The sequence below is a fragment of the Amycolatopsis sp. NPDC059657 genome (assembly GCF_042734395.1).
Classification (GTDB): Bacteria; Actinomycetota; Actinomycetes; order Mycobacteriales; family Pseudonocardiaceae; genus Amycolatopsis.
The window spans coordinates 1-57,671 of record NZ_JBHWEB010000043.1; the positions used below are offsets into that span (position 1 = coordinate 1).

Annotated in this window: 49 protein-coding genes (1 of these 49 running past the window's edge); 42 read left to right on the forward strand and 7 right to left on the reverse strand. The window is 66.3% G+C overall.

The window, feature by feature from the left end; translation table 11 throughout:
* Positions 1-231 precede the first annotated feature (231 nt).
* Positions 232-1,443, reverse strand: coding sequence for a tyrosine-type recombinase/integrase (locus tag ACFV15_RS23205; RefSeq protein ID WP_378352659.1), 1,212 nt, complete (start codon positions 1,441-1,443; stop codon positions 232-234).
* Positions 1,444-1,534: 91 nt separating this feature from the next.
* Here ACFV15_RS23205 and ACFV15_RS23210 point away from each other — a divergent pair, with 91 nt between their 5' ends.
* Positions 1,535-1,780: a helix-turn-helix domain-containing protein gene (locus ACFV15_RS23210; RefSeq protein WP_378352660.1), complete on the forward strand. Its 246-nt coding sequence runs from the start codon at positions 1,535-1,537 to the stop codon at positions 1,778-1,780.
* On the opposite strand, the gene ACFV15_RS23215 is transcribed toward ACFV15_RS23210, so the two are convergent.
* Positions 1,777-2,010, reverse strand: coding sequence for a helix-turn-helix transcriptional regulator (locus tag ACFV15_RS23215; RefSeq protein WP_378352661.1), 234 nt, complete (start codon positions 2,008-2,010; stop codon positions 1,777-1,779). The genes ACFV15_RS23210 and ACFV15_RS23215 overlap by 4 nt on opposite strands.
* Positions 2,011-2,348: 338 nt before the next feature.
* On the opposite strand from ACFV15_RS23215, the gene ACFV15_RS23220 reads away from it, so the two are divergent.
* The 21 genes from ACFV15_RS23220 to ACFV15_RS23320 all read left to right on the forward strand — a co-directional run bounded on the left by ACFV15_RS23220 (position 2,349) and on the right by ACFV15_RS23320 (position 21,712).
* Positions 2,349-2,654 carry an HNH endonuclease gene (locus ACFV15_RS23220; protein ID WP_378352715.1) on the forward strand — a complete coding sequence of 102 codons (306 nt, stop codon included), beginning with the start codon at positions 2,349-2,351 and terminating at the stop codon, positions 2,652-2,654.
* 621 nt (positions 2,655-3,275) lie between these two features.
* Positions 3,276-4,196, forward strand: coding sequence for a DNA-methyltransferase (locus tag ACFV15_RS23225; protein WP_378352662.1), 921 nt, complete (start codon positions 3,276-3,278; stop codon positions 4,194-4,196).
* A 193-nt stretch (positions 4,197-4,389) separates the two neighbouring features.
* A complete protein-coding gene (locus ACFV15_RS23230) occupies positions 4,390-4,995 on the forward strand; it encodes a transglycosylase SLT domain-containing protein (RefSeq protein ID WP_378352663.1) in 606 nt (201 codons plus the stop codon).
* A gap of 710 nt (positions 4,996-5,705) precedes the next feature.
* Complete coding sequence (locus ACFV15_RS23235; protein WP_378352664.1) at positions 5,706-6,164, forward strand: phage terminase small subunit P27 family; 459 nt, start codon at positions 5,706-5,708, stop codon at positions 6,162-6,164.
* A gap of 99 nt (positions 6,165-6,263) precedes the next feature.
* On the forward strand, positions 6,264-7,649 hold the full coding sequence (locus tag ACFV15_RS23240) for a terminase large subunit domain-containing protein (RefSeq protein WP_378352665.1): 1,386 nt from the start codon (positions 6,264-6,266) through the stop codon (positions 7,647-7,649).
* 12 nt (positions 7,650-7,661) lie between these two features.
* Positions 7,662-7,901: a hypothetical protein gene (locus ACFV15_RS23245; protein ID WP_378352666.1), complete on the forward strand. Its 240-nt coding sequence runs from the start codon at positions 7,662-7,664 to the stop codon at positions 7,899-7,901.
* A gap of 3 nt (positions 7,902-7,904) precedes the next feature.
* Positions 7,905-9,260 carry a phage portal protein gene (locus ACFV15_RS23250; protein ID WP_378352667.1) on the forward strand — a complete coding sequence of 452 codons (1,356 nt, stop codon included), beginning with the start codon at positions 7,905-7,907 and terminating at the stop codon, positions 9,258-9,260.
* A gap of 5 nt (positions 9,261-9,265) precedes the next feature.
* Entirely contained in the window at positions 9,266-10,993 is a 1,728-nt protein-coding gene (locus ACFV15_RS23255) for a phage major capsid protein (protein ID WP_378352668.1), read from the forward strand.
* A 106-nt stretch (positions 10,994-11,099) separates the two neighbouring features.
* Entirely contained in the window at positions 11,100-11,474 is a 375-nt protein-coding gene (locus tag ACFV15_RS23260; RefSeq protein WP_378352669.1) for a hypothetical protein, read from the forward strand.
* Between the two features lie 5 nt (positions 11,475-11,479).
* Positions 11,480-11,917, forward strand: a complete 438-nt coding sequence (locus tag ACFV15_RS23265) for a hypothetical protein (protein ID WP_378352670.1) — start codon at positions 11,480-11,482, stop codon at positions 11,915-11,917.
* 12 nt (positions 11,918-11,929) lie between these two features.
* Positions 11,930-12,925, forward strand: a complete 996-nt coding sequence (locus ACFV15_RS23270; protein ID WP_378352671.1) for a phage tail tube protein — start codon at positions 11,930-11,932, stop codon at positions 12,923-12,925.
* A 71-nt stretch (positions 12,926-12,996) separates the two neighbouring features.
* Positions 12,997-13,389, forward strand: coding sequence for a hypothetical protein (locus tag ACFV15_RS23275; protein ID WP_378352672.1), 393 nt, complete (start codon positions 12,997-12,999; stop codon positions 13,387-13,389).
* A gap of 12 nt (positions 13,390-13,401) precedes the next feature.
* Positions 13,402-13,653: a hypothetical protein gene (locus ACFV15_RS23280; protein WP_378352673.1), complete on the forward strand. Its 252-nt coding sequence runs from the start codon at positions 13,402-13,404 to the stop codon at positions 13,651-13,653.
* A gap of 14 nt (positions 13,654-13,667) precedes the next feature.
* Positions 13,668-13,823 (forward strand): hypothetical protein, encoded by a 156-nt coding sequence (locus ACFV15_RS23285; RefSeq protein WP_378352674.1) that lies wholly within the window; start codon positions 13,668-13,670, stop codon positions 13,821-13,823.
* A 9-nt stretch (positions 13,824-13,832) separates the two neighbouring features.
* A complete protein-coding gene (locus ACFV15_RS23290) occupies positions 13,833-16,154 on the forward strand; it encodes a phage tail tape measure protein (RefSeq protein WP_378352675.1) in 2,322 nt (773 codons plus the stop codon).
* A 6-nt stretch (positions 16,155-16,160) separates the two neighbouring features.
* On the forward strand, positions 16,161-17,096 hold the full coding sequence (locus ACFV15_RS23295; RefSeq protein ID WP_378352676.1) for a hypothetical protein: 936 nt from the start codon (positions 16,161-16,163) through the stop codon (positions 17,094-17,096).
* A 114-nt stretch (positions 17,097-17,210) separates the two neighbouring features.
* A complete protein-coding gene (locus tag ACFV15_RS23300) occupies positions 17,211-18,149 on the forward strand; it encodes a hypothetical protein (RefSeq protein ID WP_378352677.1) in 939 nt (312 codons plus the stop codon).
* Between the two features lie 146 nt (positions 18,150-18,295).
* The gene (locus ACFV15_RS23305) at positions 18,296-19,228 is read left to right on the forward strand and encodes a hypothetical protein (RefSeq protein ID WP_378352678.1); all 933 of its coding nucleotides are present in this window, start codon (positions 18,296-18,298) and stop codon (positions 19,226-19,228) included.
* A 52-nt stretch (positions 19,229-19,280) separates the two neighbouring features.
* Positions 19,281-20,015 (forward strand): hypothetical protein, encoded by a 735-nt coding sequence (locus tag ACFV15_RS23310; protein WP_378352679.1) that lies wholly within the window; start codon positions 19,281-19,283, stop codon positions 20,013-20,015.
* Positions 20,016-20,205: 190 nt separating this feature from the next.
* Positions 20,206-21,057 carry a peptidoglycan-binding protein gene (locus tag ACFV15_RS23315; RefSeq protein ID WP_378352680.1) on the forward strand — a complete coding sequence of 284 codons (852 nt, stop codon included), beginning with the start codon at positions 20,206-20,208 and terminating at the stop codon, positions 21,055-21,057.
* Positions 21,058-21,166: 109 nt separating this feature from the next.
* Positions 21,167-21,712, forward strand: a complete 546-nt coding sequence (locus ACFV15_RS23320) for a hypothetical protein (protein ID WP_378352681.1) — start codon at positions 21,167-21,169, stop codon at positions 21,710-21,712.
* A 13-nt stretch (positions 21,713-21,725) separates the two neighbouring features.
* Here the strand turns inward: ACFV15_RS23320 and ACFV15_RS23325 are convergent, their stop codons facing one another.
* Entirely contained in the window at positions 21,726-22,736 is a 1,011-nt protein-coding gene (locus ACFV15_RS23325; protein WP_378352682.1) for a PIN domain-containing protein, read from the reverse strand.
* Positions 22,737-22,835: 99 nt separating this feature from the next.
* Here ACFV15_RS23325 and ACFV15_RS23330 point away from each other — a divergent pair, with 99 nt between their 5' ends.
* From ACFV15_RS23330 to ACFV15_RS23400, 15 genes are all read left to right on the forward strand, one after another.
* Entirely contained in the window at positions 22,836-23,102 is a 267-nt protein-coding gene (locus ACFV15_RS23330; RefSeq protein WP_378352683.1) for a hypothetical protein, read from the forward strand.
* Between the two features lie 201 nt (positions 23,103-23,303).
* Positions 23,304-24,041, forward strand: a complete 738-nt coding sequence (locus ACFV15_RS23335; RefSeq protein ID WP_378352684.1) for a hypothetical protein — start codon at positions 23,304-23,306, stop codon at positions 24,039-24,041.
* 76 nt (positions 24,042-24,117) lie between these two features.
* Entirely contained in the window at positions 24,118-24,669 is a 552-nt protein-coding gene (locus tag ACFV15_RS23340) for a hypothetical protein (RefSeq protein WP_378352685.1), read from the forward strand.
* 226 nt (positions 24,670-24,895) lie between these two features.
* Complete coding sequence (locus tag ACFV15_RS23345; protein WP_378352686.1) at positions 24,896-25,615, forward strand: hypothetical protein; 720 nt, start codon at positions 24,896-24,898, stop codon at positions 25,613-25,615.
* A gap of 15 nt (positions 25,616-25,630) precedes the next feature.
* On the forward strand, positions 25,631-26,050 hold the full coding sequence (locus ACFV15_RS23350) for a hypothetical protein (protein ID WP_378352687.1): 420 nt from the start codon (positions 25,631-25,633) through the stop codon (positions 26,048-26,050).
* 65 nt (positions 26,051-26,115) lie between these two features.
* On the forward strand, positions 26,116-26,799 hold the full coding sequence (locus ACFV15_RS23355) for a hypothetical protein (protein WP_378352688.1): 684 nt from the start codon (positions 26,116-26,118) through the stop codon (positions 26,797-26,799).
* Between the two features lie 161 nt (positions 26,800-26,960).
* On the forward strand, positions 26,961-29,351 hold the full coding sequence (locus ACFV15_RS23360) for a phage/plasmid primase, P4 family (protein ID WP_378352689.1): 2,391 nt from the start codon (positions 26,961-26,963) through the stop codon (positions 29,349-29,351).
* An 80-nt stretch (positions 29,352-29,431) separates the two neighbouring features.
* Positions 29,432-31,291: a DNA polymerase gene (locus ACFV15_RS23365; RefSeq protein WP_378352690.1), complete on the forward strand. Its 1,860-nt coding sequence runs from the start codon at positions 29,432-29,434 to the stop codon at positions 31,289-31,291.
* Positions 31,292-31,353: 62 nt separating this feature from the next.
* Positions 31,354-32,016 (forward strand): HNH endonuclease, encoded by a 663-nt coding sequence (locus tag ACFV15_RS23370; RefSeq protein ID WP_378352716.1) that lies wholly within the window; start codon positions 31,354-31,356, stop codon positions 32,014-32,016.
* Positions 32,013-32,465, forward strand: coding sequence for an endonuclease VII domain-containing protein (locus ACFV15_RS23375; protein WP_378352691.1), 453 nt, complete (start codon positions 32,013-32,015; stop codon positions 32,463-32,465). Before ACFV15_RS23370 ends, ACFV15_RS23375 begins: the two co-directional genes overlap by 4 nt.
* Position 32,466: 1 nt before the next feature.
* On the forward strand, positions 32,467-32,766 hold the full coding sequence (locus tag ACFV15_RS23380) for a hypothetical protein (RefSeq protein WP_378352692.1): 300 nt from the start codon (positions 32,467-32,469) through the stop codon (positions 32,764-32,766).
* Between the two features lie 366 nt (positions 32,767-33,132).
* Complete coding sequence (locus ACFV15_RS23385) at positions 33,133-34,125, forward strand: RNA polymerase sigma factor (protein ID WP_378352693.1); 993 nt, start codon at positions 33,133-33,135, stop codon at positions 34,123-34,125.
* Positions 34,126-34,157: 32 nt separating this feature from the next.
* Positions 34,158-34,685 (forward strand): hypothetical protein, encoded by a 528-nt coding sequence (locus ACFV15_RS23390; RefSeq protein ID WP_378352694.1) that lies wholly within the window; start codon positions 34,158-34,160, stop codon positions 34,683-34,685.
* Between the two features lie 398 nt (positions 34,686-35,083).
* Positions 35,084-35,485, forward strand: coding sequence for an Lsr2 family protein (locus ACFV15_RS23395; RefSeq protein WP_378352695.1), 402 nt, complete (start codon positions 35,084-35,086; stop codon positions 35,483-35,485).
* A 192-nt stretch (positions 35,486-35,677) separates the two neighbouring features.
* A complete protein-coding gene (locus ACFV15_RS23400) occupies positions 35,678-36,127 on the forward strand; it encodes a hypothetical protein (protein WP_378352696.1) in 450 nt (149 codons plus the stop codon).
* A 64-nt stretch (positions 36,128-36,191) separates the two neighbouring features.
* On the opposite strand, the gene ACFV15_RS23405 is transcribed toward ACFV15_RS23400, so the two are convergent.
* The 4 genes from ACFV15_RS23405 to ACFV15_RS23420 all read right to left on the reverse strand — a co-directional run bounded on the left by ACFV15_RS23405 (position 36,192) and on the right by ACFV15_RS23420 (position 38,121).
* Positions 36,192-36,455, reverse strand: a complete 264-nt coding sequence (locus ACFV15_RS23405) for a hypothetical protein (protein WP_378352697.1) — start codon at positions 36,453-36,455, stop codon at positions 36,192-36,194.
* 288 nt (positions 36,456-36,743) lie between these two features.
* Positions 36,744-37,112 carry a hypothetical protein gene (locus tag ACFV15_RS23410; RefSeq protein ID WP_378352698.1) on the reverse strand — a complete coding sequence of 123 codons (369 nt, stop codon included), beginning with the start codon at positions 37,110-37,112 and terminating at the stop codon, positions 36,744-36,746.
* Between the two features lie 3 nt (positions 37,113-37,115).
* Complete coding sequence (locus tag ACFV15_RS23415) at positions 37,116-37,499, reverse strand: hypothetical protein (RefSeq protein ID WP_378352699.1); 384 nt, start codon at positions 37,497-37,499, stop codon at positions 37,116-37,118.
* A 373-nt stretch (positions 37,500-37,872) separates the two neighbouring features.
* Positions 37,873-38,121: a hypothetical protein gene (locus ACFV15_RS23420; RefSeq protein ID WP_378352700.1), complete on the reverse strand. Its 249-nt coding sequence runs from the start codon at positions 38,119-38,121 to the stop codon at positions 37,873-37,875.
* 387 nt (positions 38,122-38,508) lie between these two features.
* Here ACFV15_RS23420 and ACFV15_RS23425 point away from each other — a divergent pair, with 387 nt between their 5' ends.
* The 5 genes from ACFV15_RS23425 to ACFV15_RS23445 all read left to right on the forward strand — a co-directional run.
* The gene (locus tag ACFV15_RS23425; protein WP_378352717.1) at positions 38,509-39,681 is read left to right on the forward strand and encodes a helix-turn-helix domain-containing protein; all 1,173 of its coding nucleotides are present in this window, start codon (positions 38,509-38,511) and stop codon (positions 39,679-39,681) included.
* Positions 39,682-39,743: 62 nt separating this feature from the next.
* Positions 39,744-40,523: a DddA-like double-stranded DNA deaminase toxin gene (locus ACFV15_RS23430; protein ID WP_378352701.1), complete on the forward strand. Its 780-nt coding sequence runs from the start codon at positions 39,744-39,746 to the stop codon at positions 40,521-40,523.
* Positions 40,520-40,936: an Imm1 family immunity protein gene (locus ACFV15_RS23435; protein ID WP_378352702.1), complete on the forward strand. Its 417-nt coding sequence runs from the start codon at positions 40,520-40,522 to the stop codon at positions 40,934-40,936. The genes ACFV15_RS23430 and ACFV15_RS23435 overlap by 4 nt, the downstream gene beginning before the upstream one ends.
* Positions 40,933-41,364: a hypothetical protein gene (locus ACFV15_RS23440; RefSeq protein WP_378352703.1), complete on the forward strand. Its 432-nt coding sequence runs from the start codon at positions 40,933-40,935 to the stop codon at positions 41,362-41,364. The genes ACFV15_RS23435 and ACFV15_RS23440 overlap by 4 nt, the downstream gene beginning before the upstream one ends.
* A 625-nt stretch (positions 41,365-41,989) precedes the next feature.
* On the forward strand, positions 41,990-57,671 hold the 5' portion of the coding sequence (locus tag ACFV15_RS23445; protein WP_378352704.1) for an SDR family NAD(P)-dependent oxidoreductase. The gene runs 1,100 nt beyond the window's last position; only the first 15,682 of its 16,782 coding nucleotides appear in the window; it begins with the start codon at positions 41,990-41,992; the stop codon falls past the right edge of the window.

Consider the following 57,671-nt stretch of genomic DNA (forward strand, 5'->3'; position numbering starts at 1 on the left):
CGCAAAAACGGCATCAACACACTCACCGCACTCCGCGACGCCCTCACCGGAAACCCCTGGCTACCAACACACCCAGCAACCACCTGACTAGTTACGCGGGCGGTTCTAACCGCCCGCAACGCTCACGACCCCGGCTTTGGCTTTGGGGGGAGCCTTCATCCACGCGAACCGTGTGAAGGCTCCCTTCACTACCTCCGAGGCCTGGTAGTCGTCTGACCTGCGCATTCACGGCTACTGGGCTTCTGCGGTACGCAGGGGGTACACAACAGCGGAGAACACGTCATCCATGACTGCGCGGGCGCGTTCGCGGGCTTGCTCGAACAGGTGGCCGTAGGTGTCGGACGTGGTCTTGATCGAGGCGTGCCCCATGTGGTCGCGGACCTGTTCCATGGATGCTCCCCGGTGGTTCGGGCTTCCTTCGATCAGCCGGGACGCGAAGTAGTGGCGGAAGTTGTGCATCCCGTTCGCGGCCCCCTTGGTCACTCCGACGGACTCAATCGCGGGGTGCCAGACGTCTTCGTTCCAGGCGCCACGTTCGATCAGGTCGCCCTTGGCGTTGGTGAACACGATGCGCCACGTCTTGCCCGGACAGCATGTACAAGTCACGGCCAAGGTCCCGTAGGTGTCGACGTGTTCGGTGATGGCTCGCGCCGTGACGTCGGGGAACGGAACAGTGCGGGTCTTGCCACCCTTAGGCGGGGTCAGGGTGAGCTTGCCGTTGATGCGCTTGACCTGGTGTCGAATGGTGATCTCTTTCCGGAATCGGTTCACGTCTTCGAGCGCGACGGCGAAGGCTTCACCCTGCCGATGCCCGCAGGTCGCCGAGACGAGCCCGATGGGCCGATCCCGCTCAGGCATCGCGGGAATCACGGTGTTGACCTGGTCGTGCTCCCAGATGTCCCGCACGCGCTTGTCCCGCCGGGGCACGTCGACTTCCCACCCGTCAAAGGGGTGGACGGCGATCAGCTTGGACGTGCCGGTGACGGCCGCGCGCAGGAACGACCCAAAGTGGACGTAGACAAGCTCAAGAGTGCTCGTCGAGTACGTCTCGCCGTTGGGCTTGGTCTTTTCGCACATGTCGGCCCACCACTCGGCAACCTTGGCCGTGGTGATGTCGCACATCCGCAGGTGGCCGAAGGTCGGCAGGATGTGGTGCTTGAAGCGGGACGCGACGGCCCGGCGCGAGGCAGGGTCGGGATAGCGCTCTTTCAGCCACTTGGGGAACACCGCCGAGACCAGGACGTACCCGGCCTTGTGGTCGAACGGCTTCAAGCCCTTGAGTAACTCGGCGTTGACCTTGATGTCATGAGCCTGCGCATCGGTCTTTTTGTAGAACGACAGAGTGCGCGCCCCCTTGTTGCGCACCCGCCACCGCTTGCCCCGCCCGTAGTCCTTGGTCCGCTTGCGGGTCCCCTTGTGATGCCATCTGTCTTCAACGCTCACGCCTGCCTCTTTCTTGATCGTTAGTGCGGCATATTTGCCGCATGAACTGTAGCGCACTTGCCCGCTCGCCTGGGTGGGCTAAGTTGTCGCCGTGCCGTCTGAGACCAGCGCGTCCGTTCAGGCCCGACGCCTGGCGTTCGGGCAACGGCTTCGTGAGGTGCGTGAAGAGCTGGGGATGAAGCAAAGTGACGTCGCCGCAGCAGCGGGGATAGACCGCACCACCTACGGTCGCATTGAAGCCGGAAAACACGCCGTGTCGATTGACAACGTCTTCAAGGTCGCGGACGCGCTCCGCGTGGACGTCGCGTACCTCTTCACCGGCTTGCGGGACCACTAACCGTTCGGCTGGACGGCGCGCTTCTCAAGCCATTTGTCTACATCGGACCGTCGGTAGCGAACGTACTTGCCGACGCGGTGGTACTTCGGTCCTTCGCCTGTGGTGTTCCAGGCGTACACGGTTTTCGTGGATACGCGGCAGAAGTCGGCGAGATCCTCCGCAGTGAGAAGAGCGTCCATGCGCCTCCCCCTCTTCGGGAAGGTCATCCGCCGGACTTCGGCGGTGCTCACTTCCCGTCCTTACCTGTTCAGTGGCCGCAGGAGGACATGACGCGAAGGTATGCACGTCTAGAGGCTCTTCAGACCACGCGGACAGGTAGCCGTCTTCGGCGCGGTCCAGATGACGAAGCTGACGGAATGACGCTTGTTCTGCCTTCTCTATAAGCTTCTTTCTTCTAAGGGGTTTACAGAAAGCGCGTTGTTTCGTCATCTCCGTCAGGCCGCCAAGGTTTCTTGTGTGACGTGAGCCACTCGAAGACGTTTTCCCTGGTCGGCATGTCCTCCTACAGCCACTGAACTATGTAGAGACCAAAAAGGCCCCGGAGGTGTTCATGCTGCGACGTGCGTGCATGACATGCCCCGGGGTAGCTGTCCCGGGTGGTGCCCACTGCGAACGCTGCGGGGGTGGCCATCGCAAGGCCGCTGGTGACCGCGTCCGGCAGGCAGTACGACGAGCGATCAACCGCACAGGCGGGGCAAGGTGCCAAGCCTGCGGCCATACGTTCCCCTCTCGGGCCGTGCAGGTTGATCACATCCGACCACTGCGTGACGGCGGGCGCGACGAGCCCGGCAACGTGCAGGTGCTGTGCACCGCGTGCCACCAGGCGAAGACCGAGGACGAAAACGTACGGCGAATATTTCGTAGAGGGGCCTAGCCCGGTCGCCGTCTGAACAGACTGGTCCATTTCAACGTACGAATTAGCGACAGGGCGTGCTTGCGACCTCGGTCGTCTTGCTTCAGGGACCAGAGCGTGACCCCCGCAATCACGATGGTGCGTATGAGAGCGACGGCGGCACCGACCACAGCACCGCCAACGCCTAGGTGCTCCAGGGCGACCACAGGACCTCCAATAGACCGCGTCAAAGTGGTCGCCTGACAATGGAAGACACCGAGCGCTGCCTAGCGGGGACGTGCAGAAGCTTCACACGATCGGGTTACAGAACCTGTGCTGTTAGCGCGGGGAGGGCTCGAAGTTCGGCGCGCTGCGGCGGCCAGAACACCCCGGCCCCTTTCTGGACACACCCTGAGTGCGAGTCCGATTTTTTGACCAGCGCCAACCGCCCATGAGCCCGCGTTTTACCTGCTCACGGGCCGGTTCAGCGCGCCCGAAAACGGGGTGAAAGCCCCTCCCAAACGCGCCTTAATCCCGCTGGAACAGGGGAAAAGGCGGCCATTTCTGGCCCGTCACGGGTCGAGCGCTTCTCGGGCTGTCCCTTGTCGCGTCGCTCCCCGTGGCGGGCCTTCCCCATGCCATGACGAACGGAGGTGACCACGGATGACGCTGTACCACCAGGACGAGACGCTCACGCTTCACCAGGGCGACGCGGCGGACGTGCTCGCCACGCTCGACGAAGGCACGGTGAACGCGGTCGTGACCAGCCCGCCGTACTTCGGCCTGCGCGACTACGGCACCGCCGGGCAGCTCGGCCACGAGCCGACCGTGACGGAGTACGTCGAGCGGCTCGTCTCCGTGTTCGCAGAAGTCCGGCGGGTGCTCGCCGATGACGGGCTTGTGTGGCTGAACCTGGGCGACGCGTACACCGCGAAGTCCGGTCCGCTGCGGGCCGGAGCGACCGGGACGCGGCCCAAGAACCTGATCGGCCTTCCGTGGAAGGTGGCGTTCGCGCTCCAGGCGGACGGCTGGTTTCTGCGGAACGCGCTCGTGTGGTCCAAGCCCAACGCCATGCCGGAGAGCGTGCAAGACCGGTTCTCGAACCGGTACGAGTCGGTGTTCATGCTTGCGAAGTCGAGCCGTTACGGGTTCAACCTGGACGCGGTCCGCGAGCCGTACACGGGCGACCGGTCGCCGTCTCGACGAGCCCGCAAGGCCGGGCCGAAGAAGGCGAACAGCGTCACGTCTGTGTGGCCGCCGCCGGGCCATGAAGACCGGGGTCACAACCCCGGCGACGTCTGGTCCTTGCCGACACAGCCGTACAAGGGCGCCCACCTCGCGCCGATGCCGCTCCGACTAGCTGAACGGTGCGTGGCCGCGAGCGTCCCGCCGTGCGCTTGTGGTGCACACCCCACGCCGGCCGCGGTCGCCCGTTGTGGTGCGCACCCCACGATCCTTGACCCTTTCTGCGGGTCAGGGACTTCGCTGGTCGCCGCGCGCAACGCGGGACACCGCGCCATCGGGGTCGACCTGAACCCCGAGTACCTCGCCCTTGCGCTCGAACGGTGCCGCAACGGCAAGTAAGGCCACCGCCCCGAGGCGGGTTGAGCCCGGCCGCGTCCCTCTCTCCGTGGCCTTGGTGCTCCCCGCTTCGGGGCGGCTTCCCACCCTCGCGCCCGCCGGGCGCTTGCCCCCTTCAGCCGGAATGACCCCGGGACGGACTTACACGCCGGTCCGCGCAGCGGTCACCGGCCGCCCCCGAAACGGAGGATGACCTTTGCGACCCGGCCCCGCGTCGGCAACCGACCGCGCGCTTGCCGGGGCGCTCGTCATCGTCGTGACGCTCTCGAACGTCCACCCGATCCACACCCGGCGCCCGGCCGTCCCGGCGGTCCAGCTCGCGCCCGGCGAACCGGTGCGCCCGCTCCCGTCGACACCGGCCCCGCCGATCCCGGAGACCACCGGGGCAGGCCCCGCGCCCAAACCGCCGCCGAAAGACGACGTGATCGCCTGCGGCCCCGCCCCGGGTGACGCGCTCGACCGATGGATCGGTCAAGCATCCGACGCGCTCGTGTACGTCGGCGAAGCGCCGATCACCGACCGGGCCGCGCTGCGGCTGATCATCACGGCCGAGTCGTCCGGAGACCCCTGTGTGGTGAACACCTGGGACGCCAACGCCCGGCGCGGCACACCGTCCATCGGGCTCGTGCAAACCATCCGGCCGACCTTCGACCGGTGGGCACTGCCCGGGTACGAAGACATCCGGCACCCGGTCGACAACATCATCGCGGGAGTCCGCTACGCCCGTGGCCGCTACGGCTCCGAAAGCAGCGTGCCCGGAGTACTCGGCAGACGCACGGGCAACGGGTATCGCGGGTACTAACCCGACGCGCCGGAGGCTTTAGGATTTCTACATTCGGTTCAGGAATCCGGGCGTCTTAAGCTTCCTTTTTGAAATGCGCTTTGGGGGCTTCCCGCTTCCCGGCTTAACACTCCATGCGCGTCCCGAATTATCGACCAAAATCATCGTGTCAACCTGCAAGACCTTCACGTCCGCAAGCGCGCTACCGGGCTCCGGCTCTGGGGTCCTCATAGGGCCACTCAAGTCGAGAGTAACGGTGCTCCCTGGCGGTATGGTCTCAGGCGTGGGCATCCGGTGAACTGATCGACTCTTGTCGGGAACAGAGCGAAACTGTCCGCTCTCTCCACTGTTCGGCAGGTCCCATGTCCATTTCATCGAATAATGGAGCGCATGCAATGTTACAGGGAGATCACTCGAATTCCTGAAGTCTATGTTTGAGCGAAACTCATAGATCAAATTCTCGCTTGAGCCTTCTCGTATCGTGGTCGGACTGGTAGTAAATTTACCCCATGCGCCAACCTGATTGATCTGTTGGCGGGCTCTTATTGTTCGGTCGCGCAAGATTACGAATCCGGCTGCGGAGAACGAAGCCGCAGAGAACCACGAGGGGACGTTTCCCCAATCCCAACCGAACAACGCCATGGGCCACCCCTTCGCATCTCTGGGGCTGAAGGTTACCCCGCGGCCGGCATGGGGTGCACACCACAACCTGTCGACCGGAGGTGACCGGCATGTCTCACGCGAAGCGGCCGGAAGACCGCTCCGGAAACCCCCGTACCGCAGCAACTTCCGGCCCCGCGCCTACAGTTCATGTGGGGCGTGCTCCGCGTGTCCCGGCGAAGTTGGACGACGTCGGCCGTGAGGTCTGGCGCGCGGTGTGGGCCGCTGGGGATGGCGCGTACCACCCGGCGACCGATCGGTTTGTGATCGAGCGGTATTGCGAGCTTCACGACCGGCGGGCTGCGCTACTGCGCGAAGTGGAAATAGATGGGCTCACAACGGTGGGCAGTACCGGGCAGACCGTGATTCATCCGGCTCTGCGGTACGTCGAGTCCACAGAGAAGGAAATGCGCGCCATAGAAACAACTCTCGGGCTCAACCTGGAAGCCCGCCTACGTCTGGGCATCGCGGCGAACGCTGCGCGCCGGACGACTTTGGAAGACATCTTGGGTAGCCCTGACGACGACTAGGAGGCGAAACCGTTGTCCCCCAAAACAGAGGGACGACGCGTACGCCGATTCGTCCAACACCTGACCCTTGGCGGCTCGTATCTCGGGCAGCCTTTCCGTTTGCTGCAATGGCAGCGCGACGACATTGACGAGATCTACGCGCTCAACCCGGATGGCCGCCGCAAGCACCGCACCGCCGTTCTCGGTATCGCGCGCAAGAACGGCAAGACGCAACTTGCCGCAGCGCTTGCGCTATACCACCTGTGCGCGGACACCCGCGACGCAGCGCCGGAAGTGATATGTGCGGCCAACACTCGCGACCAGGCCCGGCTTTTGTTCGCCGAAGCGTCGCGCATGGTGCGGATGTCTCCGCTTCTGTCGGAGATCTGCACCGTGCAACGTGATCAGATCATCTGTCACGCGACCGGCGGGCGCTTCAAGGCTGTGTCGGCGGACGCGGGCCTGCAACAGGGGCTCAACCCTTCGTTCATCGTGATGGACGAGTACGCGCAGGCGAAGAACTCCGACCTGTTCGACGCGCTCACTCTTGGCTCTGCACAACGAAACGAACCGCTTTTCCTGGTGATCTCGACGGCGGGCCCGTTGCCTGATGGGCCGTTCGCGGACATGGTCGAGCACGGCCGCCGCGTGATCTCCGGCGAAGAGGACGACCCGTCGTTCTGGTCCCGCTGGTACGGAGTCCAGCCCGGCGAGACCGTGGATCACCGCGACCCGGCCGTGTGGCTCCGCTGTAACCCGTCGTGGGAAATCATGAACCACGAGGACTTTGACGCGAGCTGTAAGCGGACGCCGGAAGCCAACTTCCGCATGTACAGGCTCAATCAGTTCGTGCGCGGCGGCTCGACGTGGCTTCCTCACGGCGCGTGGGAAGCACTCGCCCGGCCGGACAAACGGCTTGAGCCCCGAGACGAAATCGTGGCTTTCGTTGACGCAGCGTGGAAAGGCGACAGTACCGGCATTGTCGGTGTGCGCCTGCACGACCTTCACGCGGAAGTCCTTGGGCACTGGGAAGCTCCGCCGGATGACCCGCACTGGCGTACCCCGCTCGCGGAGGTCAAGCAACGCATCCGCGATATCTGCTCGACGTACCGCGTGGCCGAAGTCCCGGGCGACCCGTACCGGTGGGAGGTCGCCATGCAAGAGCTAGCCGAAGAGGGCTTGCCCGTGGTCGAGTTCCCTACGAACAGCCTTGCGCGCATGGTGCCCGCGACCCAGGGCGCTTACGAAGTGATCGTAGAGGGCCGGATGACGCACTCCGGCGACCCGGCGCTAGCCCGCCACTTGTCGAACGCGGTGGTCCGGGAAGACACCCGGGGCCCGCGCCTGAACAAGGAATCTGCGGGCAGCAAAAGAAAAATCGACTTGGCCGTGTGCCTGATCGGCGCGCTTCACCGCGCGCAGCTTTTCCGTGAGGAACGGCGCACGCATGACGGGTTCCTGGTGGACGCCAAGCCGTGGGACGACTTCGACGACGACGTGTGGTGAAAGGGGGCCGCTGTGCTCATAGCTGTCAAGACCCGCAAGCGCGCGGTCTCCAAGACCAAGGCCCGCGCGCAGAAAACCGGCGCGTGGCTGAAGAAAGCGTGGCAGACGAGCCCGGCGGAGATCCTCGCGACCGGCGGCGCTTCGGCTGTCACGACCGGGGTGGCGCAGATCTACGGCCCGGCCGGGTGGATCACGGGCGGGCTGTTCGGGATTGCGGGCGCGGTGTGTGTGGCGAAGTCGAAGGGGGTGTAGCACTTGGGTTTCCTTGGCTTCATTGAGAAACGCTCCGCTCCGGTCGCGGTTGACAAGGCCACGACAACGGGCGAGCTGTTCGGCACTGACACACCGGCCGACCAGCCGTTGACGCGAGAGACCGCGCTCAAGGTGTCGGCCGTGTTCGCCTGCGTGCGGCTGCTCACCGACGCGATAGCCACGCTGCCCGTGGACGCGTACCGCCGTATCGGTGGCCGTCGCCGGACCATGCCCGCGCCGGACTGGCTGATCAAACCGAACCCGGACATGGGCCGGATTGCGTTCTTCGGGCAGATCATGACGTCGCTTCTCTTGGAGGGCAACGCCTACATTCTTGTGTCCCGCGTCGGCGGCCGAGTGGTCGCGCTCGACGTGATCCCGGCAAGCATGGTCGAGCCGCGCTATGTCGCGACCCGATCCGGCCGGAAGCGGCTGGTGTATCAACTTTCCGTCGCAGGCGAAGACGAACCGGCCGATGTGGTCGGCGCTCTTGACCCCAAGGACGTCATTCACCTGCAAGGGCTCCCGCTCGCCGGAGAGCTGCGCGGGGTCTCCCCGCTCACGGCCGCGTCCCTCACGATCGGCTCGGCGTTGTCCGCGCTGGAGTATGGCGCTGATTTCTTCTCGGACGGCGCGCTTCCCGGCGCGGTCGTTAACGTGCCCGGCCCGATGACCCCGGACGGTCTCAAGGCTGCCCGGCAGACGTGGCGGAACATCCACCGTGGACGGGGAAACCGTCACGGCTTGGCGATCCTCACCGAGGGTGCGACGTTCCAGAAGGTCACGATCTCCCCGGACGAAGCACAGTTCTTGGAGACGAGACAGTTCCAGGTTCCGGACGTGGCAAGGCTTTTCGGTGTTCCTCCGCACCTGATCGCGGACGCGACCAACTCCACGAGTTGGGGTAGCGGTCTGTCCGAACAGAACACGAGCTTCGCGCAGTACTCCACGCGGCCATGGGTCGAGCGGATCGAAGAGGCCCTCACCGCGTTGCTCGTCGCCGACACGGGCGACAAGCGCGCGTTCGTGCGGCTGAACATCGATGCGATTCAGCGCGGTTCGCTGCGGGACCGCATGGACACCTACCGCGTGGGGCTCGCGTCCGGGATCTACACCCGCAACGAAGTTCGGGCGCTCGAAGACCTTCCGCCGGACACCGAGTACGGCGATTTCTTCCAACTCCCGCTGAACCTCGCGTTGCTCACCCCGGACGGGCCTTTGTCGCTCTCCGGCGGGAAGACCGCGAGCGAACCGGCCGACGAGCCGGAGCAGCCTGCCCCCGACGAGACCGGGGACGGCCCCGCCGACCAGGCGGACGACAACGGCGACGACACCGCCGAGAACACCAAGGAGCCCTAGACCCGTTGAGTACCGAGCGGCGCGACTACGCGCGCCCGGTCGAGCTGCGGTCTGAAGGCGAGAACATCACCATTCGCGGCTACGCCTATGTGTTCGGCGCGCTGTCCCACGACCTAGGCGGGTTCCGGGAACGCATCGAACGCGGAGCGGGCCGGGAATCGTTGGCGCGTAACGAGTTGCTCGCGACGTTCAACCACAACGCGAACGCTCCCCTTGCGCGAACCGGCGCAGGGCTGCGCACGGGTGAAGACGACACAGGCGGCTGGTACGAGATCGACCTACCCGACACCAGCACCGCGCGTGACGTCGCCGAACTGATCCGGCGCGGAGTCGTCGCCGGTAGCTCGTTCACGTTCTCCCTTCAAGACCCCGGTTCTGACCAGGAATGGACAGACACCCCCGACGGCGAAGTCATCCGCACGCTTCGCCGTATCGACGTCGTCGAGCTGGGGCCGGTGACGAACCCGGCCTACCCCGACACCACCGCAGCGCTGCGCGCGCTCGACGAAGCCCGCAGCGCACAGCAAGCCCACACGCGGCCCGCGACGGCCGCACCCACCGCATCGAAGGGGAACACCACCACCTTGCCGACCACCGAACTTGCCGAGACCGCCGAAGAGCGCGCCCGCGCCGAGCACGCCCTGAGCCACGCTGCGGCCGACCGCGCGGCCGACACCGAAGCCCGCATCCTCGCCGCGCTGGACAAGCTCGACGAGCGTTTCGCCGCGCTGGTCGAAGCGCAGCGCACCGAAGAGGCGCGCAGCCTGGCCCTGGAGCTGATCAGCCACGGCGCACCGCAGGCCGAGAACGCCTCGACGCAGCGCGTCAGCGATAACGCCACCCTGCGCAGCCTCGCGCCGGGTGAGGCCGCCGAGTTCCGCGCGGTCATGGGTGTGACCGTGGATGCTGCGAACAAGCAGACCGGCAAGGCCGTGCCGACCGAGACGCTCTACACGCAGCTGATCGAGATCATCGCCGAACGGTCCAACGTGGTCCGGGGAGGCGCGCGCTCGATCACCACCACGTCGGGCGAGAAGCTGACCTTCCCGCGCGTGAGCCCGGTGCGGCCGACCACGAAGACCGCCGAAGGCGCGGCCCTGCCGGAGAACTACCCGCAGACCGACACCGTGAGCAACACCCCGGAGAAGTACGGCTACCTCAGCCACCTGAGCTATGAGCTCGTCCAGGACGACGCCGTGGACCTGGTGGGCTTCCTGGCGGCCGACGCCGGGCCGAACTTGGCCGACCAGATGGGCAGGGACTTCCTCGCGGCGCTGCTCGCCGGGATCGTCATCAAGGAAACCCCGACGAAGCTGACCAAGGAAGCCGATGCGGCGGACTGGGTCATTGACCTGTTCTTCGACCTGCCGACCGCGTCCGCCGAGCGGGCCTCGTGGATCATGGGCCGCAAGGCCATTTCCCGGCTTCGCAAGCTCAAGGACAACAACGGCCAGTACCTCATGCGCTCGATCTCGGAAGGCTCGTCGCTGACCCTGATGGGCCGCCCGGTCCTGCGTGACGCGGGCTTCGACAACGACAACACCAAGGTTGTCCTGAGCGACTTGAGCGGCTTCGTGACGCGCTTCGCCGGGCCGCTGCGCGTCGCCCGCTCGACGGAAGCGCGTTTCGCGGAAGACCTGGTCAGCTTCAAGTTCGTTCAGCGGGCCGCCGGGACGCTCACCGACGCGTCCGGTACCGCGCTGTTGACCCTGCCCGCTCCGGCTGCTGCCTGATCCGTCCCACACCTTCGCCATGCCCCGGCCGCTTGGGGTGCACACCCCACGGCAGTACTCGAGCCGGCCGCGGGCATGGCTTGGGGTGCACACCACAAGAAAGGGGGTGCCTGTTCTGGCTGCACTTGACCAGTACGCGACCCTGCCGGAGCTGCGGCGCCTGGACGGGCTCGCCGACGCCGACGTGTTCACCGACGCGGACCTGGCGGAGGCACTCGCCTACGCCGTGGAGACCGTCGAGGCGTACACGGGCCAGTCATGGCCGCAGCGCCCGCCTACGGCCATCAGGTGGGCAGTACGGACCATCGCGCGACAGTGGGCCGTGGATCTGCACTCGCGGATGCCGGACCGGGCGCTCTCGATCAACTCGGAGTTCGGACAGGTGTCCCTTGCCCAAGCCGGGGGCGACTGGCGGCCCACGAGCCTGCCGGAAGTGAACGCCGTGTTGAACCGGCACCGCACCCGGCCGCCGTGGGGCTGAGCGCCGTGTACGTAATCCTGGCAGCCAAGCTCGCCATCTTCGAGGCGCTCAAGACCCGGTTCACCGGCACCGGGGTTCAGGTCGCCTACGCCGAACCAGGCGACGCGCGTAGCCGGGCCGTGTGGTTCACCGACACGGTAGAACCCGAGATCGCACCCGTGGCCCTCGCGATGGGTCGCCGCAAGCCATCGAACATCTCGGCCGAGTTGACCGTGAGGGCCTGGGCCACGGTGCCCGGCGACCCCGCCAAGGCCGAGACCGCCGTCTATGAGCTGCGCGCCGAGATCGAACGCGCCGTGCTCGACGACTTCGACCCGCTCCGCGTCTCGGGGCTCATGGACGTCCGCCCGACCCGAGTTGCCGTGACCAACGGCGAGAACGGCAACGGCGCAACCGCCGTCGCGGACGTAACCCTGTCCCTGCGGGCGCGCATGTACACATAGGAGGGTGCCCGAGTGGCGCTAGACGCATCAATCGCCCTGGGGCCGGAAACGGCCTACGGCACCACCGCAACCGCGCTGGACGGTTACGAAGGCAAGGGCGACTCGTGGAAGACCACCCGCGAGTTCATGGAATCCGTCGGCTTCCGCAGCGGACTTCAAACCGCACGCGCCGACCGTCGCCGGATCGTCGACATGGGCGGCGAAGGTGAGATCGAGTGCGACGTACTCGACGCCGGGGCCACAACCCTGCTCACGTCCGCGTTCGACCGACGCGACACCAAGACGGTCGGCAAGACCAGCGTTCACACCTTCACGTCGGCACCGACCGGCAACGGCAAGAGCTTCACCGCTGAAATGGTGCGGCCCAAGGCATCCGGCGGCGTTGTCGCTTTCCGGCACGTCGGGTGCACGGCCACCACGGTCGAGTTTTCCCAAGAGGTCGGCAACCCGCTTTCGGTGAAGGTCGGCTTCGATTTCCAGACCGTCACACACGGCGCGGCCCCGCTCGCCCCGACCTATCCGGCCGCAGCGTTCCCGTACGACTGGACGGCCGGGCTCGTCGAGTTGAAGCGCCCCGGCGCGTCCGCCTACACCGCGCTCGACGTGACCAAGTGGAGCATTTCGTCTGAGCTTGGCCTGAAGACCGATCGCCGTTTCGTGCGACAGAACCCGCTCAAGAAGATTCCCGCCCGTGCGGCCGTGCCGACCTACGAAGGCTCGATCGAAGCGGAATTCGACGATGCAACCCTTGCCCTGTACGAAGACTTCATCGCGGGCGCGGTCCTGTCGGCCCGGATCACCTACACGGGTGCGACGAAGGCCAGCGACGGAAAGCCCTCCGCGTTCTCGATCGAGGCACCGGCAATCCAGTTCACCGGAGACTCGCCCGAAGCATCCATCGATGAACTGACCACGATGGAACTTCCGTTCCGGATTCTCGACCCGGGCACCATGGACGCGCTGAAAGTCATCTACACCGAACCCACTCCCGCCGCGCCCACCGGGTAGCCGACTTGGGGTGCACACCACAGCTGGTCACCGCGGCCGGCGTGGGGTGCACACCACAAGGAGAGTCCACCGTGGCCCGAGACTTCGAGGTCAAAGTAGAGGGCCTCAAAGAGCTACGCACGGCCATCCGCCGCGCCAAGGATGACGACCTACGCAAGGAGCTTGCGCAGGCACACAAGGACACCGCCGACGTTGTGGCCCGCCCGGCGAGCGCTGCGGCCCCGCACCGTTCCGGCCGACTGGCCCGCACGGTGAAGCCGTCCGCGAGCGTCAAGGGGGCCATCGTCCGCGCGGGCCGGGGCGCGAGCGTTCCCTACGCCGGACCCATTCACTTCGGGTGGCGCAAGCGGCACATCCGCGCGAACCCGTTCCTCTTCCGCACCGCCGGGAAGAAACGCGACGAGTACACCGAGGTCTTCCGGGACCGGATCACCCGGCTTGTCCGTCGCGCACTCGGTTCCTAGACAGGAGAATCCTTGTCCGACTACATCTCGATTGATATCGACGAGCTGACCATTTCCGAGATTGAGACCGTCGAAGACATCATCGATGCGTCCATCGAGTCCGTGGCCAAGCCCGGTTCCCGCAAGGGGAAATTCCTTCGCGCCTTGGCGTTCGTCGTCAAGCGTCGCGAAGACCCGGCCTTCACGATCGAACAGGCCGGTGACCTGAAGATCCGCATCGAGAGCCCGGCGAAGCCGGACCCTACCGAACCCGCCGCGCAGTAACCAAGGCGCGGCTTGTGTCCCACTTCGGGGTCACGTGGGCGGACCTGCAAGCGCTACGGCTCGACGAGTTCAACGCGCTGGTGTCCGCCATGGACAAAGACCTCAAAGACCGCAACCGCCGGGGAGGCGGAGACGCACCGGGAACCCGCCGAACCCCGGTCATGACGTAAGGGGGCCGAGTGGCAAAACCCATCAAGGTCACCATCCTGGGAGACGTCTCCGACCTCACCAAGAAACTCGGCGACGGCGACAAAGCCGTCTCCGGGTTCGGCGTCTCACTCGGAAACGTCGCGTCCAGTGTCGGCGGGATGGCCGCAAAGTTCGCGGTCGTCTCCGGTGCGGTCGCCGGTATCGGCGATGCCATCTCAGACGCGCTCTCGCAAGAGTCGTTGTCCGACAAGCTCAACGCCCAACTCGGCGCGACGGCAGCGCAAGCCAAGACATACGGGGCCGCAGCAGGATCGCTCTACGCCAAGGGCTACGGCGAGTCCATGGCCGAAATCAACGAGGCCATTCGCGGGGTAGTCCTCAACATCGACGGGCTACGCGACGCATCGCAATCCGACCTTGAGCGCATCGCGGCCAAGGCGAGCAACACGGCGGCCATCTTCGACCAGGAGCTAGGCGGAGTCACCCGCGCCGTCGGACAGCTCCTGCGGACCGGGCTCGTGTCCAGCGCAGACGAAGCCTTCGACGTCATCACCGCCGGTTTTCAAAAGGGTGTCGACAAGTCCGGCGACTTTCTCGACACGATCAACGAGTACTCGACGTTCTTCCGGGAACTTGGTATCGATGCCACGACCGCTACAGGTCTTATCTCCCAAGGGCTTCGCGGCGGAGCACGCGACGCGGACAAGGTCGCCGACGCCATGAAAGAGCTTGTGCTCCGCACCAAGGACGGCACAAAGGGAACAGCCGAAGGCTTCAAGGCCCTGGGTCTGAACGCTACCGATATGGCTCAACGCTTCACCGCCGGAGGAGCCGAGTCCGCCGCAGCCTTCGACCTCACCCTAGAACGGCTGCGAGCAATGCCGGACCCGGTCGCCAAGGCCACCGCAGCAACGAGCCTTCTTGGTACGCAGTCGGAAGATCTTCAGAAGGCGCTCTTCGCACTCGACCCGAAGACAGCCGCCGCAGAGCTAGGTGTCATCGCAGGAGCGGCCGACAAGGCCGGTACAGCGTTTCACGACAACGCCCAATCGAAGATAGAAGCTTTTGGCCGGACGCTGACCACGGGCTTGGTGTCGGTGATCTCGACGTACGTCCTGCCGATCGTCGAGACGCTCGCCGGTTTCCTCACCACCGTGTTCGGCCCGGCGGTCTCGCTCGTCGCCGGGATCGTGCAGGACACGATCATTCCGGCGCTGCGGTCACTGGTCGACTGGGTGACACAGAACCAAGATTGGCTTTCCATCGTGGCCGCCGTGATCGGGGCCGTGTTCCTTCCCGCGCTCGTCGCCATGGGTGTGCAAGCCACGGTCACCGCCGCGCAGGCAACCGCCGCATGGATCACGTCCAAAGTGGAGGCTCTCGCGTCTCTGGCCGTCCAATCAGTCACGCTCGTGCAGTTGGCCGCCCTGTGGGTAGGGCTTGGCCTGCAAAGCCTCCTCCAGTCGGCAAAGGTGGCCGCCGCGTGGGTGCTCTCGAAGGTCGAGGCGCTCGCGTCGCTTGCTGTTCAGGCGGGCGCGTTCATCACACTCGGGGCCGCCTGGGTTGCTCTCGGCGTTCAAGCGGCAATACAGGGCGCGCGGGTAGCTGGCGCGTGGGTGCTGTCCAAAGTGGAGGCGCTCGCCTCGCTCGCCGCACAGGTACCCGCGTTCGCGGTCCTGGTCGCCGGGTGGATCGCCCTTGGTGTTGAGAGCCTCATCCGGGGCGCACAGATGGCCGCAGCCTGGCTCATGGCCATGGGGCCGATCGGCTGGATCATCGCGGCCGTCGTCGCCTTGGTCGCCCTGATCATCGCGAATTGGGACACCGTCAAGCAATGGACCATTGACGCGTGGAACGCGGTGGTCGGCGCTGTCACGTCCGCCGGTCGTGCGGTGGTCGACGCGGTTGTGTCCGCGTTTGACTGGGTCGTCGACAAGGTGCGTGGCGCGAAAGATGCCGTCGTGGGTGCGTGGAACGGTGTGGTCGAGTGGTTTTCCGGAATCGGCCGGGGAATCTCCGATGCCATCGGCGGGGCCATGGATTGGCTCATCGCGAAGATCCGGGGGGCGATCGACTGGGTTCGCGATCGGGTCAACGATGTCAAGAATTTCGTTGCCAGCATGAACCCCTTCCGCGCGATGGGCGGCCCTATCGCGACAACGGGCGTCTACACCGTCGGTGAGCGCGGGCCGGAACAAGTCCTGTTGCCCAAGGGCGCGCAAGTCGTGCCGAATCACGGCCAGTCCGGCGCGGGAGGCGGCTCGACGATCAACGTCTACGCGCAAACCAACGCCGACCCGTACGCCATCGGGCGCGAAGTCGCGTGGGCCATGCGAACCGGCGGGAGGTGAGACCGGATGCAACTTGAACCCGAGCTGTTCGCCGCAGCGCGCCGGGCCGCCGCCGACGTGACCGCCGAGTGGATGGCCGAGTACCGGGGCCTGGTCATCGGCGCCCCTGATTCCGCGCTGTCCCTCGCGGCCGTGGACGGGCTTTTGGACGTCCCGGGTATGCGGACCTCCGACCGGGCCGCGTTGAGCCGTCACGGTGACGTGAGCGGCACCGACTACCTCGGCGCGCGCACAGTCTCGCTCACGATCGAGGTCTACGGACGGGACGCGGCCGAGTTCTCCGCAGCGCTGGACGCGGTGACGGCCGCCTTCGCGCCCGCAGCGCCGGACGCGCCCCTGGTGTTCCGGTTTCCTGGTATCGCCGGGGGCGGGGTCCGGTTCGTGGCGGCCCGGGTCCGCAAGCGGGGCATCCCGGTCAACGTCGAATATTCGAACGGCCTGGCCATGGTCACTGCCGAGCTGTACTGCCCAAGCCCGCTCATCGTCGACCCGGTCCTGTTGGACACCGGGACACCGCTCGCCGACCCGAACGCGGCCGGAGGCGGCATCAAGCCGCCGTTCCGATTCCCGCTGAAGTTCGGCCCTCCGCGCAATGTCGCCGGGGTCGTCCGCGTGCTCAACGCCGGGACAGCCGTGAGCTACCCGAAGTTCATCGTTCGCGGCCCGGTCGTCGACCCGCAGATCATCAATCTCCGCACGGGCCAGTCATTGACTTTCCGCTACACGCTTCTGCGGGGCGAGTGGCTCGACATCGACACCTACACCCACGAAGTCCTCTTGAACGGCACCGCGCCCCGCTTCCTCACACCCGGCCCCGGGAACACGTGGCTCACGTGCGCGCCCGGCCTGACCGAGTTCGGGTTCCGGGGCTTCCGCGTCGACTCAGGCCCGGCAGGCGACGGCGCCGAGCTGGTGTGCGAATGGACTTCGAGCTGGGTGTGACTCCGACAGGGAGGACACCACTGCATGGCGCTGTTCAAGCAAATGGACTCACCGCCGCTGTTCTGCGACGGCACCGAATACTCCGCCGGGCTGGTTCGGCGGCTGCTCGGTCAGATGACCGGCGGCACGGTCGGCATCTTCACTGCGACCGACTTTCAAGTCACGCTCACCGGTTCCGATGTCTCGATCGCACCGGGGCGGGCCGCAATCCCCTCTCCTGCAACGGAGTCAGGCGTATACCTGGTCGAGGCGAACGCGGCGACGCTGCTCACGCTCGACCCGGCCGACGCGACCCGCGACCGGGTAGACCGGCTGGTGGCCTACCCGGTTCCCCCGGCCACGGCCGCCGACACGGGCAAGTGGCTCTTCGAGATCCGCAAGGGCACCCCATCGGCGACACCGCAACCACCGTCCACATCGAACACCTATTTCGTCTGGGAGTTCACGGTCCCGGCCGCGTCGAAGGGCACCAACCCGTCCGGCTTTGACAAGCGGCTGACCGGCGGACAGCAAGTCATCTCCGGCCCGACGATCAGCGGCCTTGAGCGCCCGGCGGTCGGCCGACTAGGACAGCTCTGGATTGACGCGGCGACCGCCCAAATCTGGGTATTCACCGGCACCGCATGGGTTCGCGTGAGCGACCCGACCTTGCCGCGTGGCGTCATCGCGGAAGTCAAGCGCTCGACCACCGACATCGTGAACGGCGAAGTCATCCTGGAGCGGATCACCGCGTCACTGTCGGTGGGCCGAAAGTACAAGATCACGTGGTCCACGAACGTCTTCGCGGACGGACTCGGCCCACCGAACGGAACGGCCAACATCCGTTTAGCCACAGGAAGTTCAGTCACCACGACGAGCCCGTCAATCAAGTCCGCGGACATCCTCAAGGAGAACACCACAGCACAGGTCTTCGAGGTCATGAGCACGTTCACCGTGGGCGCGAACGGCGCCTACTCGCTCGGAACTTCCCCTACCGCCAACGGAAACCCATCCATGACCTTTCCCGGCGGCGGCGGACGCGTGTTCCTGCTCGAAGACATCGGGGCCGCGTGAGCGCGACGTACCGAGTCCTCTTCCGCGATGTCCTGTCCGGCGTGATCCACGGTGAGCTTCCCGCCGAAAGGTTCAACTACACCAACACCTTGAACGCTCCCGGGTCGGCAACGATCACAATCGGGCTCAACCCAACGGTTGCCCGGGTGAACACACAGACCGTGGTGACCGGCGGCGCTACTGCCGTCTACATTGAACGGTCCGGGCGCATCGTCTGGTCCGGGCTGGCGTGGGATGCGTCGGCGGACTACGCGGCCGGGACGCTTGATCTTCAGTGCGAAGGCTGGCTCTCATACTTTCGAGAGCGGCACTACCACGCGACCACGCGTTTCGATCAGGTCGACCAAGCCGACATCGCGCGAGCGCTGCTCCAACACGCGGGGCTCTACGGCAACGGCTCCCGGCTCGGGATGATCGAGTACGGCACCGAGAAGACCGGTGTCCGTCGCGATAGGACATACAAGGAGAGCGAGCACAAGTCCATCGGCGAAGCCGTCGAGCAACTCGGGGCCGTGATCAACGGCTTTGACCACTCCTTCGACACCGCTTGGCGAGACGCCGACCTGGTGACGACCTTCCGCGTTCACTACCCGGCCGTGGGCCGCTTCCGCGCGCTCACACTGGAGCAGGGCCGCAACTGTGACATCACGGCCGCAACCATCGGCGGCAAGTCCGTGGTCACGCACGCGTTCGCTCTCGGTTCCGGGGACGGGGCCGATCAGGTATGGGCGTCGGCCGGAAGCCCTTCGCCGATCTTCCCGCGCTTGGAAGCTGTCGAGTCCTTTTCGGACATCAAAGAATACGGCACCCTCAAGGCCAAGGCTGAAGCCCGCGTCCGGCTCGGTGCGGCACCCGTGGTGTTGCCGTCCATCTCGCTCTACCCGGACACGTCACCAGGGCTCGACGAATTCGACCTTGGCGACGCGCTCACCGTGACCGGCGGTTCCGGTCTCGTGCCGATCTCCGGAATGTGGCGCATCACCGAGCTTTCCGTGTCCGTCAACGAGTCCGGTGCAGAAGAGATCACGTTGACCGCAGCTCCCCGCGAAGTGTTCGGAGGTGACGACACCAGTGGCTAACCCGACCTTGCCGCCGTCTCTCGCGACCGAGTTCCGGGGGCTGGACGACCGCGTGAGCGCGCTGGAGCGCGGAGAGCGCAGCGTGACCTACCGCGACAGGCTGACCACCAGTGACGGCGGATTCGCGCGTGATATGCGGGTGCGCGACGGTCGCCAGACCATTTACGCCTGCGGCATGGTCAACCCGAAGTACCCCGTGTTGGTCGCGCGGTTCATGGTGCAGGCGTTCGGAACTTCCGCATGCAAGTTCAGCTTCGAGGCCTCTCTCAAGGGTGTTACAACGTCCACGCGCACATTCACGTTGCGTGGCAACAGCAACCCGGACTCGTACAACGTCCAAGTCTTCGAAATCGCTTGGTTGCACGGAATGCCGCTCGACGAATGGCAAGACACCGAAGCCGTCTCAGCGTTGCGCAAGTGTCTCGTGCGCTACTGGGCGGAGGCCACTGCCAACCAGGCCGTCTACGCGCGGCCCGCGAGTATTCACACCGACGCCACCGCCAACGGGTTCACAGTTGGACAGGCGAACGTTTTGCAAGCGTGGGTCCAGCCCGCCGAGAACACCTATGCCGTGGCGTTCCATGAGCCCGAGTACATGTTTCTCGCCCCGCTGACGACCTACCCGACCGCAACAGCGGAAGGCACCCTTCTTCAGGGGCAACCTGCGAGTGCAGGCGTGACGAGCGCCCACCACGCACTAGAAGGTGCCCCGTCCGTTTCGACGCTTTCGGTGTTCCCCGACGAGTACGGCGCGTGGCCACTGCCACCCCGGAACTTCGGCTACTGACGTGCCGTCCGGCTTGTGGTGCACACCCCACGCCGGCCGCGGTCGACCCCTGTGGTGCACACCCCAACCCGCACCACAGAACCACGGACCATTTCCCTACAGCAAAGGACTTCTTTTGGCAGTTTCACAGAATGGTTGGCCGGTCAACCCTCCGCGCAGCTCGCGCACCGTGCCCGGCACCGGTGTCCGGGTGACCGTCGCAGACGGCCCGGCGGGCGACGTGCTCATGTACGTACTCGGGCAGTTCGACCAGCGTGTTGAAGACCTGGACGCGGGCGCCGATGACTGGGGCTACGCGAACCGCCCGATTGTCGGCGGCACCGCGACCAGCAACCACGCGAGCGCGACTGCCGTGGACGCCAACGCCACCCGGCACCCGCTTGCCAAGGCGGGCACGTTCAGCGGTGCGCAGGTCGCTGAGATCCACCGCATTCTGTCCGAAGTGGACAACGTGGTCCGGTGGGGTGGTGACTACACCGGCCGCAAGGACGAAATGCACTTCGAGATCAACGCGAACTATGCCCGCGTGGCTGCGGTCGCTGCCCGACTGGACGGCGGTACCCCGTCCCCTCCTGCCCCCGGCTCCGGCGGACACGCCACCGTCCGGCGTGGTTCCACCGGGGCCGACGTCGCCCTTGTTCAGCGATACCTTGGTCTCAAGGCGGACGGCGTTTTCGGAGCTGACACAGAGTCCGCAGTCAAGCGGTACCAGTCCGCGCAGGGTCTCACCGCCGACGGGATCGTCGGGGCCGCCACGTGGGGACGCATTGACTCCGGCCTTGGGGATTCTGTTCCTGGCGGCCCTGGGGGCGATCCTTCGCCTGAGGAACCGGCGGCCACGCTCAAGCGCGGTTCGCAGGGTCCGGCCGTCGTCGCCCTTCAGCGTCGGCTCAACGCCTGGTTCCCCGCGTACTCGCATCTCACGGCGGACGGCGTCTTCGGCGCCGGTACGGAAGGTGTGGTGCGGGAGTTCCAGCGCCGGGCCGGGCTCACGGCGGACGGCATCGCGGGTCCGCGCACGCTCGCGGCCCTGAGCCTCTGAGACGACCGGAGCGGGTCGGCGGAAGTCGTCGGCCCGCCCATGTCCTCTTTTGCCCCCGATTCGCCACTGAACACAGTGGAGGGAACAACCACAGAGGGGAGGTCTGCTCATGACGCGCCGAAGCGTCGGCATCGTCGGGCGCATGCGCTCCGGCAAGGACACGATCGGCGGGACCCTGGTCCGGGATTTCGGCTACACCCGGCTGGCGTTCGCCGACCCGCTCAAGTCCTTGGCGTACTCGGCCGGGCCGCTCGTGCAGTCAGGGGCGCCGCTCGCGGCCGTGGTCGACCGGTACGGCTGGGAAGCCGCCAAGGACCGATATCCGGAGATCCGCCGGTTTCTGCAAGAGCTTGGCGTGGGTGTCCGGAACACGCTCGGACCGGACGTGTGGATCAAGAATCTGACCGACCGCGTCCGGCTTGTTCACGGCCCGGTAGTGGTCCCGGACGTCCGTTTCCTGAACGAGGCGGACGAGCTGCGGGCGCGGGGCTTCGTGATCCTGCGGGTTACCCGCTCCGGCCTGGCCGACACCGACCGCCACATCTCGGAGACCGAGTCCGACGCCATCCGCGCGGATCTGACCGTGACCAACGATTCCACCCCGGACGTGCTCGCTGAGCGCATTCACCAGCTTGTGAACGAGTTTGTGCTTTGACGGAACCAGAGTTTTAACTAAGGGGCACGAAGACCTCGGTATGACGAGCTTCGTGACCATCTGGAGTAATAAGGATCCATACAATTGACTGCAGGTTAACTGAGGTCATTGTTCCAGTGCGAGTATCTACCTTTCCGTCGCCAATAACCACCGCCTCGCCATGCGGTCTGTCATCGTAGTTTTTGTTTACGAAGAAGAATGCATGGAAAGAAGCTGCAAACACGTGCGGCTCCTCTGTTTTTAAGTAGCTAGGGTTGACGCCCCTGAACTCAACTTCTACGCCGATATCCCGAGCTGAACCGCTTCTGTCAAAGGCTGCCCTAGCCTCCTTGGCAATTAATTTTCTCGTGTCGAAGGGCTCGAATTCTTCAACGGGTACTGTTTCATCAGGCGCGAATACTTCTATCGCTTCTTCCAGGGATGGGAATACTTGTAACCTGCAACTCTGCACCAGCTCCTCTTGTTTGAGATTTTTTGCAAGGCCATTTTTTGGATCGCGGACGTGGTAGAAGGCTTTATCTCCAGTGACGAGTATGACGTTGCTCTTACTTGCAAGCGTAAGGCAAGCTTCCCAAAGCAGCGAATCTTTCATTTGTTGGTTTTTTGCCGCATTTGGTGGCGTCTCTGCATTTACGCGCCTCAGGGCCCTCCTGGTCTCCGCGAGTGTAATTTCCGGGTAAATTGTCTTCTCTGCGAGTACCTGAATACGTTGAAGAATCTGAACTTCAAGGGCATTTGCTGTTTCAATGATCAAGCCGCCAGAGACTGGATCTCCCGTAATTGTCTTCATTTCACTCGTGACATCCGCAAGTCTCTTCAAGAGTGATTGCGCAGTGTCAGTACGATGCTTTTCCAATTCCATGTTCAGAACCTCTGGAATGGCGAGGCGCAATCCGGGGTCGCGCCGAATGATGGATATCAAGGCTAGTCCGGTCGGACTTCCGAGCCACTTCAGTCGTATCCATTCATTTGTATCAATGACAATGTAAGTCGACTGTTCTTCCGTAGTGGTTTCTTCGCTCACGATAAAGCATTCTAGTGGCGAAGGTCCTGCAAGTGCGCTCGACACGCAGTCATCTCAATCAAATCGTTGACGTTCGAACTTGGTATAGGAGATCAACCTTTGACCAGCTACATTCGTCGGTACCCGGCCCTGGTGCTCACGCTCGCGAGCGCCCTGGTCGGCTTGCTCGTGCACCTGGTGCCCGGCCTGCCGACCGGCGTCGTGCTCGACGTGGCCGCCGCTGCGGTCTCGCTCATCGCTGGCGTGGAGATCCACCGCCGCGTCATCCCCGTCCCGGCCGATCAGCGCGGCCTTGCCGCACGGGAATACGACTTCGGCGACGTCGAGGACATCGCCGCCGCGCCGGAGTCCGACACCACGAGCTGACCAGCCGATTCGCTGTCCACAGGCAGGGCGTACCTGTCCCCAACCTGTGGACAGCGACCCGGCCCGGGTTGTGGTGCACACCCCACGTGCGTACTCGAGCCGGCCGCGGGCCCTTGTTGTGGTGTGCACCACAAGTAGATGCGTTACCATGGTAACGCACCATAGGTTGGTTACAACGCACCGACGAGAGGGGACGCGGACATGACCAACACGGGCTCGCAGATCATCAAGGCCATTGAGGCTGCGTGGCGCTCGATCCAGAAGCGTCACCCTGAGGTGCCCGACGTCGTGGCGATCACGGGGACTGGAATCGAGACCAAGAACAAGGTGACCCTTGCGCACTTCTGGGCGCGTCGGTGGCAGGAGCGCGGCGACGACGCCAACATGATGAAGACGATCAGCCGCAAGGCCGAGCTGTTCGTCTCCGGCGAGCTGCTCGGCATGGACGGCGCGAAGATCATGGAAGCCCTTCTTCACGAAGCCGCGCACGGGCTCAACCACGCCCGCAAGGTCAAGGGCACCACGTCGAACGGTTACCACAACATGGTCTTCGTGGCCGCCGCGAACGAACTGGGCTTGATCTGGCCGGAAGGCAAGCAGAAGCACAGCACAATCGGGTTTTCTCACTGCGAGATCACCGAGAAGGCCACGAAGACCTATGGGCGCACCATCGCCGCACTGGAGTCCGCGCGCCTGCACTACCTCACCAGCCTGGTCGACCTGCAAGCCGGACAGGCCGACGAGAACGACGAGGACGGGGAGGAGGCTCCGGCGGGCGGCCCCGGGTCCCGGGGTGGCACTCGGCGCGGCAAGCGCATCTACGTCATCTGCGAGTGCGAAGAGCCCGACCCGTTCCCGATCACCCCGGGTCGCTTGGACCGCGCCCCGATCCTGTGTGGTGACTGCGGCGAACCGTTCAGGGCTCGCGACGGCGAATAGGCGTACCTAAGGTGCGTTACCATGGTCACGGGGCGAGTTCGGGTGTTCGGGCTTGCCCCGTGAGAGGGTGGACCGTATGAGTGAGCACTCGGCGGACTACACGACCACGCAGGCTGCCCTACTGAAGTCCGGCGCTGAGCTTGTGAAGGTCGCGGTCCTGCGCGATTCGCTGGACGCTAAGAAGGACCTTGCCCGGTTGCTGGTCAATCTGCGAGAGACGTTCCAGGATGACCAGGGACGGCCGGACTACGCGGCGAAGTCCTACGCGTACCGTGCCGCCGTGGTCGCGCTGTATGACGACGCGGGAGTGTCCCGAGAGGACACCCGACGCCTGCAAGGGGCGGTCCGCCAACAGGTCGGTATCGAGCTGCGGAAGCGACTGTCCGCCGACACGCTCACCGCCTACGGTCTGAGCACGCAGGATCGCAACGCCCCGCGCCGGAAGGGAGCCGCGCCCGCCGCCGCCGACACCGAAACCTTCCTAGTCCGCGTACGCGCCATCCTCGCGCAAGTCGAAGATCTCGCCGTTCCGACCGGGCTCGACACCGACACGGCCACCGCCGCGCGTGACGCACTGGGCCGGATTGTCACCACCTGCGAACGCGTCCGCGCCGGGCTAGGCGAGTAGGACGCAGGTTTTCTGAAGCCCCGTTTCCCTTGTGGGACACGGGGTTTCGTCGTCTCTGAAAACTTCTTTGCCAAACCATGTCCCCCTGCGGGCCGTTTTCGCCACCGAACAGATTAGAGAGCGAAAACGCGAAAGAGGGGGAACACGTGTGAGCGCAGTAAAAACCATCAAGCGCGGGGGGTCGCGCTTCTATGTCCACCCGGAGACCCGCGAGAAGGTCCCGGGCGTGACGTCCGTCCTTTCTATGCTGCCCAAGCCATTTCTGACGTTCTGGGCCGCGAAGGTGACCGCTGAGACGGCCGTGTCCAACATCGGTCCCGTGGTCGGGCTCGCGATGAACGACCCTTCCGGGGCCGTGGACTACCTCAAGCGGGCGCACCGACGCACGACGAACGAGGCGGCCGACGTCGGCACGGAAGTTCATGGGCTGTACGAGAAACTGGCCCGGGGGGACGCGGTCGGCAGGCAGCATCCGGACCTTGAGCCCTACGTCCGGCACATCGGCGAGTTTCACGACAAGTACCAGCCTCGCTACCGGTTCATCGAAGACGCGGTGTGGTCCGACACGTACAAGTACGCGGGCAGCTTCGACGCCATCTGTGACATAGAAGGCGAAACCGTGATGCTCGACGCGAAGTCCACGCGGTCCGGGGTGCACGAAGAGGTTGCCTTGCAGCTGTCCGCGTATTCCTACGCCGACCGCATCGTGACGCAGTCCGGCGAACACGCCGAGGTCCCGGAGATCCACGCGGGCGCGGTCCTTCACCTGCGGCCCGAAGGCTGGAAGCTCGTTCCGGCCCGTGTCGACTCGACAGTCTTTGACTACTTCCTGACGCTGCGGAAGGTCTTCGACTGGGTCACCACCGAATCGTCCACCGTCATCGGCGCACCGCTGTTCGAGTCCGTGGCTTCGACCGGCTCCGAACGACGCGCCACCACCAAGTAAGAGGGGAACTGTTTCATGGCAACGCACAAGGTCACATACGAAACCACCGACAAGCCGGACACGGCGAAGCTGCCCAAGGGTGCGACGGTCGAGACCATCTCGCCATTCCCGGCGCTGGTCACCGCGCACCGCCGAACCCTGCGAGTCAACCGTGTGGCGGACAACGACCTGAACGCGGCAACGGTGAAGATCGCGGCCGACAACGGGGATTTCAAGGGACTTCCGCTCACCGAAGCGCAGGCCCGCGAGATCGGCGAAGCCCTCACCAAGGCCGCCGACTTGGCCGCGAGTGAGCGCGTAGCGCGGGAGAAGGCCGCCGCTTCCAAGGTATTGCAGGACAAGCGCGCGGCGGACGCCCGACGGCTTGCGGAGTACTTGCGGCCGTCGCTGTACCGCGACCCGTACCCGCGCCTGGTGGACCCGTTCCGCTTCTGACTGAGAGAGGGGCCTAAGAACCCCTGTGGACCACTGGGGTCCACAAACGACAGCGAGGATATCCTTTGTCGCTGCGTATTTTCGAGACCGATCCGGATGCAAAGCCCAAAGCGCGTTCCACCTTCGCTGACGACATCGTCGGCCGGTTCCGCTCGGGCATCCTGATTGGCCGCCGCCCGCAGGCTCTGTCCGAGTGGCGCGTGACGTCTGATGACCCGGACGTCGCCGACCGCATGGCCGAGCTGTACGGCGGCACCCCGGAGGAGTGGGACACCGACAAGTCCGACAACCTTCAGGTGATGACCGACTCCGCGAGCGTGTCCGTCGTGATCGAGGACGCTTCCGCTCTGCGTACCCGGATGGCCCTCTACGGGCAGGCCGGGCCGATCCACATCTGTGACGGGGCGTACTTCATCGAAGGCCACCCCGAGGATGAGGAGATCGGCGACGCCTGCGGATGCCCGCGCGAACTGGTCAAGCGCAAGGAGCAGGCGAAGTCGGGCCGTGGCCCCAAGCCTGACATCCGGCTTCGCTTCCGCCTGGCGGACGACCCTGACCTTGGAATGTTCCTGTTCTCGTCCGGCTCGTGGTCTCTGGTGAACGACCTGCCGCAGATCGAGCGCGAGCTAGGCGCGGCCGACGGTCCGGTCAAGGCCGACCTGAAGTTGACCTTCGTCGAGTACGACACCAAGTCCGGCCGTCACGTCGAGTACCACCGTCCGGAGATCACCATCAGGGGCGCCGCTTAGGCGCTCGCCCAACCTGCCCCCGGGGCTGTCCCACGTGGACGGTCCCGGGGGCCTTTCGTCGTTTCATCAGGTCTCGCCCAGCTTGTGGTGCACACCCCACGCCGGCCGCGGGGACCCCATGGGGTGCACACCCCAACCGAGGAAGAGGGGGAAGACAGTTCATGCACGTTGACGCGCTGCTCAAGGCGCTTGGGGGCGGGGCCGTGCTCGACGACAAGGGCGGGGTCCTGGTCGCCTGTCCAGCGCACGCCGACGGGCGGCCGTCCCTGTTCGTCTCGCTCAAGCCGGACGGCCGGGCACTCATTCACTGCCGCGCCGGATGCTCGACCGACGACGTCTTGAAGGCGGCCGGGCTCAAGACCGCCGACTTGTTCCGGGTGACCGGAGAGCCGACCCTGTCCGACGTCCCGCCCGTCGAGCTCGACCCCGGCGCGGTCGCCGCACTCATGCAGTACGTGACCGCCGCAGCGGAGCACTTCTCCGGCTCAGTGAGCGCCGTGTACGCGTTGGACCGGTTTGGCCTGACCGAGGAGATGGGGCGGGAACTTCAGCTCGGCGACGACGACGGCACGGTGACCATTCGGGGCCGGGACTTCCGTACGCAGGCGTACACCGCTCACCCGCGTCTTGTCGTCCCGATGCTCGATTGGCACGGCTCACCGCGTGGGCTGCAAGGCCGTGACGTCGGCGGCGCGTGCCCGGCCCGGTGGGTGAATCTGGCGAGCCCGCAGGAGGGGATGCGGTGGAGCGCCACGGGCGTGTTTCGGACGTCGTCGAGCTTTGACACGGTGGTGGTCACCGAGGGACCCGGCGACGCGCTCACGGCCGTGGCCGCCGGATACACAGCCGTGGCCGTCCGGGGTGCCGGGGTAGCCCGGCAGGAACGGACAGCGCGAGAGCTGGTCGACGGCGCGGCGGACGGAGCCGTGTTCGTGATCGCGGGAGACAACGACCGCAGCGGCCGGGAGTTCAACGACGCGTTGGGCGCGCACTTGGCCGCACTCGGCGTTCCGGCCCGTGTGCTGAGCATCCCGGAGGCGCGCAAGGACTTGGCGGAGTGGCGGGCCGCGCAGGCCGTCGACTTCGCCGCAGCGTTGCACAAGGCCGTGTCCGACGCGCCCGCCTGGACGCCGACCGACCAGGCACCGCCAAAGATCCCCAAGCCGCGAAGGGAGCGCGTCCCGATGCAAGGTACCGACATTGCCAATGCCCGCCGGGCACTCGACATCGTGGGGCAGGACACGGCCTATGTGGACGGCGTGGGTTTTCTGACGTGGAACGGGAAAGTCTGGTCCGTGATGAGTCAGACCCGGGAAAGGGCTATCGGTCACCGGGTCGCCGACGCCATGACGGCCGAGCTTTCCGAGCTGCGGGAGAAGTTCGGCGACGAGTCGAGCATGTACAAGGAAGCGCTGAAGGTCACACGCCGGATGCACATGGATTCGGGCATCCGGGCCGCGCTGGAACACCTGCGCACGATCACCGGCCGAGAGGTCGAGGACTTCGACGCTCGACCACATCTGCTCACCTTCGCCAATGGCACCGTGGATCTCCGGACGGGCGAGCTGCGCAAGCATCACCGCGACGACCGGTTGACCAAGCTCATCCGGCAGGACTTCGACCCGGATGCGCAGTGTCCACGATGGATTCAGTTTCTCGGCGAGATCTTCCCAGTGGACCCGGAGCTTCCCGCATACATGCGGCGGTTGATCGGATATGGCATTACCGGCGAGACCCGCGAACATGTCTTCGCCTTGCTCTACGGTCACGGCAGTAACGGAAAGTCTGTCTTCGTCAACACGTTGGCGGACGTGCTGCGTGGCATTACCGGGCACGTGTCCCAAGCGGCCGTCGCCTACCAGCGGTCCTACGACCCGGGTGCGGCGAACCCGGCCCTTGCCGCCTTGCGCGGGGTGCGACTCGCCGTGATGTCGGAGCTATCCGAGGGGCTGCGGCTGAACGAGGCCCTGTTGAAACAGCTCACGGCGGGCGACCCGGTTACCGCGCGCGAGCTGTACAAGGGAGTCTTTACGTTCGAGCCGACCGCGCTCATGCTCATGGCCACCAACTACCGGCCCGATGTGCGTGGGCAGGACGATGGCTTTTGGCGCAGGACGAGGCTTATCCCGTTCACGCGCTCGTTCGGAGACGAAGACAAGGACCCGATGCTTGCGCGGACTTTGCTCGACGAAGCGCCGGGAATCCTTGCGTGGGCGGTGAAGGGGGCGGCCGAGTGGTACGCGGATGGACTGCGGGAGCCGGACTCGATCCGGGCCGCCGTCGCTGAGTACCGGCAACAGTCCGACTTAATGGACGGCTTCCTGCCGGGCGTGCTCGTGCACGACCCGAAGGGAGCAATCACGCAGAAACAGGCGTGGGACATGTTCCAGAACTGGCGTGACGAAGAGCAGGTCATGCAAGTGATGCGTTGGGGTCCAAGGGATTTCGCGAGAAATCTGGAGTCCCGCAAAGTGACTCGCGTCAAGAAGTCGGTTGGTCAAACACTTGTCGGTGTGCGCATGGCGCGACCGGATGAGCATCAGGCGGGCTAGCCCGCACAGCACATCAGAGCGGGCCGGGTCACGAAGGTTTCCGTGTGGCCCGGTTCTTCTGCGCGCCAGAAAGGGGGATGATGCGCGAACAGCTCTACCGCATTGCCGGTAACCCGGTCACGATCCGGATTCCCGAGACCTCCGATGATCTCCGCGCGTTCCTGGATTGGTGCCGCACCAACCACAAACGTCCGGTTGCTTTCGACACCGAGACGACCGGGCTCGACATCTTCACGCCGGGGTTCCGGGTGCGCCTGGTCCAGTTCGGCACCGGGCGCGACGCGTGGGTGATCCCGCTCGACGCGGCGGCCGGGCTTGGGTGCGCAGCCCATTCCGCGGTTCGTAAGGCGCTCGAATCGTTGCCGTATCTGTTGGCGCACAACGCAAAATTCGATGCGCTCGCCGTGTCGGTACACCTGGGCGTCGACTTGGTGGACCTGTGGGGCCGGATCACGGACACGCGGATTCTGGCGCACTTGCTTGACCCGCGTGGCCAGCAGGACCCCGGCGGTATCGGTCACGGGCTCAAGCCGTTGTCCGCTCGGCATGTCGACGCGGACGCGCCGGACACGCAAACAGGTTTGTACGCCGAGTTCCGCAAGATCGGCCACACGAAACACACCGGGTGGGCCGCCATCGCGTGGGACAACGAGCTGTACACGTTGTACGCCGGACTGGACGTCATCCTGACCGCGCGCCTGTTCGCGGTACTCGGCCCGCTTGCTCACGATGGCGGGTACGAACGGCTCTCCGAGTTCGAGCACGCCGTAGCGCTCGTGTGCGCGCGGATGGAAGCGCGCGGCTTCCTGCTGGACGTCGAGTACACCGAGACGTTGGCGTCCCGATTGCTCGCCGAAGCCGACGAGTGGACCGCCGTAGCCCGCCGGTACGGGATTACGTCGGTGAACGCGCCCGCGCAGATCTCCGCCGCGCTCGAAGGCATGGGCGAGATCCTCACGGAGACAACGGACTCCGGCGCGCTCAAGGTGGACAAGGAAGTCCTGTTGCCATTCGCGGACTTGGACCGCAAGTGGCAGCGGATCGGAGCTCGTGACGCGAATCCGCTTGCGGACGCGGTACTTCGCGCGAAGCGCGCGGCGAAGTGGAAAACGTCTTACGCGGACGCGATGCTTGCGCTTCGGGACTCCGGCGGCCGGATTCATCCGGACATCACGAGCTTGGCGGCCCGAACGGCGCGGATGTCGATTTCCCGGCCGCCACTTCAGCAACTTCCATCCGGGGACTGGGTGATCCGGCGGGCCATGCAAGCCGAACCCGGGTGCGTGGTCGGCACGGTGGACTACCAAGCCGTGGAAATGCGGATTCTTGCGGCGCTGTCCGGCGACGTGCAGATGACCGCAGCGATCCACGCGGGACGGGACTTGCACGGCTTCACCGCCGAGCTGATCTACGGCCCGGAGTTCACCGAGTACCACCGCAAGATCTGCAAGGGCGTGGGCTTCGGCAAGGTCTACGGCGGTGGAGCCGACACGCTGTCTCGGCAGACCGGAGCACCGCTGGACCAGGTGAAGGCCGCCATCCGGGCTTATGACCGGGTGTACGCCGGGGTGCGCCGCTACTCGAAGCGCTTGCAGAACCGCGCCGAATGGGGAGCAAAGGAAGTCATCACGCCGTCCGGGCGGCGGCTCCCACTGGACCGCAGACGGCTCTATGCCGCAACGAACTACATGGTCCAGTCGACGGCGCGGGACGTGCTCGTCGAAGCCCTGTTGCGCCTCGACGAGCGCGGGTTGACCGACTACCTACGGCTTCCGGTTCACGACGAAGTGGTGTTCTGCGCGCCGCGCGCCGATGCCGACGAGATCGGCCGGGAGATTCAAACGGCCATGGCGGTCGACGACTTTTTCGGCGTGCCGCTCACGACTGACTTGGAGATCGGCGGACGCACCTGGGGATCTCTCTACGGTGCCGCCGCATAAGAAAGGGGGGATCAATGGCGCGTTGCCGCTGCGGCACAACCGAAGGTGTCCGCGTGTATCCGATGTGGCCGCGCAAGCTCGTCCTATGCCGCTCGTGCGCCACCGACCACTTCAAGGCCCGCCGCCGACAAGAGACCGCGCGGGTACTGGCGGCCTACGGGGACGTGGACCGGGCCGCCCTGCGAGCCGAAGCGCACCACATCGCGCTCCGCTGTGAGGCCGCGTCCGTGTTGGGGTGCACACCACAGGCAGGTACTCGAGCCGGCCGCGGGGACGACGTGGGGTGTGCACCCCAACCCGCAGATGACCTGGGCGCCTGCCTGGACGCACTCGCCGGGCAGGCCGTGAGGTACTTCCGCGAGTTCGGAGACCAGGCGTACCGGGCCTTCCCGAACTACCGGGATCGGCAACGCGCCCGGGGTCACGCCGTGCGGGCCGCTGATCGGGCCGTGTACGCGCTGCCCTATGACGTGCCGTGGCTGCGCAGGCTCTACCGCGACCGGTGCGCCTACTGCGGCGACAAGGCCGCGCACATCGATCACGTGTGGCCGCTCGTCCTGGGAGGTGACGACGCGCCGTGGAACGTCGCTCCGGCCTGCGAGACGTGCAACCTGTCCAAGGGACCGAAGACGCTCGCCGACTGGCTCCCCGGCCGACTCGACGGGCTTCTCGCCGACAAGCGGACGGCGGTCCGTGAGCTGTGGCGAACGTGGGCGCAGGAGTGAGCGACGCGGGGAAGGTCTGCCGGGCCTGCGGCGAGACGAAGCCGCTTGCGGAGTTCTACCGCCGGGCGTCGAGCAAGGACGGGCGCCGGAGCGTGTGCATCCCGTGCGCCCGGCAGGCCGCCGCGCTCCGGCACCAGGCCACCCGGGACGCGGCCCGCAACCGGCGGTACCTCAACCGGTACGGCATCACGGCCGCCGACGTGGACGAGCTGCGCGCCCAACAGCGCTACCGGTGCGCAGTCTGCGGCCGACATGAAGACCGGCTTCCCCTTGGACTCATGGTCGACCATGACCACGTGTCCGGCACCGTGCGCGCCTTGCTGTGCCACTCCTGTAACGCGGGCATCGGGCACTTTCGCGAGTCCCCAGAGATCCTGCGGGCCGCTATCGCGTATCTCGCGCGCGCGGACGAATTGCTAGCCATTGCCGACATTGAGAGGGATCAATGAAATGAGCATGAGAGCCGATAGCTTTATCGCGATTGCCGCGCGTCTCCGACGGGCCGCCTTTACGTTTGAGAAGGCCGCCGGATTGGCTGACGTGGCATCGGTAGCTGCCCCCAAAGCGCTGGTCTCGTCGTCACGCGACGGAGTCAACCGGCCGGTTGAGGACATCGTCCTGGCCCGCGAAGGACGGGGGATGTACGGCGCTCTGGAGGCCACACGTCGTCACGCGGTGCAAGCGGTACTGCATGCCGAGACGGCGACCCGTCGAGCGCGCCACGCGGCGGACATGCTTGAAGAGTCCTAGGTCGGTCCACCAGAGGACGGAAGTTCACTCGAACGGCCTAGCAACTCAAGGTGACTTGCTTGTGATCGTCGTCACCCAGGCAAGGAGATGCAATATGCGACCTGCAAAATGCCCTCCGTGCGTGCGTTTCGAGCAATTGACAGGTATCGAACGTAGGTTCGATTTACGTGCAGGTAGGCCGTAGGTTTCAGGATGGCGGCAAAGTGCCTATCGGGACGCTGTGCGGGTTTTGTGCGTCTTTTGTGCGCGCTTCCGAGCGTTACGGGTTTCGCGGAACTTTATTTCCTAGACATACGTTCGGCGACTCGCGCTAGCTTGATCATTCGAGGGTAGGGGCGTCGGGGGACGCACGAAGGAGGAAGTGGTTTGACCACGGGCAACGCCCGGCAAAGTGAACTAGTCACTACGCTGCGTAAACAAATTGATGCGGGGAAGTCGGTACAGGCACAAGGCGCGGCACTGTCGGGCCACATTGCACGGCTAGCAAGCAATACCGTCGCAGGCGAGGCTCACGCCGACCCGCGAACCACTCCCGAACTGCTCGCGGGAGTGACGAAGGGGGATCACTCGGCCGAGCTGCCGCTGTACGTCCGGGTGGCGACCGACTTGGAGCGCACCGCCGCGAGGATCGCGGGAGACTCGGCGCTCAGCCGCGAAGACCTTCACCAGGAAGGCGCTGTCCGCCTTCTCGAAGACGCCCGCTCCGGCCTGATCGGCGAGCGCTTCGGTGGCAACGTCGGCCCGTACATCGGGCGCGCTGTAAGCCGCCATCTCGTGGACCTGGTCGACTCACAACGGCCCGGCCGACCGAAGGTCCCTGGACGAGAACGGCGCAAGCTTCGCGAAGCTCTCAACGCCACCGCGCACGAAGGCGGCACCTACAACACGATTGCGGCCGTTCAGTACGCACGCTCCCATTTCGGCTGGAGCCTCGCGGCGTTCTGGGCGGTCCACGGATCGGCATTCGGCACACCGGTTCAATGGGACGACGCGGCGACGACGGCCGGACTCACCTACGCCGACATGACCGCCGACCCAACGGCCACCGACGAGCTAGACCGAGTCGAAGACCGCGAAGACGTCCGGCGGCTACTGGAACGCGCCAATCTCACCGACCGTGAGCGCGAAGTCATTGATGCCGTGTGCGGGTTCACCGGTAGTGCCTCAACAAATGAGGAAGCCGCCGAGTTGCTCGGGGTGTCGGTACGCCACGTACGCCGGTTGCGGTCGTCGGCACTCGAAAAACTGGGGATGGCCGCCGACGAAATCGGGATCACCCATGAAGGGCTCGCAGACGACGAATGCCCGGAAATAGTCGCGCCACGAACACCGTATTTCGACCCGTGCCGGGCTGCTTAACACGCACAATACGAAGCTCAGGGGGAAATTGAATGTACATTTACCGTTGCGCGACCGATGACGCCGACTACATCGGTTTGGCCTCATCGAGCCACTCGGTATTGATCACGATCAACGAGGCAGACAGCACAGACGGCTACGCGGACGCGGCCGAGCTGGACCTCACCGGCTCTGACGCCCGCTCCGTCGCCGACAAGCTCCGCATCGTGCTCGCGGGAACTGGCAAGGCCGGAGAAGTCTGCGGGGTCTACGTCGGGCGGACCGAGTCGGACAAGGGCGTCCTGATCTCGGTAGGTGTCGACGGAGGAGGCAACCGCAGCGTCATCCTGTCCAGCGCTCAAGCGGCCGACTTCGCCGACCGCATGACCGTCACCGCGTCAGAGGTCGACGACCGCAGCACGGAAGCCGCCACGGTCGACCAGCGCGCGGCCTTCGCCGAGCTGACCCGGCGGGCCGCCGCGCTGAAGATCACGGCCACCGTGTTCGAGGTCGCAGAGGTCGACCTTTTCGACGCGGCGGAGTGGGTCGCAACCGAGACCGAGAGCGAGGCCGCCGCGTGATGGCGGCCGTCACCCTGCAACGGGTCTCACCCTGCGAACACGGTGTGACACACCACATCGTCGAACTTCCTGCCGGAGCGAGCTTCTCGGTTCGCGAGTGCCGCACGAAGGCAGGAGTACCGCGAACGCACGTCGTCACCGCAGCGCGATACCCGCACTCGGTCGACCGGAAGTAGACGCGAGATCCGCTCGACCTGGAACAGGTCAATTTCACCTTGGGGTGCACACCACGACCGGTCACCGCGGCCGGCGTGGGGTGCACACCACAAAGACCTTGTAGTGCGCACCACAAATGCGTTTCGCCCCGCCGACGAAGTTCAAGAAAAATGAAACACAACCCGACGTCGGGGCGATATGGTGAGAGAGATAGATGGGGAATTGAGAGTGAGGAACATTCAGTGGCACAACGAGTAGCGGTCGAAATGGTGTGCGACATTGACGGCACCCCCGGCGCGGACACCGTGCTCTTCGGCCTGGACGGTCTGTCGTACAGCATCGACTTGTCCGACGAACGCACGGAAGACCTGCGGCAGATTCTCGCGCCTTACGTCACCAACGCCCGCCGCGTCGGTGGCCGAAAGGTGCGCGGCACCGGTACGCCCGTGGCGACAACGCCGCGCAGCGAGAAGCCGGGCCAGATGCGCGTATGGCTGCGCGCGAACGGGCACCCCGTGTCCGACCGAGGCCGCGTTTCCGCTGACCTGGTGAAGGTCTACGAAGACGCTCACCAGGCGCCGGAGCCCGTGAAGGCCAAGGCGGCTCGTAAGCGGCCACAACGCAGGCTTGCGGCCGTCAAGTAGCGCCAAAGGTGGTACGGGCGTGCAGGGCCGCGCTGGTACCCTGAGCGCGTCTCGGGCAGGGACGGACTTACACGCCGGTTCTAGCCCGAGCGGGAAGGCCCTCTATCTTTACAGATAGGGGGCCTTTCTCTTAGCCAATTCTTTGGCGCACAAGCAAAGTAACCTTTTGAGCGAACGGGACGATAGAAAGCCGTGACTAACACCCTGCCGAAGCTCCGCCGCCGGGCCGCTGCATTCGCCGCCATCGTGGCCGCTGTTCTCCTCACGTCTGCGTGCGGCAGTGAACCCGCTCCCGCTCCCGCTACTGCCCCGGCCCCGGCTGTCTCGTCATCGATCCCAGCCACGCCCGCGCCCGTCGCCGACGCGGCGAGTATCGCACTCAGCGAACGTTTTCACGCCGACAACGCATCCGCGCCGTGGCACGACAAAGTCACCCTGGTAGAGCTCGACGGGGCCGCCGTCATCGTCATGTCAACCCTCACCAAGAAAGACAAGACGACCACGGTAGCGATATGCGAAGCCGCGCACGAGTCGGCCAAGGCGTCCAAGGTTGACTTTTACAGCGTCACGGTGCGCAGTGCGGAAGACCGCGCGCTTGCCTACCAGAATGACAAGTACGGCCCGGAGAAGTGCCAGAACTGATCTCAGGCACAACAGAGGCCCCCTCCCCGCGCCGAGAGGGGGCCTCATGCTTGCGGTCGGGTGCTCACAACCGCCCAGCGATAGCCAATATCTCCTTCAGGACTGCGTCCTGCCTCCGCATGAACTCGTCGAGCGACTCGCAGCCCGCATCAAATATCCGCTTCGCGGTGTCGACGCCTTCTAGATTGACGCACCCAGTTATGGCGGTCTCGAAATCCACGAGCGCCGCATTCCATTTTTCCATCGTGAGATCTAGTCCTCCGGTGACGTCGCCGTCTACCAAGTTAGCGACACGCAGAAGAGCGGTCCTTACGTCGCCACTGCTCACGCTGCATCGGGTGAAGTCGGCGCAGGAGACTCGCCGCCTATCCCAGTGGCCGTGTAGTACATCTTGCTGAACGAATCCTCATCGGTCCGACGAGGTTCTCCAAATACTCTTCCCGCGCTTCGAAGACGCCTGAGAGCCGAGTACAGGTCCTTATCGGGCATCTTTAGCTGCGGCCTAAGCACGTCGAACGTAGCGCCGTTGGGATACTTGCAAAGCGCTTCCAGTACGGCGCGACACTCTGCGTCGATTGTCATTTCTCGTTGGTCCTCAGTTTCAAACATGCCGTGTTCAGATTGGATCTTCTGGCTTCAAGATATGCGGCTCTGGCCAACTCGCCGGGATCGCGCACAGCTTGTCGCGCACGAATACGGGACGAGCTTTGCTTTCGTCAGGGATGTTCAAGGCTGCGATCATGATGCTTTCGGCTTGGCCGTGCAGGCTCCAGCAAACGAAGTCTGGCAAGAACGGGCTTCCATTCTCGACGCGCATGGCTCCGAAGGCCGAAGCGCTCTCCGGACTGCGAACGACCAGAACATCCGTGTACGATCCTCGCTCGATCAACGCGCCAAGTCCCGTGAAGTCTTTGCCTGCCCCGAAGCAGCACAGTGTCCAACCGCGTTGGCGTAGAGCATCGAATTGCTCGCCCAGGTCAGGCACGGTCTACTTTGGGCTTGAAAGGAACTCGAACTGTAGGCGCATCCATTCTTCGGGGATGCAGCCGTTTTTATTGTCTCGAAGCTCGATCACTGGCGCGCCGGGGGTTGGCTTCGGCAAGTCCAAGAGCGCAGAGAACACCACTTCGGATTGGCCGACACATGCCCACGCGACAGACGAAGGCTTGAAGGCGTTTGTCTCCCCATCTGCCGTGAGTTTGAGGTTTGCGCGGTACGCGTTCGCGGTGTTATCGCCATGCAGGGCGAATACATCCGCGTACTCTTCGCGAAAATAGATGTAAGCCAGTCCAACTACTTCGGCTTCATTCCTGAAGCAGACTTTGGTCCACCTTTCGTGTTTGAGTGCGTTCATCATGTCGTCGCTGTTCATTGCGAAATTCCAACCTTCGTGTTTTCTGACGTGGTGCGTCGGTCGCGTTGCGTGGGGTAGGCCGGGATTCGTACGGTCATCTCAGAGGTTCGCGGCTCAGGAACACGCGAGCCGTTGAGTATGTGGTCTTTCACGTACGGCCCGACCCGGACAGTCAGGGGTGGCGCGGCTTCCGGTGTAAGCGGCTCTTTCCAGCGTCGGGCGGACTCGGTGGACGCTTCCTCTCGGATACGGGCAATGAGCTGGTCGACGGTTGGCCCGGATGAGGGGCGTGGATGCCTTCGACGCCACTCGACATAGACGCCGACCGCGCACGCGAGCGTGAACAGGCCGATCCCAACGGCCAAGCCCCAAGGGTTCGGTACGCGGTCGGTCATGAGTCCTCCACCAAGCAGAAGACTTCCGCGCCTGCAAAGCGGAGACGATCAAGTAGGACGTCTTGCAGAAACCCGTTTCTCGCCAGATGTCGGAGAGTGGGGATGATGACGTAATGAGCATCGGTACGCTGAACTTCTTCTAGAAGCTCCTCGAACGCGTCGTGTACACCGCACACGAATTCAGGGAAGATGCCTGCCAGGGCTAGGCCCTTGCGTGCGGCGAAGAACCCGAATTCCAGCTCCATTCGCTGGACCTTGTCGTCTTCGATGTCGGGCGGGACCCGCATGTACGCGTAGGCGACTGGAGCGCTACTCGCTTCCCCGTTGACAACAGTCTGACTAGTCAGAGTCGACGTCATGGCGTCCACTCCGCCTCGTGCGCTCGCGCACGGCGTGTTCGCGCGCTCGCGTCGCAATGATGAAGCGTCCCCACGTTCTTACCTCCCGCATCGGTGCGGCTTGTAGAGGACGAAGGCACAGTCCCGTGCCGCTCGACTGACGGTAGGGAAGATCAAGAGCCCGAAGGGACAGTAAAGGGACAGTCCGTTCGGAGTACGTAACTCCCCGTTCGGGTTACGCAGGTACGATTGAGGTGGAATTGACCAACACCTAGCGGAGGCTCACACGTGGATATGAGCATCGGCACCCGTATCGCAACGCAGCGTAAGCTAGCGGGCTGGTCACAGGTCCAATTGGCTGACAGAACTAACTACGCACTGTCAACAGTCAAGAAGGTTGAGCAAGGGCGGGAACCCGCGTCGCCTGCCCTTGTGGCGACCGTGGCGCGTGTTTTGAAGGTCGAGCCCGAAGAACTGACGGGCACGCCGTACACCGAGACGATCGAGGCTGATGGACCGCTCGAAGGGCTCTCTGACCTGCGGGCCGTGCTGACGGAAGGGCAGTACGTCCAGCAAGTGCAGCCAGAGCCACTCGACACGCTTTTTGCCGAGATGGACGCGATTAACAAGCTCTATCGCAACGACAAGGGCCGGATTGCTCTTGCGCGTCTGCCGATCCTTCTTAGGCAGGCTCACGGCGCGGTCAGGGAGGCAGCCTCTGATGAGGACCGTGGGCGCGCCTTCTCGTTGCTCTCGGCTGGGTATGTGACCGCTGAACGGCTGTTCCGCCGATTCGGGTACATGTCGCTCACTACACCGGCCGTCGACCGGCTGGAGTGGGTTGGCGCGCAGGCCAATGACCGTCTTTACGCTGCTCAAGCAAAGGTCAAGCGTGCGCGTCTGCTGATGTACCTAGGGGCCACCGACGTAAGCCTGTCGCTCGTTGAACAGGGGCTAGACGACGTCACCGGTGACGACGAACCCGCCATTGCGGTGCGCGGCTACGCACACTTGGCAGGCGCAATCTCAGCCGCACGCGGCAGGCGACCCGACATCGCTCGTGCACACATCGCGGAAGCTCGGAACCTCGCTAAGCGAGTTGCAGGCGAGAGTGACGCCTACGGAACCCTTTTCGGCGTCGGCAACGTCGGCATCCACTCGTGCGCTGTAGAGCTCGAAGCCGGGGACCCCGAACGCGCTGCGAGCGAAGGCATGGCGCTCAAACTTCCTACTGGCATTGCACCGCCACGGGCCGGGCACCACTGGCAGGACACGGCGCGCGGCTGGTTGCTCGCCGGGCAACCGACCCATGCCTTGGATGCGCTGAACCGTGCTCGTAAAGTCGCACCGCAGCAAACCCGTCTTCACCCGAGCGTGCGCGAGACGCTACGTGGCATCGCGGAGGCCGAGCGGCGAAGGAATGAAAGTCTGGCGTCATTTGCCGGTTGGGTAGGTATGAAGATCTGACCCGCCTTCGACTGTCGGTGCTCCGTGTCATGATCGGCCCGCACCGGTAGGGAGGGGGCGCGTTGGATGACGTCGAAGCAATCGCCAGGGCTGTGCGGAAAGCGATCAACGCCGCCGAGCGTGGACGGTCGCACCTGGAAAAAGTCGGTGGTCTGCTGTCCGAGCTGCACGGGCACTACAGCAAGGCGTTCGCAGGGTCGACCAATCAGGAAGTGACCCCGCTTGCGGGGGACGTTGAGCGTGTACGCGTCGAGGAACTCGCGCCCCTGATCACCCGTCTTGTCCAGGCTCAACGCGACCTTGAGGCATACGCTTCGCGGCTCATTGGGCCACCTCCGGCAGAACCGCAGGTCAACCCGGGTAAGTCTGAGCCTGAGCCCCGCGGCCGGCATGGGGTGCACACCACAACCAAGAAACCGGCCCCGGTCTCTCAAGAGCGGCTCGACGGACAGCGCGCCGAGTTGCCGCCCCCGGTCATCAAGAACAGCGGAGCCAAGACGCACGGCCGATGGGCTGCCGACGATGACAGCGCCGAGTTCGCGCCCATCAAGAGCGGCATGAAGGACGACATGTACAAGCAGACGGCCGCTCACCTGGAGTCCATCGGCATGGGGCAATACGCCATCGCCTCGCACGTCGAGCCCAAGCTAGCCGTACACATGGCGCAGACCGGTTTGACGAACGTCGTCGTGACGATCAACAACACGCCGTGCCCCGGCCCCCTGGGCTGCGACACCCTCCTACCTGCCGTGTTGCCCCCAGGCGCGACACTGACCGTGCACGGCACCGCCGAAGACGGCACGCCGACCACCCACACGTATCGAGGAAGGCCGAAGCAATGATCGAGGCGTGGTACGAGGGCCACACCGACAAGCCCGTGATCGTCACGACCGGGGAAGACCTGGAGCGGGTCCTTGACGACGTCGTGGCTGCTGGAGCCTTGCAGATGGCGCAGCTCATCACGGACGGCGACACCAACAAACCACACCTGTTCGTCGGGCTCAACGGCGACCGGGGAACGCTTCGCTACGCAGCTCCGGACGTACCCACGTCCTACAGCAAGAACACCGGTACGCCGTTCCCTCTCCCGGAGTGGGAAGACATCACGTACTACTTCGGCCGCGCGGACTTCGAGTACCCCGACGACGCGGAGATCCCTGTCACGGTCGTGAGGGAAGCGGCTCACGAGTTTCTGACCACCGCCGGGCAGCGGCCAACAGGCGTCGAGTGGACCAGCGCGCAGGACTGGCCATGATCGACCCCCGACCGCTCGACTTCGACGACCAATGGAACGTCCGCGAACGTGACCCGCAATGGACCGTCGAGATGCCCGCCGACGCGGCCGGATGGAGCGCAGTTCTCGGCAAGAACGCCGTCCGGCTGACCCGCGAAGCCGACGACGTCACCGCACGATCCACACGAGCCGTCAGCCTGCCCGATGCCGTCTTGCCCTCGTTGATCGCAGCGCTCAGAACCGTACAGAACACGGAGGCTTGCAAGGCCGACGACGGCAAGCCGACAGGTTCCTGGACTCACATTTTCGACGCAGACCGGACGGAGCTTTACGGGGCGCTGTACGTGCTGGACCGCCGTTCAGCGTCTAAGTGCCGATTCCAGATCCGCTATGGCGACCTTCCCGCAGGCGTGCGCGCGGTCGCCCTCGCGGTGAACTATCTCGCCTAAAGCAGAAGGCCCCCACCTGTGAGGATGGGGGCCTTGAGGCCTGCGTACCGGTACGCACCGGGTACACACGAGCACCGATAGGGCTAGGTAGCGATCGGTACTGACCAGCACGATTTCAGCAGGTCATAGCGCCTACCGCTGCGTTTGCGCAGGTCAGTGACCGGCACCTTGTGAAGGGAGCCTTCACACAATCCAGCTTGGTGAAGGCTCCCTTCACACAGGAGAGCCGCGCGAGCCCCAAAGCCCGGGCCCCGCCTCCATGATCATGAAGCGCTAGACGTTTGTACGTACAGGAAGCAAGATCCGGCGCCTGCCGTCAGCCCCGCTGGTCCGCCCTGGTTTTTGGGTGGTCGCTTAGGGGGCGGTAGGGGTGTGGCTGGGTTCTTTTTCGGCCGTACGGTGCCGTTAGGGCGTGTTTCTCGGATCGGGCACGCGATAGCCGCGCCCAGGTGGCCCCTGGCGGCACCGCGGTATCACCCGAGTACAACCCGGTACGAGGGCGATGCCGCGGCACCACCAGGAACCACCTGGATCACGACTCTCACGCACCCCATCCGAGAAACACGCCCTACTGGCGAAGGCCGATTCCTGTCCGCAAGAACGGTTTCTAGCGTGGAGTGCGTAGATGAGCGAGCCCGGCAACGTGGTTTCTGACGCCGTACAACAGCCGGACAAGAAGGCGCTGGTGCGCCGTTTGGAGGCGCTGCCGACGTCGGAGCAGCTCCGGTTGCTGATCGATCTGGTGGTCAAGCAGGCCACGGACGCCCTGAGGAAGATCAGGCCGGACAGCAAGACCATCGTCGACGCCGAACGCGCGTTCCGCGACATCGGGCTCGACTCGCTCGCTCTCGTCGACCTGCACCAGCGGCTGAACACCGCGACCGGGCTGGCGTTGCCGCCGACCGTCGTCTTCGACTACACGACCGCGGCCTCGCTCGCCGCCTACGTGCGGACCGAGGTGCTCGGGCTCGCGCCAGAGGACGCCGTCGCCACGCAGCAGATCGCCTCGTACGCGGACGACGAGCCGATCGCCATCGTCGGTATCTCCTGCAAGTTCCCCGGTGGAGTGCTCAACGCCGACGACCTGTGGCGGCTGGTCGACGAGGGGCGCGAAGTCCTCGGCGAGTTCCCGGACAACCGCGGCTGGGCGCTCGACACGATGTTCGACGAGAACCCGGAGGAACCGGGCAAGAGCTATGTCACCAAGGGGGGCTTCCTGCCCGACGCCCCCGACTTCGACGCGGACTTCTTCGGCATCAGCCCGAAGGAAGCCGTCGCCATGGACCCCCAGCAGCGCGTGACGCTCGAAGCGGCTTGGGAAGCACTCGAACACGCCGGCATCGACCCGACGACTCTCAAGGGCACTCAGGCGTCTGTCTACGTCGGCGCCGAGGTGCACGAGTACGGGGTAAGGGTTCACGAAGCCCCTGAGGGCCTTGACGCCTACCTGATGACCGGTACCGCCCCCAGTGTCACCTCCGGCCGTGTCGCGTACGTCTTCGGTTTCGAAGGCCCCGCGGTCACCGTCGACACCGCGTGCTCCGGCGCGATCGTCTCCCTCCACCTCGCGAGCCAGGCGCTCCGGCGCGGCGAGACGCAGCTGGCGCTTGTCGGTGGTGTCTGCGTCATGGGCAGCCCCGGCATCTTCACCAGCTTCAGCCGCCAGCGCGGCCTAGCGCCCGACGGACACGTCAAGGCCTTCGCGGCCGCGGCCGATGGCACCGGGTTCTCCGAGGGCATCGGCCTTCTCGTCGTCGAGCGGCTGTCCGACGCCGTCGCGAACGGGCACAACGTGCTCGCCATCGTGCGGTCGACCGCGGTCAACCAGGACGGCGCGTCCAACGGCCTCACCGCGCCCAGCGGCACCTCGCAGCAGCGGCTGATCCGCCAGGCGCTCGCGGTCGCCGGGTACACCTCCGACGACGTCGACGTGGTCGACGCGCACGGCACCGGCACCAAGCTCGGTGACCCGATCGAGGCGCAGGCCATCCTCGCCACCTACGGCAAGGGCCGCTCGGAGGGCCACCCGCTCTGGCTCGGCTCGAGCAAGCCCAACCTCGGCCACACCCAGGCCGCCGGTGGCGTTGCCAGCATGATCAAGATGATCATGGCGATGAAGCACGGCCGGATGCCGAAGTCGCTCAACATCGACGCGCCGACGCCGAACGTCGACTGGTCGGTCGGTGACGTCAAGCTGCTCACTGAGCCGGTCGCCTGGGAGCCGAACGGCCGCCCGCGCCGCGCCGGTATTTCCTCGTTCGGCATCAGCGGCACCAACGCGCACGCCATCCTCGAAGAGCCGCCCGCGGTCGAAGAGGTCGAGCACTCCGAAGCGCCTGCCGCGCTCACCCCGCTCGTCGTCTCCGGCAAGACCGAGCAGGCGCTGCGCGCGCAAGCCGAACGTCTCGTGTCCTTTGTGGACGCGAACCCGGACGCGAACATCGCCGACTACGCCTACTCGCTCACGCACACCCGCGCGACGCTGACCAACCGCGCGGTCATCCTCGCGGAGTCCACAGAGGACTTCGTCAAGGGCCTGCGCGCGGTCGCGGAAGACAAGAAGAAGACCCCGGGTGTCCATGTCGGCGCCGCCATCGGCGGACGCACCGCGTTCCTGTTCACCGGCCAGGGCTCCCAGCGCCTCGCCATGGGCAAGGAACTCATCGACAAGTACCCCGTGTTCGCCAAGGCCTTCGAGAACGCCGTCGGCTACCTCGACCTCCAGCTCGAAGTTTCCCTGTGGGACGTCGTCTTCGCCGAAGAGGACCTGCCAGAGGGCGAGCTGATCAACCAGACCATGTACGCGCAGTCGGCGTTGTTCGCGATCGAGGTCGCGCTCTACCGCCTGCTCGAATCCTGGGGCGTCAAGCCGGATTACCTCGCCGGGCACTCGATCGGTGAGCTGGCCGCCGCGCACGTCGCGGGCGTGCTCAGCCTCGACGACGCCGCGACGCTGGTCGCCGCGCGCGGCCGTCTCATGCAGGAACTGCCGACCGGTGGGGCCATGGTCGCGCTGCAGGCGTCGGAAGAAGAAGTACTGCCCTGGCTGAACGGTCACGAGGACAAGGTCAGCATCGCCGCGATCAACGGCCCGAACTCGGTCGTCATCTCCGGTGACCACAACACGGTCATGGAGATCACCGGCCGCTTCCAGGCGGACGGCCGCAAGACCAAGCAGCTGCGGGTGAGCCACGCTTTCCACTCGCCGCTGATGGAGCCGATGCTCGCCGAGTTCTACAAGGTCGCCCGTATCCTCAAGTACAACGCGCCGAAGATCCCGGTCGTGTCCAATGTGACCGGACGCCTCGCCACCGCCGAAGAGCTCTGCTCGCCGGACTACTGGGTCCAGCACGTGCGCGGCGCGGTCCGCTTCCGCGACGGCATCGCCTGGCTCGAGGAGCAGGGCGCCACCACGTTCGTCGAACTCGGCCCCGACGCCGTGCTCGCCGCGATGGGCCAGGAGTGCGTCAGCGACTCCGCCATCAAGTTCGTCGCCACCCTGCGCCGCAACCGCGAGGAGAACCCCGAACTCCTCGGCGCGCTCGCCCAGATCCACGCGAACGGCGTCAAGGTCGACTGGTCCGCGTTCCTCAAGAACTCGGGCGGCCGCAAGATCACGCTGCCCACCTATGCCTTCCAGCGCAAGCGTTTCTGGCTGGAGAAGCCGGAATCCGGCGGCGACGCGTCCAGCCTGGGACTACTGGCCGCGCAGCACCCGCTGCTCGGCGCGGTCGTCGGCCTCGCTGGCAACGACGGCGTCGTGCTCACCGGCCGCGTCTCGCTGCGCGCCCAGCCGTGGCTCGGCGATCACGTCATCTCCGGTGTCCCGCTGCTCCCGGGCACCGCGTATGTCGAACTCGCCGTCCGCGCCGGTGACCACGTCGGCTGCGATCTGCTTGAGGAACTCACCCTCGAAGCTCCGATGGTCCTGCCGGACAACGGTGGCCTCGCGCTGCAGGTCGTCGTCGGCGACGCCGACTCGACCAACCGCCGCAGCGTCGACTTCTACTCGCGTGGCGAGGACGCCCCGCTCGACGCGCCTTGGGTGCGTCACGCCAGCGGTGTGCTCACCAGCGGTGCCCCCGCACCGGCCTTCGGCCTCGCCGAATGGCCGCCCGCCGGTGGCGAGAAGATCGACATCTCGACTCTCTACGCCGACATCACCAACCAGGGTTACGGCTACGGCGCGACCTTCCAGGGCCTCAAGGCCGCGTGGAAGGCCGACGGCGTGGTCTACGCCGAGGTCGCGCTGCCGGACTCGGTCAAGAACGACGCCGCCAACTTCGGCCTGCACCCGGCGCTGCTCGACGCGGTGCTGCACGCGACCGATTTCGCCTCCCCCGAACCGGTTTCCGACGAAACCCGGCTCCCGTTCGCGTGGAACGGCGTCGCGCTGCACTCGGTCGGCGCCGCCTCACTGCGCGTCAAGATCGAGCACACCGGCAAGGACGCGGTGTCGCTGCACATCGCCGACGCCACGGGCGCGCCCGTCGCGACCATCGAGCGTTTCCTCCTGCGCGAGGTTTCGGCCGAGCAGCTCGCGGCCGCGCAGGCCGGGAACAAGGACTCGCTCTACCAGGTCCAGTGGACCCCGCTCGCACTCGGCGAAGCCACCGAAGAACCCACAGCCTTCGAAGCACTGGGTGACGAGGTCCCCGAGTACGTCCTCGTCAACGTCGAGCCTGTCCAGGGTGACATCCCCGAAGCGGTTCGCACGGTCACCAACAAGGTCGTCGGGATCCTCCAGACTTGGCTTTCCGATGAGCGTTTCGCGGGTTCCAAGCTCGTCGTCGCCACCAATGGAGCTGTGTCGACGGACGGCACGCCCGCCGAGCTGACCCAGGCCCCCGTCTGGGGCCTCGTCCGCGCCGCGCAGGCCGAGAACCCCGACCGCTTCGTGCTGGTCGACGGCCCTGGCCCGTACAGCGCCGCGCTCGCCACCGGCGAGCCGGAATTGGCGCTGCGCAACGGAGAACTCCTCGTTCCGCGCCTGACCGCCATCCCCACCCCGGACGCAGGCAGGCCATGGGCGGGTGCCGGAACCGTGCTGGTCACGGGCGGCACCGGCGGGCTCGGCGCGCTGCTCGCCCGTCACCTCGTCACCGAGCACGGGGTGCGTCACCTCCTGCTCACCAGTCGCCGCGGCGCCGATGCACCCGGTGCCACGGAGTTGAAGGCCGAGCTCGGCGAGCTGGGCGCCGAGGTCACGATCGCCGCGTGCGACGTGGCCGACCGCGCCGCGCTCACCGGGCTGCTGGCCTCGGTCCCGGCCGACCACCCGCTCACCGGCGTGGTCCACACCGCGGGCACGCTGGCCGACTGCCTGGTCGGCTCGCTCACCGAAGACCGCGTCGACCACGTGCTGCGGCCGAAGGTCGACGCCGCCTGGCACCTGCACGAACTCACCAAGGACCGCGCGCTCGAGGTCTTCGCGGTCTACTCCTCGACTGCCGGCATCCTCGACGGAGCCGGACAGGGCAACTACGCGGCGGCGAACGTCTTCCTCGACGCGCTCGCCCAGCACCGGCGGGCCGCTGGCCTGCCCGCCACCGCGCTCGCGTGGGGCCTGTGGGCCGGTGACGCCGGCATGGGCGCGGACCTCGACGAGGCCGCGCTCGGGCGGATCCGCCGCCTGGGTCTCGACCCGCTGTACCCGGCCGACAGTTTGAGTCTCTTCGACCGCGCGCTGACCGGCGAAGAAGCCAACGTGGTGCCGGTTCGGGTCGACGCGAAGGCGTTGGCCGCCCGTAAGGACTTGCCCGCACTGCTCCGCGGGCTCGTCAGGACACCGGTCCGCCGCACCGCAGCCTCCGCGGGCAGTGGGCCGGTGTCTGTCGAGGTTTCCTTGGCAGCCCAGCTTTCCGGGCTGTCCGATGCGGACAGGGAAGGCGCGATCCTCGAACTGGTCACCGCGCAGGTGGCAGGGACGCTCGGCCACGACAGCGCCGACGCGATCGACGCCAACCGCGCGTTCACCGACATCGGTTTCGACTCGCTCGCCGCGGTCGAACTGCGCAACCGCCTCAACTCGGCGACCGGCCTGCGGCTCACGGCCACGCTCATCTTCGACTACCCGACCCCGCGCGCCTTGGCCAAGCACATCGGCTCCAAGGTGTCCGCGGTGTCTTCCTCGGAATCGGCGCCCAAGCCCAAGAAGCCGAAGGTCGCCGTCGTCACCGACGAGCCCATCGCGATCGTCGGCATGGCGTGCCGTTACCCCGGTGACATCACCTCACCCGAGCAGCTGTGGGACCTGGTCGCGGCGGGCGCCGATGGCGTCAACCTGTTCCCGAACGACCGTGGCTGGGACGTCGAGTCCCTCTACGACCCCGAGCCGGGCAAGGGTGGCAAGTCCAGCACCCGCGAGGGTGGTTTCCTTTACGACGCGGCGGAATTCGACCCCGAGTTCTGGGGCATCAGCCCGCGCGAGGCCCAGGCGATGGATCCGCAGCAGCGCCTGCTGCTGGAGACCTCCTGGGAGGCGTTCGAGCGGGCCGGTATCGACCCGCAGTCGATGCGTGGCAGCAACACCGGTGTCTTCGCCGGTGTCATGTACCACGACTGGGGAACCCGCCTCGGCGAGGTGTCCGAAGAGATCGCGGGCTACCTCGGCAACGGCTCGCTCGCGAGCGTGGTCTCCGGCCGGGTGTCCTATGTACTCGGTCTGGAAGGCCCGGCGGTCACCGTCGACACGGCTTGCTCAAGCTCCTTGGTCGCGCTGCACTGGGCGATCCAGGCGCTGCGGCAAGGGGAATGCGGGCTGGCGCTCGCCGGTGGTGTCACCGTCATGTCCACTCCGGACACCTTCATCGACATGAACCGCCAGGGTGGCCTCGCCACCGACGGCCGGTGCAAGTCGTTCGCCGCGGCGGCCGACGGCACAGGCTGGGGTGAGGGCTCCGGCATGCTCGTGCTCGAGCGCCTCTCCGACGCTCGCAAGAACGGCCGCAAGATCCTCGCCGTGGTGCGCGGTTCCGCGGTCAACCAGGACGGTGCGTCCAACGGCCTCACCGCCCCGAACGGCCCGTCCCAGCAGCGCGTGATCGAGAAGGCACTGGCCAGCGCCGGACTTTCGGCCGCCGACATCGACACGGTCGAGGCTCACGGCACCGGCACCACTCTGGGTGACCCGATCGAGGCGCAGGCCCTGATCAACACCTACGGCCAGGAGCGTCCCGCCAGCGGAACCCCACTGCTGCTGGGCTCGATCAAGTCGAACCTCGGCCACACCCAGGCCGCCGCCGGTGTCGCGGGCATCATCAAGATGGTCAAGGCCATGGAACACGGCGTGCTGCCGAAGACGCTGCACGTCGACGCCCCTTCGCCCAATGTGGACTGGGAAGCGGGCGCGGTCGAGCTGCTCACCGAGGCGATCGACTGGCCGGACAACGGGCACGCGCGCCGCGCGGGTGTCTCGTCGTTCGGTATCAGCGGGACCAACGCGCACGTGATCATCGAACAGGCCCCGGACGCTCCGGCTCCGGCGAACCCCGAGCCGGACTCCGGCTTGGTGCCGTGGGTGATCTCGGGTAAGACGGCGCAAGCCTTGCAGGGTCAGGCCGCCCGCCTCCAGTCCTTTGTGGAGGATGCGGACGATCTTGTCGCCATCGGCCGCTCGCTGGCCACCACGCGTGCGTCGCTCGACCACCGCGCGGTCGTCATCGGCGCTGACCGCGAAGAACTGTTGCGCGGCCTCGAAGTCATCGCCGATGGCACGGGCGGCATCGTCGACTCGGTCCGTGACGGCAAGCTCGCGTTCCTCTTCACCGGCCAGGGCGCCCAGCGTCTCGGCATGGGCCAGGCGCTCGCCGAGCGGTTCCCGGCGTTCGCCCAGGCCTTCGACACCGTGGTCGCGGAGATCGACAAACACCTCGACCAGCCGCTCAAGAACGTGGTCTGGGGCTCCGACGCCGACCTGCTCAGCCAGACCGCTTACACGCAAACGTCTTTGTTCGCCATCGAGGTCGCGCTCTACCGCCTCGTCGAGTCGTGGGGCGTCAAGCCCGACTTCGTCGCAGGGCACTCGATCGGTGAGCTGGCCGCCGCGCACGTCGCGGGCGTTCTGTCCCTTGAGGACGCGGCCAAGCTGGTCGCGGCACGCGGGCGCCTCATGGGCGCGCTGCCCACCGGCGGTGCCATGGTCGCCCTGCAGGCCACCGAGGAAGAGGTCACGCCGTTCCTCACCGACGCGATCGGCATCGCGGCCATCAACGGCCCGCGCTCGGTGGTCGTCTCCGGTGACGAGGGCGTCGCGCTCGAACTCAAGGCGCGCTTCGAGTCGCAAGGCCGCAAGACCACGCGTCTCAAGGTCAGCCACGCGTTCCACTCGGCGCAGATGGACCCGATGCTGGACGAGTTCCGCGAGGTCGCTTCAAGCCTCACCTACAACGCACCCAAGATCCCGGTCGTCTCCAACGTCACCGGCGAGCTCGGCGACGTCACCAACGCCGAATACTGGGTCACCCACGTCCGCGACGCGGTCCGCTTCGCCGACGGCATCAAGTACCTGGCAGGCCGCAACGTCACCACCTTCGTCGAGCTCGGCCCCGACGCGGTCCTCGCCGCGATGGGCCAGGAAAGCGCGGATAAAGCAGGCTTTATCCCGGTGCTGCGCCGTGACCGTGACGAGGAGCGCGAGCTGCTCGGCGCGCTCGGCAAGGCCTACGCCCGCGGCATCGAGGTCGACTGGACCAAGTTCTTCGGCGCCTCGCCGACCTTTGTCGAGCTGCCGACCTACGCCTTCCAGCGCAGGCGCTACTGGCTCGACGCCGCCGCTGGTTCGGGCGACGTCACCTCGGCCGGTCTCGAAACCGTCGACCACCCGCTGCTGTCGGCGGCGGTCGTCTCGCCCGAGGACGGGGGAGTCGTGCTCACCGGGCGCGTCTCCATCGGCACCCAGGCCTGGATCGCCGACCACGACGTCCTCGGCAATCTCCTGCTCCCGGGCACCGGGTTCGTCGAACTCGCCATCCGCGCGGCCGACCAGGTCGGCTGCGGCAAGGTCGACGAGATCGCACTCGAAGCCCCGCTGATCCTCCCGCCGGGCACCGCTTTGGCACTGCAGGTGGTCGTCGGTGCGGCCGACGCGGCCGGTACCCGCCCGATCGCCTTCTACACCCGCGCCGAGAACAGCGAGGGTTCTTGGACCAGGCACGCCACGGGTTCGGTCTCCCCGAACGCGGACGAGCCTGGCTTCGACCTCACCGAATGGCCGCCTCGCGGTGCCACTCCGGTGCCGCTCGAAGACCCGTACGCCCGGCTCATCGGCCGCGGCTACGGCTACGGCCCGGTCTTCCAGAACCTCAAGGCGGCTTGGCGTCGCGGTGAGGACGTCTTCGCCGAGGTCGTCCTGCCCGAGGGCTCTTGGGCCGAGGCGGCTCGCTTCGGCCTCCACCCCGCGCTGCTGGACTCCGCGATGCACGCGGACCTCTTCGACGCGAACGGCGGCTTGACCTCCGAGGAGACGCTGCTTCCCTTCGTGTGGAACGGAATCTCGCTCCACGCGGCGGGCGCGTCCAGCCTGCGTGTCCACTTGCGACGCGTGCGCGGCGACGAGGTGTCGAGCATCTTCGTTGCCGACTCGACCGGCCAGCCGGTCGCGACGGTCGAATCGCTCGTGTCCCGCCCGGTCTCGGCCGAGCAGCTGGACACCGCCAAATCCGGCGACCAGTCGCTCTACCGGATCGTCTGGAACCCGGTCGCCAAGCCCGCTTCCAGCGGCTTCCCAGACCTGGTCTCGCTCAACGAGGTCGTCGACGCCTCAGCGGAAGTCCCCGCGCTGGTGCTGTTCTCGACGGCTTCGGCCGCGGGCGACCTGCCCACCGGCGCCCGCTCGGTGACCCGCAGCGTCCTCGACGTCGTGCAGCGCTGGCTGGCCGAGGACCGCTTCGCCAACTCCAAGCTGGTCATCGTCACGCATGGCGCGGTCGCCGTCGACGGCACCGCGTCCGACCTCAGCCAGGCCCCGGTCTGGGGTCTCGTGCGGGCCGCGCAGGCGGAGAACCCGGACCGCTTCGTGCTGGTCGACGCCGACGACTCGGCCGCGTCCCACCAGGCTCTCGCCGCTGCCGCCACCAGCGGCGAGCCCGAACTCGCACTGCGTGACGGCGAAATGCTGGTTCCGCGCCTCGCCAAGGTTTCCCCGTCCACTGTGGACGAAGAGCCGTGGAGCGGCGAAGGAACCGTGCTCATCACCGGTGGCACCAGCGGCCTCGGCGCGATCGTCGCCAAGCACCTGGTCACCACCCAGGGCGTCCGGAAACTCGTCCTCACCAGCCGCCGTGGTCTCGACGCTCCGGCAGCACAGGGCCTCAAGGACGAGTTGACCGGACTCGGCGCCAGCGTCGACGTCGTCGCCGCGGACGTCACCGACAAGGCCGCTTTGTCGACTGTCCTCAGTGGAATCCCCGACCTGACGGGCGTGGTGCACGCGGCCGGTGTGGCGGACAACGGCCTGATCGGCACGCTCACCCCCGAGCGCGTCGACAGCGTCCTGCTCCCGAAGGTCGACGCCGCCTGGTACCTGCACGAGCTGACCAAGGACCGGCCGCTCACCGCGTTCGTGTTGTTCTCCTCCGCCGGCGGCCTGGTGCTGCCGTCCGGGCAGGCCAACTACGCCGCGGCGAACGTCTTCCTCGACGCGCTCGCCGCGAACCGCCAGGCCGCGGGCCTGCCCGCGTCGGCGCTCGCGTTCGGCATGTGGGCGGTCAACACCGGACTCGGCGACATCCAGGCCTCCGACCTGGACCGCATGAACCGTCTCGGCCTGCCCGCGCTGACCGTCGAAGAGGGCCTCGCGCTCTTCGACGCGGCGCTCTCCGCCGACGAGGCCTGCCTCGTCCCGATCCGGGTCGACGGTGCGGCGTTGAAGGCTCGCACCGACGAAATCCCGGCGCTGCTCAGGGGTCTCGTCCGCGGTGGTACGGCCCGTCGCGCGGCGGCCACCGCCGGGTCCGGCAACACCAACGCACTCGTGCGGCGCCTCGCCGGGCTGTCCGAGGCGGAAGCCGACAAGGTGCTCCTGGACCTGGTCCGCACGCACGTCTCCGCGGTGCTCGGGCACTCCGGCGCCGAGGCCGTCGCACCGGACAAGGCGTTCAAGGAACTCGGCTTCGACTCGCTCGCCGCCGTTGAACTCCGCAACGCCCTCAACGGCGCGACCGGGCTCAAGCTCCCGGCCACGCTTGTCTTCGACTACCCGACGTCCAAGATCGTTGCCGAGTTCGTCAAGGAAAAGCTCGGTGGTGCGCAGGCCGCCACGCCGAAGACCTTCACCACGACAGCGGTTTCCGACGACGAGCCCATCGCGATCGTCGGCATCAGCTGCCGCTTCCCCGGCGGCGTCCAGTCGGCCGAGGACCTCTGGAACCTGGTCGCCGAGGGCCGCGACGCGGTCACCCCGTTCCCGGCCGGTCGTGGCTGGGACGCGCAGGCGATCTACGACCCCGAGCCGGGCACGCCGGGCAAGACTTACGCCATCGAAGGCTGCTTCCTGCACGACGCCACGGAATTCGATCCCGAGTTCTTCGGCATCATGCCGCGTGAGGCACTCGCCATGGACCCGCAGCAGCGCTTGCTCCTGCAGTCCGCGTGGGAGGCGTTCGAGCGCGCGGGCATCGACCCGACGACCATGCGCGGCAGCCAGACCGGCGTCTACGCGGGCGTCATGTACCACGACTACGGCAGCCGTCCCGGCCAGGTGCCGGAGGATCTGCAGGCCTACCTCGGCAACGGCAGCGCGGGCAGCATCGCGTCCGGCCGCGTCGCTTACAGCCTCGGCCTCGAAGGACCCGCGGTCACGGTGGACACCGCGTGCTCCAGTTCCTTGGTGGCCCTGCACATGGCGGTCCAGGCGCTGCGGTCCGGTGAAGTCGGGATGGCGCTCGCCGGTGGTGTGACGGTCATGCCGACCCCGGAGATCTTCGTCGACTTCTCGCAGCAGCGCGGCCTCGCCGCCGACGGCCGCTGCAAGGCGTTCGCCGGTGCCGCCGACGGCACGGGCTGGTCAGAGGGTGTCGGCCTGCTGCTCATCGAGCGGCTGTCCGACGCGCAGGCCAACGGGCACCCGGTGCTCGCGGTGATCCGCTCGTCCGCGATCAACCAGGACGGTGCGTCCAACGGCCTCACCGCGCCCAACGGGCCCTCGCAGCAGCGAGTCATCCAGCGGGCGCTCGCGCAGGCCGGACTGTCCTATGCGGACGTCGACCTCGTCGAGGGCCACGGCACCGGCACGCGACTCGGCGACCCGATCGAGGCGCAGGCTCTGCTGGCCACGTATGGACAAGGCCGTCCCGAGGACCGTCCACTGTGGCTAGGTTCGATCAAGTCGAACATCGGGCACGCGCAGGCCGCCGCCGGTGTCTCCGGCGTCATCAAGATGGTCATGGCCATCCGCAACGGCATGATGCCGAAGACACTGCACGTCGACCAGCCGTCGCCGAACGTCGACTGGACCGCCGGTGCGGTCAAGCTGCTCACGGAAGCCCGTGAGTGGAAGGAGAACGGCCACCCGCGTCGCGGCGCGGTGTCGTCGTTCGGCCTCTCCGGCACGAACGCGCACATCATTCTGGAGCAGGCGCCCGCGTTCAGTGAGCCTGAGCGTCCCGAGGTGGTCGCACCGACGCCGATCGTCCCGCTGGTGGTCTCGGCCAAGACGGCCAAGCAGCTGCCGGAGCAGGCAGCGGCGTTGAAGGCCTTCATCGAGAGCACGGAAGCCGACCTCACCGATGTCGCCTTCTCGCTGGCCACGTCTCGCGCGGCTTTGGAACACCGCGCGGTCGTGCTGGCCGGGGACAGGGAAGCCGCGCTGAGCGGTCTCGACGCCCTCGAAATCCGGGGCACCGCCGACAACGCGGGCCTCACCGCCTTCCTCTTCACCGGCCAGGGCGCGCAGCGTCTCGGCATGGGCAAGGCACTGGCGGAGGCGATCCAGGTCTTCGCGGAAGCCCTGGACGCGGTTATCGCGGAGCTGGACAAGCACCTCAACCGTCCGCTCAAGCAGGTCATGTGGGGCGAGGACGCGGAGCTGCTGAGCCAGACCGCGTACACCCAGACCAGCCTCTTCGCGATCGAGGTGGCGCTGTTCCGGACGCTCGAGTCCTGGGGCATCCGGCCGGACGTCCTGGTCGGCCACTCCATCGGTGAACTCGCCGCCGCGCATGTGGCGGGCGTGTTCTCGCTGGCGGACGCCGCCAAGCTGGTCGCCGCGCGTGGGCGTCTGATGCAGGCGCTGCCCACCGGCGGCGCGATGGTCGCCATCCAGGCGACCGAAGACCAGGTCACCCCGCACCTCACGGACGCGGTCAGCATCGCCGCCATCAACGGCCCCACCTCGGTGGTCGTCTCCGGCGACGAGAAGACCGCGGTGGCGATCGGCGAGCACTTCAAGTCCGAGGGCCGCAAGGCGACCCGGTTGCAGGTGTCGCACGCCTTCCACTCGCCGCTGATGGAGCCGATGCTCGACGAGTTCCGTACGGTCGCGGAGTCGCTGACGTACGGCACGCCGAAGATCAGCATCGTCTCGAACGTCACCGGCGCCGCGGCCAAGGACGAGCACCTGGCGTCCGCGGACTACTGGGTCGGCCACGTCCGCGACGCGGTCCGTTTCGCTGACGGCATCGCCACTCTGGAAGCCCAGGGCGTCACCCGGTTCATCGAACTCGGCCCCGACGCCGTGCTCACCGCGATGGCACAGGGCGCGCTCGACAACAGCGAGCTGCTCTCGGTGCCGACCCTCCGCAAGGGCCGCGATGAGGTCGAGACGCTGCTGACGGCGGTGTCGAAGCTGCACACGGCCGGGATCACCCCGGAGTGGCAGCAGTTCTTCAAGGGCAGCAACGCCCGCCGCATCGAACTGCCGACGTACGTCTTCGAGAAGCGCAACTTCTGGCTGGACATCCAGCCGGAGACCGGCGGCGACATCGGCAGCCTCGGCCTGCAGTCCGCGCAGCACCCGCTGCTGTCGGCGGTGGTGGCTTCGCCGGAGGGCGACAGCGTCACCCTCACCGGCCGCCTGTCGATCGAGACGCACTCCTGGATCGCCGACCACGACGTGCTCGGCACGGTTCTCCTTCCGGGTACCGGCTATGTCGAGCTGGCGCTGCGGGCGGCCGAAGAGGTCGGCTGCGAGGTCGTCGAAGAGCTGATCATCGAAGCGCTGATGCCGTTGCCGCAGGTTGGTGGCGTGGCAATCCAGGTGACCGTCGGCCCGCTCGACGAGACGGACCGGCGCGAGATAGCCATCTACTCGCGGTTCGAGGACGCGCCTTCGCACGTCCAGTGGACCCGACACGTGTCCGGCAACCTGCTGCGGACCGGCAAGCCCGCCGTCGCGAACCTCGGCGAATGGCCGCCCGCCGGGTCCGAGGTCGTCGACATCAGCGACGTCTACGAGTACCTGACCAGCCAGGGCTATCACTACGGCCCGATGTTCCGCGGCCTGCGTGCGATCTGGGCCAAGGGCAAGGAGATCTACGCCGAGGTCGCGCTGCCCGAGGACGCTCGCGACCATGCCGCGCAGTTCCGCGTGCACCCGTCGATGCTGGACGCCGCCCTGTCGGCGACCGACTTCCTCGGTGGCCGCAAGCCGCAGGACATCGGCGCTTCGCAGCTCCCGTTCTCGTGGTCCGGCGTCGGACTCTACGACGGCGGCAAGGCGAAGCTGCGCTGCCGGATCAACTGGGTCAGCTCCGACAGCAATGTCGGCTCCGACGCGGTGAAGATGGAACTGTTCGACACCAGCGGAAACCCGGTGCTGCAGGTCGAGTCGCTGGTCGTCCGCGCGGTCACCCCTGACCGGGTCGCGGCGGCGGCGGCGGCCTCGACCGGCAGCCGCGAGCGCGAGTCGATGTACCGCGTGGGCTGGAGCCAGCTCCCGCTCGGCGGCGCGCTGATGCAGACCAGCTCCGACGGCTGGGCGGTCATCGGTGACGTTCCCGCCGGGCTCGGCGACGGCGCGGTGTCCTATGTGGACTTCGCGGCGCTCGCGGCGGCCGATGCCGTTCCGCCGGTGGTCGTCTACCCGGTTCCGCAAGCGGCCGGGGACGTGCCTGCCGCGGTCCGGTCCAATGTGTTCGGTGTGCTGAAGCTGGTCCAGGACTTCCTGGCCGAGCCCAAGCTGTCCGACTCCCGGCTGCTGGTGCTGACCGAAGGCGCGGTCTCGGTCGACGGGTCCGATGTGGACATCGTCCAGTCCCCGGTCTGGGGCCTGGTGCGGGCCGCGCAGGCGGAGAACCCGGACCGGTTCCTGCTGGTCGACTACGACGCGGCCGAAAGCTCGGCACGCTCCCTGCCCGCGGTGGCGTCGCAGGACGAGCCGGAGTCGGCCGTGCGGATCGTCGTCTCGGCCAAGGGCTCCGAGATGAAGATCCCGCGCCTGGGCAACGTGTCCGCGACCGAGGCCGAGTCCGGCCCGCCGTGGACCGCCGACGGCACCATCCTCATCACGGGTGGCACCAGCGGTCTCGGCGCGCTGCTCGCCAAGCACCTGGTGACCGTGCACGGCGCGCGGAAGCTGCTGCTCACCAGCCGTCGCGGCCTCGACGCACCTGGGGCCGAGGAACTCCAGTCCGAACTGTCCGCGCTCGGAGTGGACGTGACGGTGGCCGCGGCGGACGTGTCCGACCGCGACCAGGTGGCCAAGCTGGTCGCCGAGCACCCGATCGACGCCGTGATCCACGCGGCCGGTGTGCTCGACGACTCGGTGATCACCAAGATGACCCCCGAGCAGGTCGAGAAGGTGTTGCGCCCCAAGGTGGACGCGGCGTGGAACCTGCACGAGCTGACCAAGGACCTCAAGGCGTTCGTGCTGTTCTCCTCGACCGCCGGTCTCACTGACAGCGCGGGCCAGGGCAACTACGCGGCGGCCAACGCGTTCCTCGACGGCCTCGCCCAGCACCGCGTGGCGAACGGCCAGCCCGCCAGTTCGCTGGTCTGGAACCTGTGGTCGTCGGCGGGCGGCATGGTCGACAAGCTCACCCCGGCGGTGCTGGCCCGCTTGGCCCGCAACGGTGTTCCCGCGCTCTCGTCCGCCGAAGGCCTGGTGCTCTTCGACGAGGCGGTCAGCCTCGCCGACGCGGTGCTGGTCCCGATCCGGCTCGACACCGCGGCGCTCGCCGAGGTCGTCGACGAGGTGTCCGCGCTGTTCCGCAACGTCGCCAAGTCGACGGTCAAGCGGGTCTCCACGGCCGCTCCGCAGCAGGCAGCGGCTCCGGCGGCCCCTGCGGGCTCACTCGAACAACGACTGGCCGCGCTGAGCGACGAGGAGCGCGAGCGTGCGGTGGTCGACCTGGTCCGCACGCACGTCGCGG

Bases quoted from the DNA above. Each gene is read 5' to 3' on its own strand.
- ACFV15_RS23220 (WP_378352715.1), top strand. From the start codon at position 2,349: ATGACATGCCCCGGGGTAGCTGTCCCGGGTGGTGCCCACTGCGAACGC.
- ACFV15_RS23225 (WP_378352662.1), top strand. From the start codon at position 3,276: ATGACGCTGTACCACCAGGACGAGACGCTCACGCTTCACCAGGGCGAC.
- ACFV15_RS23235 (WP_378352664.1), top strand. From the start codon at position 5,706: ATGTCTCACGCGAAGCGGCCGGAAGACCGCTCCGGAAACCCCCGTACC.
- ACFV15_RS23295 (WP_378352676.1), top strand. From the start codon at position 16,161: ATGCAACTTGAACCCGAGCTGTTCGCCGCAGCGCGCCGGGCCGCCGCC.
- ACFV15_RS23300 (WP_378352677.1), top strand. From the start codon at position 17,211: ATGACCGGCGGCACGGTCGGCATCTTCACTGCGACCGACTTTCAAGTC.
- ACFV15_RS23320 (WP_378352681.1), top strand. From the start codon at position 21,167: ATGACGCGCCGAAGCGTCGGCATCGTCGGGCGCATGCGCTCCGGCAAG.
- ACFV15_RS23335 (WP_378352684.1), top strand. From the start codon at position 23,304: ATGACCAACACGGGCTCGCAGATCATCAAGGCCATTGAGGCTGCGTGG.
- ACFV15_RS23340 (WP_378352685.1), top strand. From the start codon at position 24,118: ATGAGTGAGCACTCGGCGGACTACACGACCACGCAGGCTGCCCTACTG.
- ACFV15_RS23350 (WP_378352687.1), top strand. From the start codon at position 25,631: ATGGCAACGCACAAGGTCACATACGAAACCACCGACAAGCCGGACACG.
- ACFV15_RS23360 (WP_378352689.1), top strand. From the start codon at position 26,961: ATGCACGTTGACGCGCTGCTCAAGGCGCTTGGGGGCGGGGCCGTGCTC.
- ACFV15_RS23365 (WP_378352690.1), top strand. From the start codon at position 29,432: ATGCGCGAACAGCTCTACCGCATTGCCGGTAACCCGGTCACGATCCGG.
- ACFV15_RS23370 (WP_378352716.1), top strand. From the start codon at position 31,354: ATGTGGCCGCGCAAGCTCGTCCTATGCCGCTCGTGCGCCACCGACCAC.
- ACFV15_RS23380 (WP_378352692.1), top strand. From the start codon at position 32,467: ATGAGCATGAGAGCCGATAGCTTTATCGCGATTGCCGCGCGTCTCCGA.
- ACFV15_RS23390 (WP_378352694.1), top strand. From the start codon at position 34,158: ATGTACATTTACCGTTGCGCGACCGATGACGCCGACTACATCGGTTTG.
- ACFV15_RS23415 (WP_378352699.1), bottom strand. From the start codon at position 37,499: ATGAACAGCGACGACATGATGAACGCACTCAAACACGAAAGGTGGACC.
- ACFV15_RS23420 (WP_378352700.1), bottom strand. From the start codon at position 38,121: ATGGAGCTGGAATTCGGGTTCTTCGCCGCACGCAAGGGCCTAGCCCTG.
- ACFV15_RS23425 (WP_378352717.1), top strand. From the start codon at position 38,509: ATGAGCATCGGCACCCGTATCGCAACGCAGCGTAAGCTAGCGGGCTGG.
- ACFV15_RS23435 (WP_378352702.1), top strand. From the start codon at position 40,520: ATGATCGAGGCGTGGTACGAGGGCCACACCGACAAGCCCGTGATCGTC.
- ACFV15_RS23440 (WP_378352703.1), top strand. From the start codon at position 40,933: ATGATCGACCCCCGACCGCTCGACTTCGACGACCAATGGAACGTCCGC.